Origin of the sequence: Flavobacterium sp. KACC 22763, assembly GCF_028736155.1 — a bacterium.
Classification (GTDB): Bacteria; Bacteroidota; Bacteroidia; order Flavobacteriales; family Flavobacteriaceae; genus Flavobacterium.
In genome coordinates this window covers 4729063-4786733 of the sequence record NZ_CP117879.1, presented here as the reverse complement: position 1 = coordinate 4786733, position 57671 = coordinate 4729063, and the positions used below count along the sequence as shown (strand labels likewise).

At 32.9% G+C, this 57671-nt stretch carries 46 protein-coding genes and 1 tRNA gene (2 of these 47 only partly in view); 24 read left to right on the top strand and 23 right to left on the bottom strand.

Annotated features, from left to right (window positions below; genetic code table 11):
- The 3 genes in view from PQ463_RS20165 to xrtF are tightly spaced (at most 46 nt apart) and all read right to left on the bottom strand, a layout consistent with a single transcriptional unit that may run on beyond the window.
- A protein-coding gene (locus PQ463_RS20165) for an HYC_CC_PP family protein (protein ID WP_274255214.1) crosses the window boundary here: on the bottom strand, positions 1-263 show its 5' portion. 136 nt of this gene lie to the left of the window's left edge; only the first 263 of its 399 coding nucleotides appear in the window; its start codon is at positions 261-263; its stop codon lies beyond the left edge, outside the window.
- Between the two features lie 46 nt (positions 264-309).
- The gene (locus PQ463_RS20160; RefSeq protein ID WP_274255213.1) at positions 310-756 is read right to left on the bottom strand and encodes an exosortase F system-associated membrane protein; all 447 of its coding nucleotides are present in this window, start codon (positions 754-756) and stop codon (positions 310-312) included.
- Positions 746-1282, bottom strand: a complete 537-nt coding sequence (gene xrtF / locus PQ463_RS20155) for an exosortase family protein XrtF (RefSeq protein ID WP_274255212.1) — start codon at positions 1280-1282, stop codon at positions 746-748. Before xrtF ends, PQ463_RS20160 begins: the two co-directional genes overlap by 11 nt.
- Positions 1283-1352: 70 nt before the next feature.
- Here xrtF and PQ463_RS20150 point away from each other — a divergent pair, with 70 nt between their 5' ends.
- From PQ463_RS20150 to rpe, 14 genes are all read left to right on the top strand, one after another.
- A complete protein-coding gene (locus PQ463_RS20150; protein WP_274255211.1) occupies positions 1353-1808 on the top strand; it encodes an XrtF-associated fRMsr-like GAF protein in 456 nt (151 codons plus the stop codon).
- Between the two features lie 33 nt (positions 1809-1841).
- Positions 1842-2537, top strand: a complete 696-nt coding sequence (locus PQ463_RS20145) for a toxin-antitoxin system YwqK family antitoxin (protein ID WP_274255210.1) — start codon at positions 1842-1844, stop codon at positions 2535-2537.
- 176 nt (positions 2538-2713) lie between these two features.
- Positions 2714-2980: a 30S ribosomal protein S15 gene (gene rpsO, locus PQ463_RS20140; protein ID WP_008466503.1), complete on the top strand. Its 267-nt coding sequence runs from the start codon at positions 2714-2716 to the stop codon at positions 2978-2980.
- 179 nt (positions 2981-3159) lie between these two features.
- Positions 3160-5304 (top strand): polyribonucleotide nucleotidyltransferase, encoded by a 2145-nt coding sequence (locus PQ463_RS20135; protein ID WP_111426066.1) that lies wholly within the window; start codon positions 3160-3162, stop codon positions 5302-5304.
- A gap of 261 nt (positions 5305-5565) precedes the next feature.
- Positions 5566-6366 (top strand): hypothetical protein, encoded by an 801-nt coding sequence (locus PQ463_RS20130; protein WP_274255209.1) that lies wholly within the window; start codon positions 5566-5568, stop codon positions 6364-6366.
- A gap of 19 nt (positions 6367-6385) precedes the next feature.
- Entirely contained in the window at positions 6386-9148 is a 2763-nt protein-coding gene (locus PQ463_RS20125) for a TonB-dependent receptor (RefSeq protein ID WP_274255208.1), read from the top strand.
- Between the two features lie 18 nt (positions 9149-9166).
- A complete protein-coding gene (locus PQ463_RS20120; protein ID WP_274255207.1) occupies positions 9167-10339 on the top strand; it encodes a DUF4249 domain-containing protein in 1173 nt (390 codons plus the stop codon).
- 71 nt (positions 10340-10410) lie between these two features.
- Positions 10411-12015, top strand: coding sequence for a hypothetical protein (locus tag PQ463_RS20115; RefSeq protein WP_274255206.1), 1605 nt, complete (start codon positions 10411-10413; stop codon positions 12013-12015).
- Between the two features lie 294 nt (positions 12016-12309).
- Positions 12310-13053 carry a hypothetical protein gene (locus tag PQ463_RS20110; RefSeq protein WP_274255205.1) on the top strand — a complete coding sequence of 248 codons (744 nt, stop codon included), beginning with the start codon at positions 12310-12312 and terminating at the stop codon, positions 13051-13053.
- Positions 13054-15840 carry a TonB-dependent receptor gene (locus tag PQ463_RS20105; RefSeq protein WP_274255204.1) on the top strand — a complete coding sequence of 929 codons (2787 nt, stop codon included), beginning with the start codon at positions 13054-13056 and terminating at the stop codon, positions 15838-15840.
- A gap of 4 nt (positions 15841-15844) precedes the next feature.
- Entirely contained in the window at positions 15845-17074 is a 1230-nt protein-coding gene (locus PQ463_RS20100; protein ID WP_274255203.1) for a DUF4249 domain-containing protein, read from the top strand.
- A 17-nt stretch (positions 17075-17091) separates the two neighbouring features.
- Complete coding sequence (locus tag PQ463_RS20095; protein WP_274255202.1) at positions 17092-18882, top strand: hypothetical protein; 1791 nt, start codon at positions 17092-17094, stop codon at positions 18880-18882.
- 173 nt (positions 18883-19055) lie between these two features.
- Positions 19056-19919 (top strand): sigma-70 family RNA polymerase sigma factor, encoded by an 864-nt coding sequence (locus PQ463_RS20090; protein WP_007804760.1) that lies wholly within the window; start codon positions 19056-19058, stop codon positions 19917-19919.
- Between the two features lie 513 nt (positions 19920-20432).
- On the top strand, positions 20433-21095 hold the full coding sequence (gene rpe / locus PQ463_RS20085; RefSeq protein ID WP_274255201.1) for a ribulose-phosphate 3-epimerase: 663 nt from the start codon (positions 20433-20435) through the stop codon (positions 21093-21095).
- A gap of 66 nt (positions 21096-21161) precedes the next feature.
- On the opposite strand, the gene glsA is transcribed toward rpe, so the two are convergent.
- The 3 genes from glsA to PQ463_RS20070 all read right to left on the bottom strand — a co-directional run bounded on the left by glsA (position 21162) and on the right by PQ463_RS20070 (position 25292).
- Complete coding sequence (gene glsA, locus PQ463_RS20080; protein WP_274255199.1) at positions 21162-22172, bottom strand: glutaminase A; 1011 nt, start codon at positions 22170-22172, stop codon at positions 21162-21164.
- 59 nt (positions 22173-22231) lie between these two features.
- The gene (locus PQ463_RS20075; RefSeq protein ID WP_274255198.1) at positions 22232-23017 is read right to left on the bottom strand and encodes a DNA/RNA non-specific endonuclease; all 786 of its coding nucleotides are present in this window, start codon (positions 23015-23017) and stop codon (positions 22232-22234) included.
- A 91-nt stretch (positions 23018-23108) separates the two neighbouring features.
- Positions 23109-25292, bottom strand: a complete 2184-nt coding sequence (locus tag PQ463_RS20070; RefSeq protein ID WP_274255197.1) for a carboxy terminal-processing peptidase — start codon at positions 25290-25292, stop codon at positions 23109-23111.
- A 212-nt stretch (positions 25293-25504) separates the two neighbouring features.
- Here PQ463_RS20070 and surE point away from each other — a divergent pair, with 212 nt between their 5' ends.
- From surE to PQ463_RS20045, 5 genes are all read left to right on the top strand, one after another.
- Positions 25505-26284 (top strand): 5'/3'-nucleotidase SurE, encoded by a 780-nt coding sequence (gene surE / locus PQ463_RS20065; RefSeq protein WP_008466485.1) that lies wholly within the window; start codon positions 25505-25507, stop codon positions 26282-26284.
- Positions 26277-26546, top strand: a complete 270-nt coding sequence (locus tag PQ463_RS20060; protein ID WP_274255196.1) for a hypothetical protein — start codon at positions 26277-26279, stop codon at positions 26544-26546. The genes surE and PQ463_RS20060 overlap by 8 nt, the downstream gene beginning before the upstream one ends.
- Positions 26547-26610: 64 nt before the next feature.
- Positions 26611-27732 carry a lipid-A-disaccharide synthase gene (gene lpxB, locus PQ463_RS20055; protein ID WP_274255195.1) on the top strand — a complete coding sequence of 374 codons (1122 nt, stop codon included), beginning with the start codon at positions 26611-26613 and terminating at the stop codon, positions 27730-27732.
- A 6-nt stretch (positions 27733-27738) separates the two neighbouring features.
- Positions 27739-28224, top strand: coding sequence for a C40 family peptidase (locus PQ463_RS20050; RefSeq protein ID WP_274255194.1), 486 nt, complete (start codon positions 27739-27741; stop codon positions 28222-28224).
- 50 nt (positions 28225-28274) lie between these two features.
- Positions 28275-30305 (top strand): ComEC/Rec2 family competence protein, encoded by a 2031-nt coding sequence (locus tag PQ463_RS20045; RefSeq protein ID WP_274255193.1) that lies wholly within the window; start codon positions 28275-28277, stop codon positions 30303-30305.
- A gap of 3 nt (positions 30306-30308) precedes the next feature.
- Here the strand turns inward: PQ463_RS20045 and PQ463_RS20040 are convergent, their stop codons facing one another.
- The 6 genes from PQ463_RS20040 to PQ463_RS20015 all read right to left on the bottom strand — a co-directional run bounded on the left by PQ463_RS20040 (position 30309) and on the right by PQ463_RS20015 (position 37578).
- Entirely contained in the window at positions 30309-30758 is a 450-nt protein-coding gene (locus tag PQ463_RS20040) for a thioredoxin domain-containing protein (protein ID WP_274255192.1), read from the bottom strand.
- A 263-nt stretch (positions 30759-31021) separates the two neighbouring features.
- Complete coding sequence (locus PQ463_RS20035; RefSeq protein ID WP_111426046.1) at positions 31022-31474, bottom strand: thioredoxin domain-containing protein; 453 nt, start codon at positions 31472-31474, stop codon at positions 31022-31024.
- Positions 31475-31689: 215 nt separating this feature from the next.
- Positions 31690-32157 (bottom strand): thioredoxin family protein, encoded by a 468-nt coding sequence (locus PQ463_RS20030; protein ID WP_111426045.1) that lies wholly within the window; start codon positions 32155-32157, stop codon positions 31690-31692.
- A gap of 47 nt (positions 32158-32204) precedes the next feature.
- Positions 32205-33689: a peptide MFS transporter gene (locus PQ463_RS20025; protein WP_111426044.1), complete on the bottom strand. Its 1485-nt coding sequence runs from the start codon at positions 33687-33689 to the stop codon at positions 32205-32207.
- A gap of 3 nt (positions 33690-33692) precedes the next feature.
- Positions 33693-35369, bottom strand: coding sequence for a peptide MFS transporter (locus PQ463_RS20020; protein WP_201998893.1), 1677 nt, complete (start codon positions 35367-35369; stop codon positions 33693-33695).
- Positions 35370-35406: 37 nt separating this feature from the next.
- Positions 35407-37578: a S9 family peptidase gene (locus tag PQ463_RS20015; protein WP_274255191.1), complete on the bottom strand. Its 2172-nt coding sequence runs from the start codon at positions 37576-37578 to the stop codon at positions 35407-35409.
- 180 nt (positions 37579-37758) lie between these two features.
- Here PQ463_RS20015 and PQ463_RS20010 point away from each other — a divergent pair, with 180 nt between their 5' ends.
- Both PQ463_RS20010 and PQ463_RS20005 read left to right on the top strand, forming a co-directional pair.
- Positions 37759-39072 carry a hydroxymethylglutaryl-CoA reductase, degradative gene (locus PQ463_RS20010; RefSeq protein WP_274255190.1) on the top strand — a complete coding sequence of 438 codons (1314 nt, stop codon included), beginning with the start codon at positions 37759-37761 and terminating at the stop codon, positions 39070-39072.
- Between the two features lie 99 nt (positions 39073-39171).
- Complete coding sequence (locus PQ463_RS20005; RefSeq protein ID WP_274255189.1) at positions 39172-40080, top strand: GYDIA family GHMP kinase; 909 nt, start codon at positions 39172-39174, stop codon at positions 40078-40080.
- Positions 40081-40098: 18 nt separating this feature from the next.
- Here PQ463_RS20005 and PQ463_RS20000 read toward each other — a convergent pair whose 3' ends face one another.
- From PQ463_RS20000 to PQ463_RS19970, 7 genes are all read right to left on the bottom strand, one after another.
- Positions 40099-40539, bottom strand: a complete 441-nt coding sequence (locus PQ463_RS20000) for a hypothetical protein (protein ID WP_111426243.1) — start codon at positions 40537-40539, stop codon at positions 40099-40101.
- A gap of 278 nt (positions 40540-40817) precedes the next feature.
- Complete coding sequence (locus PQ463_RS19995) at positions 40818-42917, bottom strand: peptidylprolyl isomerase (protein ID WP_111426039.1); 2100 nt, start codon at positions 42915-42917, stop codon at positions 40818-40820.
- 107 nt (positions 42918-43024) lie between these two features.
- Positions 43025-44281, bottom strand: coding sequence for a hemolysin family protein (locus PQ463_RS19990; RefSeq protein ID WP_274255188.1), 1257 nt, complete (start codon positions 44279-44281; stop codon positions 43025-43027).
- 2 nt (positions 44282-44283) lie between these two features.
- A complete protein-coding gene (locus tag PQ463_RS19985; RefSeq protein WP_274255187.1) occupies positions 44284-44478 on the bottom strand; it encodes a hypothetical protein in 195 nt (64 codons plus the stop codon).
- 4 nt (positions 44479-44482) lie between these two features.
- Positions 44483-45040: an LPS export ABC transporter periplasmic protein LptC gene (gene lptC / locus PQ463_RS19980; protein WP_274255186.1), complete on the bottom strand. Its 558-nt coding sequence runs from the start codon at positions 45038-45040 to the stop codon at positions 44483-44485.
- 51 nt (positions 45041-45091) lie between these two features.
- A complete protein-coding gene (bamG, locus tag PQ463_RS19975; protein ID WP_274255185.1) occupies positions 45092-46321 on the bottom strand; it encodes a BamG family beta-barrel-assembly machinery protein in 1230 nt (409 codons plus the stop codon).
- Positions 46314-47048, bottom strand: a complete 735-nt coding sequence (locus PQ463_RS19970; protein ID WP_274255184.1) for a type III pantothenate kinase — start codon at positions 47046-47048, stop codon at positions 46314-46316. Before PQ463_RS19970 ends, bamG begins: the two co-directional genes overlap by 8 nt.
- A gap of 99 nt (positions 47049-47147) precedes the next feature.
- Between PQ463_RS19970 and PQ463_RS19965 the strand changes: the two genes are divergently transcribed.
- The 3 genes from PQ463_RS19965 (at position 47148) to PQ463_RS19955 (ending at position 49359) form a co-directional block, all read left to right on the top strand.
- Positions 47148-47220, top strand: a tRNA-Phe gene (locus PQ463_RS19965).
- A 398-nt stretch (positions 47221-47618) separates the two neighbouring features.
- On the top strand, positions 47619-49112 hold the full coding sequence (locus PQ463_RS19960) for an MFS transporter (RefSeq protein ID WP_274255183.1): 1494 nt from the start codon (positions 47619-47621) through the stop codon (positions 49110-49112).
- 10 nt (positions 49113-49122) lie between these two features.
- Complete coding sequence (locus PQ463_RS19955) at positions 49123-49359, top strand: DUF6814 family protein (protein ID WP_177211167.1); 237 nt, start codon at positions 49123-49125, stop codon at positions 49357-49359.
- A gap of 105 nt (positions 49360-49464) precedes the next feature.
- Here PQ463_RS19955 and PQ463_RS19950 read toward each other — a convergent pair whose 3' ends face one another.
- The 4 genes from PQ463_RS19950 to PQ463_RS19935 all read right to left on the bottom strand — a co-directional run.
- A complete protein-coding gene (locus PQ463_RS19950) occupies positions 49465-52341 on the bottom strand; it encodes an alpha-amylase family glycosyl hydrolase (RefSeq protein WP_274255182.1) in 2877 nt (958 codons plus the stop codon).
- Between the two features lie 84 nt (positions 52342-52425).
- The gene (locus PQ463_RS19945; protein ID WP_274255181.1) at positions 52426-53241 is read right to left on the bottom strand and encodes a SusE domain-containing protein; all 816 of its coding nucleotides are present in this window, start codon (positions 53239-53241) and stop codon (positions 52426-52428) included.
- Positions 53242-53267: 26 nt separating this feature from the next.
- Positions 53268-54875 (bottom strand): RagB/SusD family nutrient uptake outer membrane protein, encoded by a 1608-nt coding sequence (locus PQ463_RS19940; protein WP_274255180.1) that lies wholly within the window; start codon positions 54873-54875, stop codon positions 53268-53270.
- A 37-nt stretch (positions 54876-54912) separates the two neighbouring features.
- Positions 54913-57671: the 3' portion of a SusC/RagA family TonB-linked outer membrane protein gene (locus PQ463_RS19935; protein ID WP_274255179.1), read on the bottom strand. 223 nt of this gene lie beyond the right edge of the window; 2759 of the gene's 2982 nt are visible here — the last part of the coding sequence; the start codon falls outside the window, past its right edge; its stop codon occupies positions 54913-54915.

The window sequence follows — 57671 nt, the reverse complement described above, 5'->3', positions numbered from 1 at the left end:
GCTGGGAAAGCAAATTGAAAAAAGAAGAATTTGATTGTTGCATTGTCTGATTTCTTTTCAAAATGAACAACTTTATCTTTACAGCAAGAGTTTTCTTTCTCTTTAGAGCCGCAACATTTCTTTTCAACAACAGGTTCTGCCGTAGTTTTTAAAGAAACCGAAGCAATTTCTCCGCCACAATAATGTACGTCAAAAGCAAACCCAATATTGGAGACCAATAAAAGGAACGCTAAAAATAGACCTGTACACTTTTTCAAATTCATACTGCAAAGCTATTTAAAAACCGCATAAAAAAAACCTAAACAAATGTTATTTTTTAGTTTTTTGAAGCTGATAGTAAAATCCAGGAATAAATAATAGCACTAAAATAGGCTGAATCAAAAATCGACGCACATAAAATAGAAGCCAGCTTCCGTCTGGAAAATATTCGAGAATAATATAAAATGCAATTAAAAACAAGGCCAAAAAAAAGCCGTATACAAATAGACTGAATTTAAAAATATCTCGATTTTGAAACAAAACGAAAATAAGCAAAAGTGATAACGCCGAATTTAAAAAATACCGAAAAAAAAGCCCTGCAAAAAGCTTAAATTTTTCAACTGGAGGATATGGTATCGAATGAAAATCAGCGCTGAAATATGACAGAAAAGGATCATAAAACATTTTACTTTCAAATGTCCTAATCAATGCAAAACCTAGTACAACAACAATTGCAACAAAGATTTTTAACTTATTCTCTTTTAATTTATTTAGCATATTTTGAAAATCTATTGATCCAGAAAATCCATAAAACAAAAACATATCCGTAAATCATCAGAGGAAAAAAAGTTCCATGCAGAAAACGGGTATATTGCGGAAAGTGATACACAAGCACAATCAGAAGCGAAATCCTAATGACATTTAGAATATAAATGGATATAAGTCCAAAGATTATAAATAATAGTGTCTTTTTCAAATTTCCAGAAAAAGCCGCTACAAACGATACAAAAAGTATCATTACACTTACTGCATTACAGCCTTCGGTTATGTGTGCTATAAATCTGCCATTTAAAATGATATCCTGCCACGGATTTTGTGAATTTTTCTGAATTATTACATCATAATCAAAAAGCTTCAGCAATTGTTCTGAATTTCTTCCAGAAATCACGGTTATAGCATCAAGATCTTCCGCCTGATAACTGTTTAAATAAAATTTATAAAGAATTGTAAAGACAATATATGTCAGAAAAAAAATGCTTATAAAAATCAGGAATGGCTTAAACTGGACTAAATATTTTTTCAAGAGATTTTTTTTTCAAATTTATATATTTTTTGAGTTCAGCTTTAAATACTTTTGTATAAAATTTAATATCATGACATTTCAAGAATTACAACCACAGATAACCAGCATTATTGCTGACATTCAAAAAAATAGAGACGAAAAATTATTTGCAGTTTGCAAGCTTTTAAACGAAAACGTAGAATATTATAACTGGGTTGGTTTTTATTTTGCAAATCACGACACTAAAACGCTACACTTAGGACCTTACGTTGGAGCAGAAACAGATCATACCGTTATCCCGTTCGGAAAAGGAATCTGCGGTCAGGTTGCCGAAAGCAATGCTAATTTTGTAGTACCTGACGTTAAAGCGCAAGACAATTATATTGCCTGCAGTTTAACAGTAAAATCTGAAATCGTAGTGCCTCTTTTTGTTAATGGAGTAAATATTGGCCAAATTGATATTGACAGCCACGTTATTGATCCGTTTACAGAAGCTGACGAAAGATTTTTAGAATTTGTAAATCAAGAAGTTGCTAAATTATTCTAGAAGAACTATTTTTAAGATAAAAAATAGAACTGAATGAAAAGAAACATCTTCATCTTATTGCTTCTGATAATTTCAGTTAATCTGTCTGCGCAAATTAGCATGATGTCTAAAAAAATCTTTTTAGATTCTTTAAATCGTGAATGCACACCAGAAAATTATGCTTACACAAGAGTAATTACCAATTATTCGCAGAAAAGTATCCGTTATGTTGTTACTGATTTCTACAAAAATGGAAGAAAAAAAATGACAGGATCAACCTTGGATAGAGATGTTTTAAAAAAAGACGGAGAGTTTATTTGCTATTATAAAAATGGTACAAAAGAATCTGTTATAAATTATTCTGAAGATCATAAAACGGGCAAAGAGATTAGCTGGTATGAAAATCAGGGTAAAAAATGTGAAAAACAAAATATTTGGGATCCAAAAACAAAAAAGCTCCAGACGCTGATCCTTAATTGCTGGGATGAAAATAAAAATCAAACCGTAACGGACGGAAATGGAGATTATGAAGAAAGAGATCAATTTGTTAACCAAAAAGGAGCAATTAAAGACGGATTGAAACAAGGCTATTGGGAAGGAAGTGACATTTTACGAAAGATTACGTTTGTTGACAATTACGACAGAGGCGTTTTAATTTCGGGAGTAAGCACAGATGCTAACAATGTCAAATTTTCTTATTCTTCTTTAAGTGAAAAACAATTAGGGAAAAAAGCTCAGAAAATAAAGTAAGGAACAACTGAAATCAGACAGAAAAAAGCGAATGTAAATTGTTAAAAATAACTTTCTTAGCCCTAATTTTTAGATTCTTTTATTTTTTTTTGATTTTTCTGTTTTTTTAATCTAATTTTGCACCCGTCTTACAAAAGTTGTATTGACATACATAAAAATCATTAAATAATATTGGAATGTATTTAACTAAAGAAAAGAAAGAAGAAATCTTCGCACAACACGGTGGTGCAACAAACACTGGAAGCGCAGAAGGTCAAATCGCGTTGTTCACTTACAGAATTTCTCACTTAACTGAACACTTGAAAAAAAATCGTCACGATTACAACACTGAGCGTTCTCTTGTCCTATTAGTAGGTAAAAGAAGAGCTTTGTTGGACTACTTGAAAAAGAAAGATATCAACAGATATCGTGAGATTATCAAAGTATTGAATATCAGAAAATAATCAATATAGAAAAGAGGTGCGAGAGTGCCTCTTTTTGTTTTTACATTACAGCTATTTATAATAAGCACGTTACAAGAAAAAAAGTTTGGTTTTTCATTGGGTTTTAGATAACAACAACTACACACAACAACAACTACAACACAACTAAAACCCATTGTATAATCAAAAAGGAAAAATTTATGATTCCACAAGTTTCACAAGAAATTATCGATTTAGGAGATGGAAGAAGCATCTCAATCGAGACTGGTAAATTAGCAAAACAAGCCGATGGTTCAGTTGTTGTACGTTTAGGAAACTGTATGCTTTTAGCAACGGCAGTTTCTGCAAGAACATCTAACCCAGGTGTTGACTTTTTACCATTAACGGTAGATTACCGCGAAAAATTTGCTGCTGCAGGACGTTTCCCAGGAGGATTTTTCAAAAGAGAAGCAAGACCAAGCGACAGTGAGGTATTAACAATGAGATTAGTTGACCGTGTTTTACGTCCTCTTTTCCCAGACGATTACCATGCTGAAACTCAGGTTATGATTCAATTAATGTCTCATGACGATAATGTTATGCCAGATGCATTAGCTGGTTTAGCAGCATCTGCAGCATTAGCTGTTTCTGACATTCCGTTTTACAACTTAATTTCTGAAGTACGTGTTGCTCGTATCGACGGAAAATTAGTAATCAACCCAAGCAGAGAAGAATTAGAAAAATCTGATATCGACATGATGATTGGAGCTTCTATGGATTCTGTTGCAATGGTTGAAGGTGAGATGAAAGAAATTTCAGAAGCTGAAATGGTTGAGGCAATTAAATTTGCACACGAAGCTATCAAAGTTCAAATTGTTGCTCAACAAAAATTAAGAGCAAAATTGAGCTCTCAAGAATACAGAACTTACGAAGGTGAAATTGAAGACGAAGCTGTTTACGCTAAAGTAAAAGCTGCTGCTTACGATAAATGCTATGCAATTGCACAAGAAGCTTCTGGAAAAGCAGAAAGAGGTGAAAAATTTGCAGCTGTAAAAGAAGAAGCAAAAGCTTTATTTACTGAAGAAGAATATGCTGAAAATGCAGATCTTGCAGGTTTAGTTGGAAAATACTTCTACAAAACAAACAAAGAAGCAGTTCGTAACGTAATTCTTGAAAAAGGAATTCGTCTAGATGGTAGAAAAACTACAGAGATCAGACCAATCTGGTGTGAGACTGATTATTTACCATCTGTACACGGATCTTCTTTATTTACACGTGGAGAAACTCAAGCTTTGGCAACAGTAACTTTAGGAACTTCTAAAGAAGCTAACCAAATTGATTCTCCATCTGAGCAAGGTGAAGAGAAATTCTACTTACACTATAACTTCCCTCCTTTCTCTACTGGTGAAGCAAAACCATTAAGAGGAACATCAAGAAGAGAAGTTGGTCACGGTAACTTAGCTCAAAGAGCTTTAAAAAATATGATCCCTGCAGATTGTCCTTATACAATTCGTGTTGTTTCTGAGGTTTTAGAATCTAACGGTTCTTCTTCTATGGCAACGGTTTGTGCTGGAACAATGGCCCTTATGGATGCTGGAGTTCAAATGACAAAACCAGTTTCTGGTATTGCTATGGGATTAATTACTGACGGTGAGAAATTTGCTGTATTGTCTGATATCTTAGGAGACGAAGATCACTTAGGAGATATGGACTTTAAAGTAACTGGAACTGCTGACGGTATTACGGCTTGCCAAATGGATATCAAAATCGAAGGATTACGTTATGACATTATGGAGCAAGCTTTGGCGCAAGCTCGTGATGGGCGTTTACACATTTTAGGTAAATTAACTGAAACTATTGCAACTCCAAGAGCAGAAGTTAAAGCTCATGCACCAAAAATCATTACTAGAACTATTCCTGGAAACTTTATTGGGGCATTAATCGGACCTGGAGGAAAAGTAATTCAAGAATTACAAAAAGCTACAGGAACTACAATTGTAATCAACGAAGTAGACGAACAAGGTGTAGTTGAAATTTTAGGAACTAATCCAGATGGTATCAAAGCAGTATTGGCTAAAATTGATGCCTTAACTTTCAAACCACAAGTTGGAGAAGCTTACGAAGTAAAAGTAATCAAGATGCTTGATTTTGGAGCTGTAGTAGAATATACTGCTGCACCAGGAAACGAAGTATTGCTTCACGTATCTGAGCTAGCTTGGGAACGTACAGAAAATGTTGCCGATGTTGTTAAAATGGGAGATGTTTTCCAAGTGAAATACTTAGGAGTTGACCCTAAAACTAAAAAAGAAAAAGTGTCTAAAAAAGCACTTGTTCCAAGACCTCCACGTGAGGAGAAAAAAGAGTAATCAGATCTTAGTTTACTAAAGGTTTATTCATAAAAAACCCCAATTCATTTATTTGAATTGGGGTTTTTAAGTTTTTACAACTACTTTTCAATCTAAAACCACATAGTTAAAACACTAAACTACAACGTTTTCAAGAAACACATTGTAGGATAAATAATGCTGTTGGTTTAAAAATCAATGTTGTTGGTTTAATTTATTTTTTAAAGGACTGTCATTAACATAGTTTTATATGGAAAATAGCTACACAAAAACAAATTATTGATGAGAAAGAGTATTGCAATGTCAAGAATAAAAACACTATTATTTATCATCTCTTTTAAATTCAAACTCTATTATAAAAGCCAACCATTGAAAATCACAAATTACTCAACAGTAATTTTCATCCTACTATTAATTTCAATCAACAGTTTTTCTCAAACTAATGAAAAAAAAGAAGTCTCCAATTATTTTGACAAAATAGTTGACGGAGAGATCTTAAACATTAACAACGGCAAAATTCATATTGATCCTTATAATTTAAAGAACAGCCACAACTATTATTCAAATAAAAACTTTGTCAAAGGATCTGTTTTTTATGACAATCAGTTATACGAAAACATCTTGATAAAGTATGACATATACAAAGACCAGCTTGTTAAGTCATTCGAAAACATGAGTACTTTCGGCATAACACTCATAAATGAAAAAACTGATTATTTTATAATTGGAGATAAGAGATTTATCAATATTGACAATAAGTACAAATATCCGAAGGCCATTACTGGCTTTTTTGAAGAAAAATATTTAGGTAAAAATATCTCCTTATACATTAAGCACACTAAAACAGCTAAGGAAACAATTAGCGAAACTGCTTTATATACAGAATTCAAAGAATACACTAATTACCAACTACTTTATAATTCAAAATTTGCATCTGTAAATACGCGAAAAGAAATCCTTGAAATATTTCCTCTATTAAAAAAAGAAATAAAAGATTTTTACAAAAAAAATAAAATTCTGGAAGAGACAAATCCATACCAATTCAAAGCAGATTTAATAAAATTTATTGACATCAATTTATAAGCTCTATTCTAAAATCTAAATGAAAAAACACTTCATCATCTATTTATTTTTTTTACTGCCAATTTTTCTCTTTTCGCAAGAAAAAAATATTTCTATCAAATATTCAAATGTAACACGAAAGAAAGCTATTGAGATAGTCGAAAAAAATACTTCTTTTCATTTCTATTTTGAGGATCAGTGGCTATCTAATGATGAACTGATTTCTGGCGAATTCAGCAATACATCTATTTCAGTAGTTTTAGATGCTATTTTGAACAACACAACTATAAATTACATTATCGACAACAACAATATTATTCTAAGTAATGGGCTTTTAATCTCAAACATTATAACTGAGAAATATTTTGAAAATACTGATGATAAAAATGCTAATAAGGCTGCCAATTTGCAAATTGTTCCAATTTATAATAAACAGTATCTGAATGATTCCAAGAAAGATTCAGACTCTATTATTTCTCTAGGAAAACAGTCTTTGATAAACACATCTCAAACCTATACCCTTTCTGGTTATGTAAAAGACAGAATTTCAGGAAAGCCAGAACACAACATCACCATTAAAGTAAAAGACAAAGACATAAGCACAACAAGTGACGCAAACGGTTATTACAGTTTTAGAGTTCCCGCCGGAATCAATATAATTGAAACACAATCATTAAATCATCAATCAAAAGCTAAAAAGATTGTGCTTTATAGCAACGGAAAAGTTGATTTTAATTTAGACGAAAATGTAAATGCACTCAAAGAAGTTGTCATCGAAAATAAAAGAACCAAAAACACAGCTTCGGCAGTTGCAGGTCTTACAAGTATTAATGTCGAAAACATCAAAAACGTACCTTTAATTCTGGGTGAAAGAGATATTTTTAAAGTCGCAACAACACTTCCGGGGATAAAAACGGCAGGTGAAGGTTCTGCAGGCTTTAATGTGCGTGGAGGAAAAGATGATCAAAACTTGTTTTTACTTGACAACGCTTCTCTCTACAACCCATCTCACTTTTTGGGTTTCTTTTCTTCTGTAAATCCATTTACAACCAAAACAGCCGATATCTACAAAGGAAGTATTCCTGCTGAGTTTGGAGGACGCCTTTCTTCTGTTTTTGATATTAAATCTAAAGACGGAAATACCGAAAAAGTTTCTGGCGAAGCTGGAATTGGCCCTGTAATGAGTAATGTTACGCTTGAAATCCCGATAGTAAAAGGAAAATCAAGTTTGGTATTTGGCGGTAGAGCAAGTTATTCTGATTGGATTCTAAAAACTATTAAAGAACCTGAATTAGACAATAGTCAAGCTTCTTTTTATGATTTGCTTTTAAAATACAATCATCAAATCTCAAAAAAAGATGATCTTGAAACTTCCGTGTATTATAGTCACGACAAATACAGCATTAACTCAGATTCTATCTACAAATACAGCAACTTGTTAGCAACAGTAAAATGGGATCACGATTTCAATACAAAAAATAAATCTTCGCTAATTGTTACCAATAGCCAATATAAATTTAACATCGATTACGATTCTCAACCTGAAAAATCATTTGATTACGGCTATAAAATCAATGAGACTCAGTTTGTTTTTAAAATGAAATATGCTCTTAATGAAAAGCATTTATTCAATTACGGCATTAGCAGTAAATTATACAATGTTGAACCTGGCTTCCTCAAACCAAAAGGCAGCAACTCTGTAATTAAAGATCTCACACTTGAAAAAGAAAAAGCTTTAGAATCGGCTTTATTTTTTACCGAAAATTATAAAGTCAACGATAAGTTTTTAATCAATGTAGGTTTGCGCTATTCTTTATATTCTGCGCTTGGGCCTTCTAGCCAAAACATTTACCAAGATGACCAGCCTAAATCTGATAGAACTGTTGTTGACACCAAAACTTACTCCAATAATGAGTCTATAAAAACTTATGGCGGTTTTGAACCTAGAATTTCAGCTCGCTATTTTATACTGCCAGATTTATCGGTAAAAGCAAGTTTTGACAGAACATATCAATATATGCATTTACTGTCTACAAACACCACTCAATCTCCAATGGATGTGTGGAAACTTTCAGATTTAAATACTGAGCCACAATCTTCTAATCAATTCTCATTAGGGCTTTTCAAAAATATAATTGAAAAATCGTTAGAACTAAGCGTCGAAGGTTACTATAAGCGTTCAAAAAACATTCTAGACTATAAGGTCGGTGCCGAATTGTTTTTGAATGAAAACATAGAAACTGAACTTCTTCAAGGAGAAGGAAAAGCTTACGGCGTTGAATTTTTGATCAAGAAAGAAAAAGGAAATTTTAACGGATGGCTAAGTTATACTTATTCTCGTGCATTAATAAAACTCGACAGCAGATTTGACGCTGAAAAAATAAATAACGGCCAATATTTTCCAACTAATTATGACAAACCTCACGATTTTAGCGCTATCCTAAATTATAAATTCACGAAAAGATATAGTTTGTCAACCAATTTTGTTTACCAAACCGGCAGACCTGTCACTTTTCCAATTGGATCATATGACTTAACAGGAGAGCAATTTACTTTGTATAGCAATCGCAACCAATATAGAATTCCAGATTATTATAGATTAGATATTGGTCTTAATTTTGAAGGAAATCACAAAATAAAAAAACTCGCTCATAGTTTTTGGAACCTTTCAGTTTATAATGTTTTGGGACGAAATAACCCTTATAATGTTTATTTTGTTACTGAAGATAAAAAAATCAAGGCTTATAAAACCTCTATTTTTTCTGTTCCAATTCCGACAATCACTTACAATATTAAGTTTTAATTCATTTATCTCATGCATATGAATTTATCAATAATCAAAAAAACATCGTTGGCCTTTTTGGGATTTGCCTTTTTATCAAGTTGTACGGAACAATATGTGTATCAAAATCAAGATTTTGAAGATGCAATGAGTGTCGAAGCTACATTAACGAACGAATTAAAATATCAGGAAATAAACATTTCGCGAACAAGACTGGTTAACGATACAATAAAAAAACCTGAATCTGGAGCTAATGTTACTGTTGTTGATAGCGATGGAAATGTATTTAATTTTGACGAAAAAGATGGAAAATATATTTCTACTAATGAATTTAAAGTAGAACCAAACAAAAACTATCAATTAAAAATTACAACAAAATCTGGCAAATCCTATACTTCTTCACAGCAAGTTTTAACTACACAAAACACTATTGATCTAGAGGCAAAAGTGGCTGAAAAAGATGGCACACAAGGTGTTCAGATTAATGTTAAAAGTTTTGATCCAGCAAATACCTCTAAATATTATCGCTATGAATACGAGGAGACTTATAAAATACAAACTGTTTACAATACAACAGAACGTGTAGAATTAGTACCTTATCAAGGTAGTTTTAAAATGATCATAGTACCGGCCGAACCAAATACCCATATTTGCTACAGCACAAAACATTCGACTGGCATTATACAAACAAATACAAAAGATTTAACTGAAGACCGTGTAAACTTCCCAGTTCGCTTCATTGACAAATCAAATTATATAATCGCTTATCGTTATAGCATTTTGGTTTCTCAATATACCCAAAGTCAATCTGCTTATGATTACTATTATACATCAAAAAAAATGGTTGATTCAGGAGAATTGTTATCTCCAAATCAGCCCGGATACATTATCGGAAATATCAAATCAACTTCAGATTCATCAGAAAAAGTGGTTGGTTTCTTTGAAGTTGCCTCGGTTGCAAAAAAAAGAATCTTTTTCAATTTTACCGACATTTTCCCTTCAGATGATCCAACGACATTCTTTAGAAAATGCGAGCCCGAAGAAATCCAGTTTAGCGATATACCCTTTGACAATTATAAAGTACTCAGCACACATGTATATATAGGAGGAGGTCCGGGAATGGCTCCAACATCATACTGGATGGTTGAAAAACCATGCGGCGATTGTACAACATTTTCTTCTAACGTAATACCTTCATTTTGGGAAAATTAAAAATCAAGTTAGCTTTTCTACTGTTATTAGTAAATTTCACTTATAAAAGTAATGCTCAAAACAATATTATTTTGGGTACAGAATCAATATTGGTCAAAACTAACACCTCGACAATTCTAACTGGCGAAACATTGTACTATAAATTATACTGCTTAAATAAAACAACTGTGTTTTCAGATATTAGCGAAGTTGCATATTTAGAAGTAATTAACGATCGTAAAGAAAGTGTGTTTAAAACTAAAATTAGTTTAAAAAACGGAATTGGATCTGGGGATTATTTTATTCCAACAACATTAACAACAGGAAACTATAAACTTATTGCTTATACAAGCTGGATGTTAAACAATAGCCAGAATAATTTTTTTGAAAAAGATTTTACTATTATAAATCCATTTCAAGAGCACATCAATATGATTGTTGACAGCACTTCTAGCAAAGTTGACGTTTCTAAAAATGAAACCAAAAACTCATCTGAAAATATCCTTTTGAGCCTTAACAAAGAAAAGTATTCTAAAAGAGAAAAAGCTTCTCTTCTAATACCGAAAACATTGGATCAAGGGAATTATTTTCTAAATATCAGAAAAATAGATCTTATGCCTACAAACACAAATAACGAAACTATTAAGACTGATATCAATTTAAACCAAGACATAAAGATACTTCCAGAAACAAGAGGCGAAATTATAACCGGGTATCTAACTGCAAAAGTTGCAAATTCTAATTTAGATTCTAAAGTAGTTACATTATCTGTTCCTGGAAAAAATTTCATTTTCAAAACAACTAAAACAGATCACGACGGAAAATTCATTTTTTTAATAGACAAACAAACCAATACATCAGATTGTTATGTGCAGTTATCAGAATCTGATAAAGAAAATTATGCGATTGTAATAAATAAAACACTAAGTCCAGATTTATCAAACTTAATTTTCTCCAATAAAACTTCTATTTCTAGCAAAAATTTGAAAGCAATTCAAGAACGTTCCTTGGCAAGTCAAGTAGAAAACGTCTATTTCTCGCAAAAGAAAGACAGCCTTATTGAAACTGCAAATACAGATTTCTTTTTTCAACCTACCGAAAAAAAATATATTCTTGATGATTTTGAACGATTTAGAACGTTTAAAGAAACAATAATAGAAATTGTTATCGAACTTAACTTTAAAGATTACAATCAGATTCCTTCACTATATTTAAGTGATTCCAGATACAATATCGTACAATCTCCCGAGCCATGTCTTGTTTTGGTTGATGGTCTACAAATTCAGAATATAAATGCACTATTAAATTACAACGCTTATCAAATTGAAAGTATTAGCGTTGTTGATAGCCCTTATTGCTATGGACCAAAAATATTTAATGGAATTGTGAGCATTATTACAAAAAATAAAGATTTTGCCACTATTTACACAGATAAAAATATTTTAAAAACGACGATTTTAAGACCCGAACCTGCAAAAGTATATTTTGAACCAAAATATGAAACATCAAATACCCTTAGCCGAATTCCTGACTATAGATATCAATTGCTTTGGAAACCCAATATTGTTTTTAAAAATAGCGATATAACAATCCCTTTTTACACATCTGATATTTGTGGTGATTATGAAATCATCTTAGAAGGAATTACCGAAAAAGGAAAGTATGTTCATTTTTATAAAACATTCAAAACTGAGTAATCAGTCACATCTAAGTCTACTAAAACTTTATTTATAGCCCCCCAAATTCTCAACTGAATTGGGGCTTTTCAATTTAAAGAAACATTATTTTTTCAGATTTATTGATTTAAAAATTAAAAATAATTACAAATGATATTTAAGCCGAGTTTTAAGCTAAAAAATATACTATGAATATAATTTAAAACCAATTCTATAGAATTTTTATTACATTTTAACACTATAGCGTGATTTTTATAACATTTTTTTAATACTTTTGGAACCATCAATCCAAAAACAAAAAAAATCACATTTCCTTTGAAAAATCACAAAAAAAAAGCGATTTACCTATCGTTATTTGCAAGCCTGTTAAACATATCGTATCTACATTCACAATCTGCTGAAAAATCCTCATTATACGATTACTTCGACCAAACAGTCGGAAAAGACAATTTAAATATTAACAACGGAATAGTTCATAGCGAACCTTTTCGACCAATTGCTGGTAAAAACAGATATTATACTGAAGAGTTTAATATTGGTGATATCAGTTTTGAGGGACAGATTTATTCTAGCGTTAATCTTAAATATGATATTCTTCTTGATCAAGTCATCTACAAACAGAATGGCTCTTCAGAAAATTTGCCAATCAACCTAATTACCGAAAAAGTTGATTATTTCTTTATCAAAAATAAAAAGTTTGTCAACCTTAAAGAAGAATCGGTAAAATTTCCTTCTATCATAAAAGGGTTCTATGAAGAAACATACATTGGAGACAATGTTTCTCTCTACACCAAACATACTAAAGAAAAAGTAAAATCTCTTCAAGCAGATTTAATCTACTATAATTTCATTTATAAAATAGGTTACGTTTTAAAATACAACAACTACTTCTATAAAGTTGAAACAGAAAAGGATTTTAAGAAAATTTTCCCTAATTATAAAAAGGAAATAAACAATATCTACAAAACCGACAAAAAATTAGAACATTCCAATAAAGCTCAATTCATGGAAAATCTAACGAAACAAATCAATGGTCTTTTAAAAAAAAGTTCTAATTAAATGAAAAAAATTACTCTTATTCTATTTTTATTCTCCTTTCAACAAATTATATACTCCCAAGTAATTAGTGACAAAATAACGGTTGAATTTAAAAATGCAAACATAAAAACTGCTATTCAAGATATTGAAAAAGTATCTTACTACAAATTCTATTTTGATGAAAAATGGTTTGAAAACGACAGTGTTTCTATAACCAAACAATATAAAGAAGTTAAAATTGGTGAAGTTCTTGAAGATGTTTTTCAGAACACAAGCTTTAACTTTTATATTTCTGAAAACAAAGTTATAGTAACCAATAACAGTATTATTTATAGCCAATTGCCTGATGATTATTTTGGAGTTCCTCTCGAAAGAGACGAAAACGGACAAATAACAACTCCTATATTCTATCAGCAATATGATTCGATAAAAAAGACAAACTCAAGAAATCCAAATAAAAATATTCGGGATCTTGTTCTTATTGGTAAAGAAGTTAAAAATCAAAAAAAGAAATCTACTTATACATTGTCTGGCTTCATACGAGGTGGAAAAAACAATTCAGCACTTGCCAATGTTGTCGTAAAAATACCAAATTCTGAATTCTCAGCTGTAACAGACAAAAAAGGATTTTACAGCCTGCAAGTTCCAGGAGGATTAAATGTTGTAGAAACCGAAAGTTTCTCTTATAACAAAGTCACCAAAAATATAATGGTTTATAATGATGGTTCATTAAACCTTTCATTAACAGACAATATAAACCAACTGGACGAAGTACTTATTAAAACCAATAAAAGCAAAAGTGCAAAATCTGCTATAACTGGAGTAACCACAATTGATTCTGAAGGAATTAAAAACGTTCCTTTGGTTCTTGGCGAGCGAGATATCCTTAAAGTTGCTTTAACCATGCCTGGAATAAAAACGGCTGGAGAAGGTTCTGCTGGATTTAATGTTAGAGGAGGTAAAGAAGATCAAAATTTATTTTTATTAGATCACGCTACATTATACAATCCATCACATTTCTTTGGATTTTTTACTGCTCTAAATCCTTATACAACCAAAAAAGTAGACATCTACAAAGGAAGTATTCCAGCTGAATTTGGAGGTAGGCTATCATCTGTTTTTGACATTTCATCAAAAAGCGGAAATGTAAACGAATTTCAAGGGGAAGGCGGTATTGGTCCTGTAACCAGTAATTTAATGGTTTCAACTCCTATTGTAAAAGGAAAATCTAGTTTAGTCGCAGGAGGAAGAGCAACTTATTCAGATTATATCTTAAAAACCTTAGATGATGAAAATTTAAAAAATAGCCAAGCTTCGTTTTACGATTTAATTTTAAAGTACAATCATAAAATAAATGCTAATAATGATATTGAATCTACCTTATACTACAGTCACGATAAATTTAGTGTCTCTTCAGATTCTTTATACAAATACAGCAACAGATTGGCAACTTTAAAATGGAATCACACTTTTAATGAAAAAAATAAAGGTTCTTTGATCGTTACCAATAGCGAATACAAATTCAACATTGATTACCAGTCTGAAGGAGTTAATAATTTTGATTTTGGCTATAAAATCAATGAGACTCAGGCGATGCTGAAAATGAATTATCTATATAGCGAAAAACACAAATTCAGCTATGGTCTTTCAACAAAATTATATTCTGTTGACCCAGGGTATTTGAATCCTACAAACCCTCAATCGACATTAGTTCCTATTGATGTTGAAACAGAAAAAGGATTAGAATCTGCAGCATATATTGGCGATAATTTTAAAATAAGCGATAAATTCTTACTTGACTTTGGCTTACGTTATTCAACTTTTGCTGCCTTAGGAAAATCCACTCAGCGAATTTATGAAGACAATGTTCCTATAAGCGATGCAACTGTAATTGACACAAAAACATACGGCAATAACGAAGTAATTAAAAGATACGGAGGCTTAGAGCCTAGAATTGCCGCTAGATATTTCCTTACAGACGATTTTTCTGTTCGTGCAAGTTATGACAAAACATATCAATACATTCATTTATTATCAAACAACACAACGCAGTCTCCGACTGACATTTGGAAACTTTCAGATTTGAATGTTAAACCAGAAAGCGCGCAGCAAGTTTCTTTAGGCTTCTACAAAAACCTAAAAGGTGGTGATATCGAGCTTAGTTTGGAAGGCTATTATAAAAGATCTAAAAATATTCTAGATTATAAAGTTGGAGCAGAATTATTGCTTAACGAAAATATTGAAACCGAACTTTTGCAAGGCGAAGGAAAAGCGTATGGTGTCGAAGTATTAGTTAAAAAACAGGTTGGAAAATTAAACGGATGGCTTGGCTACACTTATTCAAGATCATTGATAAAACTTGACAGTCAGTTTCAGCAGGAAAAAGTAAATGACGGAAAATATTTTGCTTCCAATTTTGACAAGCCGCATGACTTCAGTGCAGTTTTAAACTACAGAATTACTAAACGTTATAGTTTTTCTAGTAATTTTATTTATCAAACAGGAAGACCAATTACATATCCGATTGGAAGATACGATTACGGCAATGAGCAATATACTGTATATAGTGACCGTAACAAATTTAGAATTCCAGATTATTACAGACTTGATATTGGTTTGAACATCGAAGGAAATCATAAAATCAAAAAGTTAGCGCATAGTTTTTGGAATATTTCGGTTTATAATGTTTTAGGAAGAAACAATCCTTATTCTGTATTTTTTGTTACAGACAAAGGACAGATTAAAGCTTACAAAACATCTATTTTCTCTATTCCAATTCCAAGTATTACCTATAATTTCAAGTTTTAAAATCATGAAAAAATATCTATATAAAATATCACTATTATTACTTCTAACAGTTACTATTAGCAGCTGTACGGAGCAATATGTTTTTCAAAATACGGATTTTGAAAGCGCTCTCGTAGTTGAGGGAACTATAACAAACGAACTTAAAAATCAAACCATCAGACTTTCTCAAGTTTATCAGCTTGAAGAAAGCGGTCCAAGGCTTGAAAAAGGAGCAAATATTTTTATTACTGACGATAAAGGCAACGAATATCAATTTGAAGAAAAAGATACAATCTATTCTTCTATAACACCTTTCAGAGCTGAGCCAGGAAGAAAATACCAATTAAGAATTAAGACAAGAGAAGGCAAAAACTACACTTCTGACGAACAGGTTTTAACAACCGAAACCAAAATTGACAATATTACTGCAACGGCAGAAAATCTAAATGGGGAAAGAGGTGTGCAGATTAATGTAAACAGTTTTGAACCAACTAATACTTCAAAATATTATCGTTACGAATACACTGAAACTTACAAAATTGTTGCGCCAGTATGGAGCAGTCAGGAAACCGTGATCGTTAGTTTTCCTGCTATTCCAGCAAACCCAGACCAAGATTTTCCGGGCTCACCAGCAGGTGAAGATATTTTGGTAAGACTGAGAAACCGAGAAACTAGAACCTGTTTTTCTACTAAAAAATCAAATGATATTATTTTACATAACACTAACAGCCTTAGCGAAGATCGCGTGCATTTCCCTGTACGTTTTATTAGCAACCAAAACTATATAATTTCTCACCGTTATTCCATCTTCGTAAAGCAGTATGTTCAAAATCTAGCCGCATATACCTATTACAAAACTTTGAAAGATTTATCATCATCAGGTGGTGTCCTTTCTCCAAAACAGCCTGGTTTCTTTTATGGAAACATAAAATCTGTCGAAAATCCATCTGAAAAGGTTATTGGCTTCTTTGAGGTTTCCTCTGTTTCTTCAGAAAGAATTTTCTTCAATTATGCAGATTTATTTCCAAAAGAACCTTTGCCTCCATATTATGAAAGTGATTGCGTCGTAAAAGATTTTGCAGATTGCGAAGGCCTTCCTCCTTGCGCGAGAAATCAATTGCGCGGAGGAATTAAATCAAAAGAATTAGTATTTGTATCGACTGATTATAATGGTAATTACGGAATGGTAAAACCAGCTTGTGGAGACTGTACCTCATTTTCTTCTAATATCGTTCCTCCTTTTTGGGTAGATTAATCTTTTTTAAAAAATTCATGAAACACCTTTCTATATATAATCAGAATAATATTTCAATTAGAATCAAGCATTTGCTGTTTTTGATGCTTTTGTTTATTCAAATTGATTTTGCTTGCGCCCAAAGTTTGCAAAACAAGAATTCATTTCCTGACACTTCGGCTCAAGAAACCATTTTTATACATTCAAACACCACTACTTTTTTGACTGGTGAGACATTATATTTCAAATTATATTGTCTTAATCCATTAAACAACAAAGTTAGTGCAATTAGCAAAATTGCTTATGTTGAATTGATTGACAGTGAAAAAAAATCGCTTCAAAAAAACAAAATATTCCTTGACAAAGGAATTGGAACTGGAGACTATTTTATACCTACAACATTAAAAACAGGAAATTACAAAGTTGTAGCTTATACAAAATGGATGCTTAATAATGTGCATTCTCAGAAATATGAAATTGATATTTTCATCATTAATCCATTTCAGACTCAAGAACCGAATGACAATATCACATTTGACATTACCAATCCTGCAAAATCGAATACCGTAATTCAAACTACAAATTCTAGCGCTGCAAATGATAAAAGAATAGATTTTGTTTTTGATAAAGAAAGCTACTATACAAGAGAAAAAGTCAGCTTACAATTAAAGCATTTGACTGAAACTATTGAAAAAGGAAATTATTCTGTTTCAATACGAAAGACAGATCAAATTCCAACATTACAACAATTAACAGCTTCGGAGTTTGCAAAAAAAACTACTGAGAACTATGTTAATACTCCAAACAGTTTAAATTATATTCCAGAAATTAGATCTGAATTAATTACTGGAAACTTAACTTCAAAAAACAACCGAGATATTGCCAACAAATCAATTGCATTATCTCTGCCTGGAAAAGAATATGTTTTAAAAATTGTTAAAACAAATGCTCAGGGAAAATTTGCGTTTTTACTTGATCAATTTCCAAATTTTCCAAATGCCATTTTACAGGTAATTGATGAAAACCGAAATGATTATACAGTCAATCTTGATCCATTTCCAAAATTTGATGCTTCTTCATTACAATTCACTTCAAAACTGAATTTGTCACCAGAATTAAAAAAAGATATTGAAGAAAGATCTACAGCAAGCCAGATTCAAAATGCTTATTACCAAATTAAAAAAGACAGTTTGGTTACAGAGGCCGTTATGAATCCATTTTTTACTACAATTGAAAAATCTTATGTTTTAGACGATTATACTCGATTTCCAACTTTAAAAGAAAACATAGTCGAAGTTATTGTAGAACTTTATTATAGAAGAAATAACGGCAAATATCAGCTCCATATAAGAAATAATCAAAAAGATTTAGAAATGTATGGCCCTCCATTGGTACTTGTTGATGGACTTTTAATTCAAGATCCAAGTGATCTTTTTGACTATAACATGGCAAATGTCAGTAGGGTTAGTTTAATAACAGAGCCTTATGTATATGGACCAAATCTGTATGGCGGATTAGTTAGCTTTGAAACCAAAAACAATGAATTTTCAGAAAATTATATGAAGAAGTATCTGAAGACGACTGAAATCCAGCGCCCTAATCCAGAAAAAGTATATAATAATCCTGATTACGCGCCTGGAAATAAATTACAAAGAGTTCCTGATTACAGATACCAACTGTTATGGAAACCAGATATTAAACTAGACACAAAAGAAGAAACTTTATCATTTTACACTTCTGATATTAAAGGAAATTTTGAAGTTATTCTAGAAGGCTTTACCGAAAATGGACAGCCTATATACGTTTCAAAAAATATTACTGTAAAATAATTCACATAAAAGACAAAAAAACAAAGGCCTTGATTACATTGTAAATCAAGGCCTTTGCAATTTAACACAATTAAAATTTTCAATTTATAAAAATAAAACATTCTTTTTTGTAACTTTTTCGATACTCTATACGTATAACCATTTGTACACTTTAAAAATAGGGAGACAACAACATGAGACAACTTAAAATCACCAAGCAGGTAACTAATCGTGAAACTGCATCGTTAGATAAATATCTACAAGAAATTGGAAAAGTTGACCTAATTACCGCTGATGAAGAGGTAGAATTAGCACAAAGAATAAAGGCTGGTGATCAAAGAGCTTTAGAAAAACTAACAAAAGCCAACCTACGTTTCGTAGTATCTGTGGCTAAACAATATCAAAATCAAGGATTAACTCTTCCTGACTTAATTAATGAAGGAAACTTAGGTTTAATTAAAGCGGCTCAACGTTTTGATGAAACTCGTGGTTTTAAATTCATTTCTTACGCTGTATGGTGGATTCGTCAATCGATTCTTCAAGCTTTAGCTGAACAATCTCGTATTGTACGTTTACCATTAAATAAAATTGGTTCTATCAATAAAATCAACAAAATGTACGCTTTATTAGAGCAATCTAACGAGCGTCCGCCTTCTGCTGAGGAAATTGCAAAAGAACTTGACATGACTGTAAACGACGTAAAAGAGTCTATGAAAAACTCTGGACGTCACCTATCTATGGATGCACCTCTTGTTGAAGGTGAAGATTCTAACCTTTATGACGTATTACGTTCTGGCGAATCTCCAAATCCAGATAGAGAATTAATTCACGAATCTCTTCGTACTGAAATCGAACGTTCTTTAGAAACATTAACTCCAAGAGAGGCAGATGTTGTTCGTTTGTATTTTGGACTTGGTGACCAACACCCAATGACTCTTGAAGAAATTGGTGAGACTTTCGACCTAACTCGTGAGCGTGTTCGTCAGATTAAAGAAAAAGCAATCCGCAGATTGAAACACACTTCTAGAAGTAAAATCCTTAAAACTTATTTAGGATAAACAATATTAAATTTCAATATTTAAAACCCCAAATTCCAATCTAATTGGGATTTGGAATTTATAACTTGGAATTTTACCCCAAACAACAGTTTGATTGACTGTTCGTTTTTTGATTGATGATTGAAACTCCGGCTGATTACCGGAGTTTTTTATTTTTTAGTATTGAGCTGAAATGTTTGTAACGCAGAGTACACAAAGATTTTTCGCAAAGTCCGCTAAGTTTTCTAGGCTATATTTTAATAGAGTAAAGAGAACACAAAGCTTTGTGAACTTTGCCTTCTCAAATAATTTCAAACAGAAACTTTGTGAACTTTGCGAAAAAACTTTGCGCTCTTTGCGTTTAAATAACTAAGCACAGCATAAAAAAACTTAGCGGACTTTGCGAAAAATCTTTGCGCGCTTTGCGTTTAAATAACTAAGTACAGTAAAAAACCTCGCGAACTTTGTGTAATTCTTAGCGAACTTTGCGGTTAAACTTTATCTTTGCAATAAAAACAACACACAACAAACACAATGAAAAACACACTTATTGCTCCTTCAGTTCTTGCTGCCGATTTTGGTAATTTACAGCGCGATTCAGAAATGATTAACAATAGTCAGGCAGATTGGTTTCATATTGATATTATGGATGGCGTTTTTGTTCCAAATATCTCTTTCGGAATGCCAGTTTTAGAAGCAATTTCAAAACATGCCAAAAAATATATCGATGTACATTTAATGATTATCGATCCAGATCGTTACATTAAAACTTTTGCAGATTTAGGCGCAAATGGTTTAACCGTACATTACGAAGCTTGTACACATTTACACAGAACACTACAAGCAATTAAAGCAGAAGGAATGAAAGCTGGAGTTGCCATGAATCCTCATACCAATGTTGACTTATTAGAAGACGTTATTAATGACATCGACGTAGTTTGCATAATGAGCGTAAATCCAGGATTTGGCGGACAATCATTCATTGAAAATACTTACGACAAAGTAAAGAAACTAAAAGCACTGATAACACGCAAAAACGCTTCAACACTAATAGAGATTGATGGAGGTGTGACCAGCAAAAATGCTAAACAATTAGTAGAAGCTGGCGCAGATGTTTTAGTAGCCGGAAGCTTTGTTTTTAAAGCCGAAAACCCAACAGAAACCATAGCTGATTTAAAAAGTCTTACTGCTTTTTAAATTTTCAAAAACAAAAAAGAAAAGTCCAAAAAATAATTTTGGACTTTTCTTTTTCTTACTTAAAACCTATTTAGGTTCAATCCAATAAGGATTTGCTTTAAGTTTTTCTACAACATATTGGATCACTTTCTGCGCTTTCAAACTATTTCCAGATTCATCTAATGGTGGTGAAATAACAGCAATTCCAAATTTACCTGGACATACTGCCAATATTCCTCCTCCAACACCACTCTTTGCTGGAAGTCCCGAATTAAAAAGCCAAATTCCAGAATTATCATAGAGACCTGCAGTTGCCATTACAGGTAAAGTATACATTACAGTTGTCTGACTAACCACCTTATTCTTTGTAACAGGATTAACGCCTCCATTTGCCAATGTAGCCGCCATTGTAGCGAGATCCTTTACATTTACATTCAATGCGCACTGTTTCGTATAAAGATCTGTTGCTTGGGCTGGATCAAAATATATTCTGTTATAAGCCAATAACAAATGTGCAATAGCTTGATTTCTCAAATTATCACTAGCCTCACTTATATAAACAGGACCATTTATAGAAAGTTGTCTTCCTGCAAAATCACTCTGAATTTTCTGGATTTCTTTCCATTTTGCGACAGAATCATTACCTCGAATAAGACTCGTGGTTGCAATAGCTCCAGGATTTACAAGAGGATTAATTTTATCACCTTTATGCATTTCAACAGCAACAATAGAATTAAACGGCAATCCAGTTGCATTTACCCCTATTTTTTCTTGCAAAAATTGTGACCCTTCTTGTTCAATTACTTTTGCCAACGTAAATACTTTCGATATACTTTGAATGGAGACCATCGACGTTATATCGCCTTTTGTATATACGGCTCCATCTGCAGTAACAAGCGCAATACCAAAAATGTTTGGATCAACATTGGCTAGCTCTTTAATATAGTCGGCATTTTTACCTTCTTTTAAATCTTTAAACTTATCAAAGGCATCATTAAGCGTATTTTCTATATTCTTTTTATTCAGTATTGTTTGGCTATAGCCGTGGTTTATGATAAAAGAAATCATTAAACCAACAAAAATCATTTGTTGCTTCATTTTAAAAAAAGGCATTCTTATTTCTATTCTGGATTAATTTATGGGTAAACAGTATTTAATTAAAAATCCTTACTGTTTTTTAAGTTTTTAAGATTTGGGAAGAAATCAATTCCAGTCATTTTTTCTAAAGTTTCGATTGGAACAACAAAATCATAGATGGATTTATCACTTTTTTCGTTTGGAACCAAGAAAGCAATTGCTTTGTGTTCTTTGCCAGATTTAGCTAAAACAATTTTATAAAAATATTTAGGAACCGCAACTTTCTCTGTTCCAATTTTTTTATCAGAATCTTTCGCAATTCCTCCAGTTACTACGTAAATATCATTGTATTTTCCTGCCCAATAGCGCGTCTTCTGCTCTATTCTATTCCAAATTCCGGCATTAAATTCTTTTTTCTGGGGAGAAATATTCGACGTATAAAAAGTATCATTATATGCCTCTTTACTAAACTCCATATCTCCTGCAGGACAAAGATGGCCTTTATCGTAACCTGATTTTTTATAATTTCTCCAATCGGCTGAGCCTGTCGTTACTTTTGGATCTTCTATAAAGTAAGGTCTTTTGTAATCATTATTTTTTAAATATTCTTTTTTCAATTCGTAAGCCACCCATTCTGCCTGTTCAAACTTTTCATTATAAGAAAGTGTGTAATACTGGTGTTTTACAATTTGTTTAGTTGTTGAAGTTGGGAGATAAGCAACTGTGTATAAAGAATCTTTGTGAGTCGAATTTTCTTTAAAAGAAACCACTTCATTACTATTTACCTCTTCCTTAATTTCCGTATTTTCTTTTTTACACGACAGTAATACAAAACTCAGCAAAACCAAACCTAAACAACCTTTCATATTTCTATTTTTAAAAGCGAACTTACAAAAAAACGCTCCATAAATTCAAAATTTATAGAGCGTTTTTAAACAAATTAAATTCTTCTCGAACTTAAGACTTCACTAGTTTATCCTTTTTCATTTTAGGATTAACTGTATTTTTTACCAAACTTTTTGTTTGCAAATCATCCAATACATTTAAAGCCTCTTCTACATACACATCTTTAGATAATGCTTGGTGCCATGCATCTCTTTTCTCTTTTAAAGAAGCATCTGCTTTCATTTCTTCATCTTCATACGGAAGCGATTTAAAAATCAGATCGTTTTTGTAATCAGAAATTGGTTTATATTTTTTTCCTTCGTTTTCAACTTGTTCTTGAGTTTCTTTAAAACTCTTAATATTCAAGCTGTAAACATTTTCTTTGTTCTTAACATCAATCCATTTCGCATTATCATCAATTAATTTAAATTGAGGATTTTGAGCGATTCTGTTTTTACTATTCATGATTGCTTTATTGAAATTCTCAGTTGAATTCCAAGTGCTATAATCTGCTGGATCAATTTTATCCCACGGCATTGCATTATCAATATCTCTCTCACCCATTTTTAGGTAAGCATAACGATCTGGCATTACCACATCACTATGAACACCTTCTAGCTGAGTCGAACCACCGTTAATTCTATAGAATTTCTGTCCTGTAATTTTCAATGCTCCAAGATCTCCATAATTTGCATTACGAACAAACTGATTCAAATCTAATACATTCTGTACAGTACCTTTTCCGTAAGTTTGCTTACTTCCGATAATAATACCGCGTTTGTAATCCTGAATTGCAGCTGCCAAAATCTCAGAAGCCGAAGCGGAAAAACTGTTTACCATGATAACCAATGGACCATCCCATTCGATTTTTTTATCTTTATCATATAAAACTTCTTTCTTTTTACCTGCAGATTTTACCTGAACGATTGGTCCGTCTTCAATAAATAAACCAGCAATGTCAACTACTGTAGAAAGAGATCCTCCACCGTCATCACGAACGTCTAAAACAATACCATTAACGTTTGCTTGTTTCAATCTTTCTACCTCGCGTGCAATATCTTTTCCGGCATCACGACCGTCTTTATTTTCAAAGTCGATATAGAATTTCGGAAGATAAATTACTCCATATTTCAAACCGTTTTTCTCAACCACACTAGATTTAGCGTATGTTTCTTCAATTTCTACAACATCACGAATGATAGAAATTACTTTGATAGAACCATCTACTTTTTTAACCGTCAGTTTTACTTCAGTTCCTTTGTGTCCTTTAATTTTCTTCACAACATCATCCAAACGCATACCCACAACGTCAACTGGTTCCTCATTTCCTTGAGCAACTTTTAGGATTAAATCTCCTGCTTCTAGTTGTTTTCCTTTCCAAGCTGGACCTCCAGAAATTAATTCATCAATTTGAGTAAAGTCGTTTTTCTTAGTCAAACGAGCTCCAATACCTTCTAGTTTTCCACTGATATTTACATCAAAACGATCTTTTTCTTCTGGTGCAAAATAGCTTGTATGCGGATCAAAACGAGCCATAATAGAATTCAAATACACTGAAAACCAGTATTCTCTATTCAAATCTTTAATTACGCTAAAATTATCATCTAGAGATTTTAAAGAACTTTCGCGTGTTTCTTTTTCTAAAGTTTCAAAAGATTTTTCTTTGTAAGCCGGATCTTTTTTCTTCTTTTCTTCTTCAATTTTTTGTTTTGTAACTAAAGAAGAAAGAGTCGACAATTTGATTTGTTTTCTCCATCTTTCATTAATCTCATTTAAGTTTTTTGCGTACGGCATTTTCTCATAATCCGCATCAAAATTCTCATCTACATTGTAGTTAAATGGCTGAGCCAAAATCGTTTTGTAACGTTTTTTACTTTCTTCCATACGCTTCATCAACCTTGTATAAGTAAGGTTAAAGAAAGTAATATCTTTATTCAAAAACTGATCATCAAGCATTAATTCATACTGCTTAAATTCGTCAATATCTGATTGAAGGAAGAATCTTTTTGATGGGTCTAAAGCATCGATGTAATCCTTGAAAATACCTTTTGAAAACTCATCATTTATTTCCGCTGGACTATAATGCCCTTTTTCAATAACAAATGCTAGTAATTCTAAAAGTGTCTTATCTCTGTTCGGATCTGGGTCGATTGTCCTATCGGCATTCATCTTAAATGCAAATAATGTAAGCGATAAGCACAATACGGCTATGAGTATCTTATAATTTCTTTTCATAAACTTTATAATAGCATTCATCAATTTTTTTATCTAAGTTACGTTAAAAACTATGCCACGAGAGCTAACGCTTCGATAATTTTTTGTTAAAGATATAAAAATGTTTAATTCGTAAAAAAGTTCTTTACCTTAGTTGACAAATTTTACAGTATTTGTGACTTCTCGCAAATAATTGTGATTAATTTTGTTCTTAAAATCCTACAATTGTTAAAACTACACATAATATTTATTATATGAAAGCTGAGAAACCACTAATATTAGTAACAAACGATGATGGTATTTTGGCACCTGGAATTAGAGCCCTTATTAGCGTTATGGAAACCATAGGCGATGTCATTGTTGTTGCGCCAGACAAACCTCAAAGCGCAATGGGACACGCAATCACTGTCAACAATACTTTATTTATAGATAAAATTTCAAAAGATGATGACACAATTGCAGAGTACAGCTGTTCTGGAACTCCTGTTGATTGTGTAAAACTGGCAGTAAACGAAATCTTGAAACGTAAACCTGACTTATGCGTTTCGGGAATAAATCACGGATCAAACTCTTCTATCAACGTAATTTATTCAGGAACCATGAGCGCGGCTGTCGAAGCTGGTATAGAAGGCATTCAGGCAATCGGATTCTCTCTTTTGGATTTTGATTGGAATGCTGATTTTGAACCGATCAAGTCTTTCGTAAAAAAAATTGCTTTAGAAACTCTAGCCAACAAACTGCCTCCAGGAGTAGTTTTAAATGTCAACTTTCCAAAATTAAAGGAATCTGAAATTAAAGGAATTAAAGTTTGTCGTCAAGCGAAAGCGTATTATGCACAGAAATTTGACAAAAGACAAACTCCTTTCGGAAAAGATTATTACTGGCTCGCGGGTAAATTTGTAAACGAAGATAAAGGCGAAGATACCGACGAATGGGCTTTGGCAAACGGATACATTTCGGTAGTTCCTGTACAATTTGACCTGACTGCCCACCACTCTATTCAGCAACTTAATACTTGGAAATTAAATGACTAAAGAAATACTGATTGGTTTTATTATCGGAATTTTTACAGCTCTTTTAGGAAGCTATTTGTTTATCACTTTTTTTACCACATTTGAAATTTCGCAAGGATTTCAAATGATTCGAGAATACGGATATCTTGGAAAAATAATTACTATAGGAACACTTTTAGATCTTGCCGTATTTGCTATTCTTCTTAAAAGAGACAAAGAATATATGGCTCGAGGCGTAATTTTAGCCGTGATTGTATTGGCAATTTCGACATTAGTTATTTAAATCTTATCTTTGCTAAGTTCCCTTTTATGGGTTACAACTTTAGCACATTTACAAAAAAACCAACATGAAATATTACATAATTGCAGGAGAAGCCTCTGGAGATTTACATGGTTCAAACTTAATGAAGGCATTATATGTTGAAGATCCAGAAGCAGAAATTAGATTTTGGGGTGGAGACTTAATGCAGAAAGCAGGTGGAACTCTGGTAAAACATTATCGCGATCTAGCTTTTATGGGCTTTATTGAAGTGGTTTTCAATTTAAAAACCATTTTAAACAATATTAAAATCTGTAAAAAAGACATCACAGAATTTAAACCAGACGTGATTATTTTTATTGATTATCCGGGTTTTAATATGCGAATTGCAAAATGGGCTAAAGAATTGGGCTATAAAACACACTATTATATTTCTCCTCAAATTTGGGCTTGGAAAGAAAACAGAATTAAAGCTATCAAACAAGACGTTGATAAAATGTATGTGATTTTGCCTTTTGAGAAAAGTTTCTACGAAGACAAACATCATTTCCCTGTAGATTTTGTTGGACATCCGCTTATTGATGCGATTCAGAATCAGCCTGCTTTTGATGAAGCTTTGTTTAGAAAAGAAAATAATCTAGGAGAAAAACCAATCATTGCAGTTCTTCCTGGAAGCCGTAAACAGGAAATCACCAAAATGTTGAGCGTGATGCTGAGCGTTGTGGATGATTTTCAGGATTACGAATTTGTTATTGCTGGCGCTCCAAGTCAGGAATACGAATTTTATCAGCAATTTTTAAAAAACAAAAACATTGCATTTATTTCAAATAAAACGTACGATTTGCTTCGTTCTTCGACAGCTGCATTAGTAACTTCTGGAACTGCCACTCTTGAAACAGCGCTTTTTAAAGTACCTGAAGTGGTTTGCTATAAAGGAAGCGAAGTTTCATATCAAATTGCAAAAAGAATTATCACTTTAAAATATATTTCTCTTGTCAATTTGATTATGGATCAGGAAGTTGTGACTGAATTGATTCAAGGAGATTGCAACAAAAAACGAATCAAAGAAGAGCTTCAAAAATTATTAGAGCCTGGTCATCGCAATAAAGTGCTACAAAATTACGATATATTAGAACAAAAATTGGGCGGAGTTGGTGCAAGTAAGAACACTGCAAAACTCATTGTTGCCGATTTAAAACAAACTAATTAATCTATTTTGAAAAGAATACTCCTTTTTCTCCTTTTAGCAATTGCTTTTACTTCTTGTAAATCAACCTCTTCGGTCGTAACCAAAAATGAATCAAAAAAAGAAAACAAAGTTTTAGCAAATAATCTGGTAGAAAAAGCGACCGATAACATTGGCGTTCGTTACAAAGCTGGAGGAACTACAAAAAATGGATTTGATTGTTCTGGATTAGTCTATAGTACTTTTGAAAGCGAAAGTATCAATCTTCCTAGAAGTTCTTATGAGCAGGCAAAAATTGGCAAAGTAGTTCCGTTAAATGATGCCAAAAAAGGTGATTTAATTTTCTTTAAAACCAACAAAAGCCGACAGATTAATCATGTTGGATTAATTACAGAAGTCAATTCTGATGAAGTAAAATTTGTGCATTCCTCAACCTCAAAAGGAGTAATTATTTCTTCTACTAAAGAACCTTATTACAAAAACTCTTTTGAACAAGTAAACAGAGTCCTTCCGTAAAAGAATATTTTTTTATTATTTTTCTTACAAATATTTAATACTTTTATACCATGAAAGTATTAGATTTTCCGTTAGTAAAAATTACAGTTGCCTTTGTACTCGGCATAATTGCTTCTTATTATCTCCATTTTTCCATTTCTCTGATCACTTTATCAGTTTCAATTAGTTTTATAGGATTTTGCGGAGCTTTCTTTTGGAATTTAAAACCTAATAAAAAAACGATATTGCTCGGAAGCTTGAGTTACATTGTATCTTTCTGTATTGGCGCACTAACACTTCTATGCCATACCCAAAACCTTCAAAAAAGCAATTACGCACATTGCCAGACAGCTTTTAAAAACCCTCAAACCGTAACATTAATTTTAAGAGAAAAACTAAAAAGTAACGATTACAGTGATCGCTACATTGGTCTTGTAAAAACAATATCAGGAAAAGCCTATACTGGAAAAATAATTGTAAATATTCAGAAAGACAGCTCTCAAAATCGTTTAATAATAGGAAATAGTATTAAACTTGAAACTGTACTTCAGCAAAATAATCCCAGTAAAAATCCTAATCAATTTGATTACAGCAGGTATTTGGCCGACAAACAAATTTATGCACAGATCTATTGTCAGAAGAAAGATATTCTGGTTAGCAAAAATATTCAAAAAGACATTTGGTATTATTGCGCCAAACTGCATTCCAGAATAATTTCCAATCTCGAAAAATCAAAATTCAATAAAGCAGAAATGAATGTTGCTCTGGCTTTAATTTTAGGGCAGCAACAGGAGATTTCACAAGATATTATTCAGGATTATCAATATTCTGGCGCAACGCATATATTATCTGTTTCAGGGCTGCATGTGGGCTTTATAATGCTTTTCATCACTTTTATTCTCAAACCTATTCCAAACACAAAAAAGGGTTCCTTTTTTAAACTAACTTCAATTCTAATTTCTTTAGCTGGTTTTGCCGTAATTTCGGGCTTATCTCCTTCGGTTCTGAGATCTGTAGTGATGTTCTCATTTGTTGCAATTGGGAGTCATTTACGCCGAAACGGCAATATCTATCACACTTTATTAGTTTCTATTTTATTGATATTACTTTTTGAACCGTATTTTTTATTTGATGTTGGTTTTCAATTAAGTTATATCGCCTTATTCTTTATTCTTTGGTTACATCCTATTCTAAAAAACATTTATAAACCAAAGAATAAATTGACAGTTTATATCTGGGAAGCTCTCACAGTTTCTTTTGCAGCACAAATTGGCACTTTGCCTTTATGCCTTTATTATTTCCATCAATTTCCAGGCTTATTTTTTGTCACAAACATCATTATACTTCCTGTTTTATCTTTTATTATGATTGCAGGAATCGTCGTTATGATTATCGCCATTTTTACAAGTCCGCCATTATTCATTACAATGATTTTTGAAAAAAGCATTTATTTTCTAAATCTCATGATTCATATTGTAGCATCTGTCGATTCATTTGTCATTAGAGATATCAGCTTCAATTTTTATCATCTATGGGCATTCTCACTCTTTATAATTGGCACCATAATCTGGATTAAAAAACCAAGCTTTAACAAATTGACATTGATATTTACCTCAATTATTTTGATCCAAATTTCTTTTATTTTAACTAAAGTTGAAACCGAAAAAAAAGAAGAATTGATTGTTTACAATGAAAAAAGCAATACCCTTATTTCTGAACGTTCAGGAAGAAATATTACACTTTATACCCGAGATACAATTCAAAAGGACATCAATAAAAGAAATATAAATTCTTATCTCGTTGGAAACTCAATCAACTTGACTAAAATTCAAGAGATTAAAAATGTGCTTTACTTTAAAAACACTAAAATTCTAATAATTGACAGCACTAAAACTTTCTCAGAAAAAATTCAGCCAGATATTTTAATCCTTACTCAAACCTCAAAAATAAATCTGGATCGAGTGTTAGAGAATATTCATCCAAAAATTGTTATTGCAGATGGTTCTAACTCCAATTCAATTCAGAAATACTGGAAAAAAAGCTGTCTTAAAAAAAATATCCCTTTCCATTCGACAAAAGAAAAGGGATATTATCAATTTTAGTTTTTATTCTGGATTTATAATCGAATTAGATTCTGAAATCCAAGATTTAACACCAGAACCTGTATAGGCTATAAGTCCTAATTTATTAAAATTTGTTTTTCCCTTTCTGACCGTTACTTCGGAAAAACATACTTGAGGAATATCTTCGATACCAAAAGCGTTCTTCAACATTAGATTTTGTTCTTTAACAGCATCAGATGCAGAAGGATCAGAAAGATCAAGTTTTACCAGGATAACATTTTTGCGCGACCATTCTTCAAAATCTCGGGTGGCAAAAATTTCATTTTGCAGCTGAGGACTTACTCCTTGAGCAGTAAAGAAAATCAGTAATGGTATTCTTTTTTCTGCACTCACAGTTACAGCGTCATTGATGTCGGTTTTCCAGATTATATTTTGAGAATTCACACAAAATGGACTTAAAAATAATAGTAGGATAAGTAGTTTTTTGGGCATATAATTTTGGTTTTGGTTATGTTAATAAAACTAAAATAATACAAAAACAGAATTCAATAAAGATTTTAAGCCATTAAAAATCAACTTCTAAGAATTAAAATCAAATTGATAATTTATGAGTCTATTTTTAATAAATGTAAAAAAAACACTATTTAAAATAATCAAATTCGCGATTTGCTCTCTTAAGAGCAAAAAAAATCCCCTTCTGCAAAACAGAAAGGGGACTAAAAAAAATTAAAATAAAAGTCGAATGAAATCGTTTACTATTCTACTGGATGCAAAATTGCATTTGATTCTGCAATCCAAGCTTTTGCTCCTCCAGGTTTATAGGCTATTTTTCCTAAAGCACTAAATGTCGTTTTGTTTTTTCTTACTGATGCCATTGCGAAACATACTTCTGGAAGATCTTCAACTCCAAATGCATTTTTCAATTTTACATTTTGTTCGCGATCGCTATCTGATGCATTCATATCAGATAAATCCAACTTTACTAAGACCACGTTGTCTCGTGACCAAACAGCAAAATCGGGTGTTTTAAAGACTTCATTTTGAAGATTTTCTGGTACACCTGAGGCAGTGAATAAAATCAGCATTGGTTTTTTCTGGTCATTACTTATAGCAATAGCATCTGTCATGTTTGTTCTCCATGCTAAGTTTTGTGCTTGCATCATAAATGAACCTAAAAAAAACAGTAGGATAAGTAATTTTTTAGTCATATAAATTGGTTTTGGTTAGATTAGCAAGACGAAATTAACATTATATTTTAATTATCCAAATTATATTAATACAAAAAATACATTATGTGTTTTTTTACATATAATAAAATAAAAAATACTCAATTTAAAGGATTTTTTATAAAGAATTTTTCTTACTAAACAAAAAAGGTCCCTTACTCTGTAAGGGACCTTTTGATTTTTTATCAAATTAAAATTTACATTTTCTTTGGATGCACTATTCCTTCTGCAACAGTTAACCACGCTGATGGACCACCGGCAACATATCCTGTTTTACCAAGACCTTTAAAGTTAACCCTACCATCTTTCGTTTCTGCACTAGTAAAGAAAACTGTTGGAAAACCTTGAATTCCGAAAGCTTGCTGCAATTCGTTATTCTGGCTTTTAAGCTCTGGTGTTTGAGGAACAGATCTAGGATAATCTAACTCAACTAAAACCACATTATCTGTTGCCCATTTTTTAAACTCTGCAGTCTTTAAAACTTCATTTTGCAAACGAATACACCATCCACACCAATCACTACCTGTAAAAAACATCAGCATCGGCTTCTGTTCTTTATTACTTACAGTAATTGCTTCTCTAACATCTGTATACCATTTTAATTCTTGTGCCTGAAGATTTGCAGCACCGATTAAAAACAAAGCAATAAGTACTATTTTTTTCATAATGAGAAATTTTATACAAATTTATGCAAAAACTAAATACAATATAATTATTTAACTTCTTGCATTAATCTTCTAATTAGTGGAGTCAAAACAATTAATGCAATACCTGCAACTAACGAATACACTGCTAATTGATAGTATCCATCTGTATAAGCAATAAGTTTAGACATTAATGTAGTTCCTGTATTAGCATCAGATATTTCAGCTCCCAATTTTCCAGCGGCAAACTGACCAAATGCGCTTGACAAGAACCATAATCCCATCATCATTCCAAACAATCTCTTAGGCGATAATTTTGTAATTACTGACATTCCGATTGGACCGATACACAACTCTCCGAGCGTATACACAAGATATCCTAAAGCAAAAACATCAAGAGAACTTAATCCATCTTGGTTTACAAAAAATCTAGCTGTGTAAAAAATAAAGAATCCTGCGGCAAGCAAAACAAAAGACAAACCAAACTTAATAACAGTATTAGGTTCAATCTTTCGCTTGGCCATAAATATCCATAACAATCCTACCAATGGGCTAAAAATAACAACATACAATGAATTGATACTGTTATTTACCACGTTTGGATCAATGTGGAAAAACAATAGCTTGTTAGATAAATTATCTTTTGCAAACAAAGACAATGAACCTCCTGATTGCTCAGAAATTGCCATAAACATAAAATATCCAAAAATGAATACAAATGCAGCCAAAAGTTTTCGCTGCTGTTTTCCATCCTTCAACATGATCAGCTCATATGCAAAATACAGTAATGCTACTATTCCCATAGTATACATAAAGTACTCCGTAAAATCAGAATTGATAACCATTATGTAAACAAATGGTATTACAACAAAAGAACCTACATATACGGCGATTTCGTAAAGATTACGCTTTTTAGGCTCATGTTTTTCTAACGGAGAATTTCCAATTGGCGCTAAATGTTTTTTAGTCAAAAGAAAAGTTATAACTCCTATAATCATTACAATTGCAGCCGAAAGGAAACAAAGACTCCAAGAATAGTTCTTTCCTAAATAAATAGGAATCGCTCCTCCAAGCATCCCTCCTATATTAATTCCCGCGTAAAACAGTCCGTAACCAGCATCACGACGACCGTCGTTTTCATGATACAACTCTCCTACCATCGAAGAAACGTTTGGTTTAAAGAAACCTGTTCCAATAATAGAAAGTGTTATTCCGTAATAAAAGAAATCATGCGGAGAAGCTGCAATAAGCAAGTTTCCTAGAATCATGACAATTCCTCCAAAAAGAAGCGATTTCTTAAAACCTAGTATTTTATCAGCAAAAATTCCACCGATAAAAGTAAATGCATATACAAAAGCCTGAATTGCTCCATATTGCAAATTTGCCTTTCCTTCCACTAAACCTAATTGGTCTACCATAAAAAAAGCTAAAACCCCTCTCATTCCGTAGAAACAGAAACGCTCCCACATTTCAACCAAAAACAAGTACCACAATTGCTTTGGGTACTTGCCTTTAAAATTTTGAATTTCTTCTAAAGTAATATTGTTTTCCATTTTTTATCTAACACCGTGCATTAATTTTTTCAATAGTGGTGTTAAAGCAAATAATAAAATTGCAGCAATACCTGTAAGTACAACAAATACCATAAAGAATTCATATAAATTATGGATTTCGAATCCAGCAAAAATTGGATTTTGTGCACTAATCTGATGATGATCCAACAAAGCCAATTGATCTGCTGAAAGCGTTATTTTTTTATCTAAAACTGCCTGAAGATCGATTCCTAATTCTTTTGCTTTTGCAAATTTATCACCAGTTGCTGGCAAGATAGAACCTAAAGTCCCTCCTAATGCATATCCTGAAGCATTTGACAAAAAGAATACTCCGTATAATAATGACGCGAAACGTTTTGGAGATAATTTACCAACCAATGATAAACCAATTGGAGACAAACATAATTCTGCACATGTATTTAAGAAATATAATAAGATCAACCATTTAACTAATAAAAGCCCTGAAGTTCCGATATAAGAAACCTGAGTCGCAATCATAAAGAAACTCACAGAAATGATCACCAAACCAGCTGCTAATTTTACAGGAGAAATTGGTTCTTTTCCTTTAGCTCTTAAAGTATCCCAAAGAATACTGAAAGGAACTGCTAAAAGCACAACAAACATTCCGTTAAAAATTTGAACCATCGATGGTGGCATTGCCCAACCAAAGAAATGTCTGTCTGTTTGATTATCTGCAATAAAAGTTAAAGATGAACCAGCTTGTTCAAATGCTGCCCAAAAGAAAATAATAAAAAACGATACGATGTAGATTACATAAATTCTATCTCTTTCAACTTTAGTTAAAGACGTGTCTGAAATAATTAATCCTGCTAGCGCTAAACCACTTGAATAAATCAAAGTATAAATTAAGTTCTGACCTACCACATAATGAAAAAAGAATCCTAAAGCGACAAATGCAATTCCTGCACCGATAAGAGCTTTTGTAGAAAAGTTTGCTTGTTGTGCTTCTCCTTCTTCAAAATCTGAAGCATCATTTTTAGAAGGAAGCCCTCCTAATGGTTTTCCTTCTGGAGAAACCACATATTTATTTTTTAAGAAATAGAAAAGAACTGTTCCTAATAACATTGCAGTAGAAGCTGCCAAGAATCCCCATCTGAAAGCGTGAATATCTCTAATTCCACCTGCATCTTTAACATCTCCTAATAAAGGACAGATAGACTGACCTAAAAAAGCTCCGATGTTAATTCCCATATAGAAAATAGTAAAAGCACTATCTAATTTTGTTTTTTCTTGTTTTGGATACAAACTTCCAACCATACTAGAAATGTTTGGCTTGAAGAATCCGTTACCAAAAACAATTACTCCTAATGCAGAGTACATGATGATTTTTGCCAAACCTAAGTTAGATCCAAAAACACTTCCGCTCGTAAACAAAAGCAATTGCCCTATTGCCATTAACAATCCTCCTAATAGGATACAATTTCTATTTCCTAAATAACGGTCGGCAACAAAACCACCTAACATTGGTGTCAAATAACAAAGTCCAAGAAAACCTCCATAAATTAATGACGCTTCCTCTTCCTTCATCAATAATGAATTTACAAGAAATAAAGTCAATAAAGCTCGCATTCCATAAAAATTGAACCGCTCCCACATCTCCGTTCCAAACAATACCCAAAGTCCTTTTGGATGCGCAGTTTTTACTTGAGTTTCTCCCATACTATTTTATTTAATTAGGTTTAATTATATTTTTAGATTATAAATTTTCTTTGATAAAGTTTGTCATTTTGGTATAAAGCTGAACTCTCGTTTTTCCGCCATAAATACCATGATCTTTATCTGGATAAATTTGAGAATCAAATTGTTTATTTGCCTGAATTAAAGCTTCCATCATTTGCATTGTATTCTGAACATGAACATTGTCATCTGCAGAACCGTGAATCAACAAGAACTTTCCTTTCAATTTATCAACATGGTTTATAGGAGAGTTTTGATCATATCCGCTTGCATTTTCTTGTGGAGTCTGCATGTATCTTTCCGTGTAAACACTGTCATAAAATCTCCAGTTTGTAACTGGTGCAACAGCAATTGCCATTTTAAACACATCGTTTCCTTGAAAAATACAGTTAGATGCCATAAATCCACCATAGCTCCATCCGAAGATTCCAATTCTTGAAGCATCAACAAAAGGATAAGCACCAATTACTTTTGCAGCATCAATTTGGTCTTCTACTTCGTATTTACCTAATTCTTTTTGAGTTACTTTTTTAAAATCAGCTCCTTTGTAACCTGTTCCTCTTCCGTCAACACAAGCTACAATGTAACCTTGCTGCGTCAATGAAGCGAACCAGTAATCATTAGAATTATTCCACTGATTTGCCACCTGCTGAGATCCTGGACCTGAATATTGGAACATGAAAACAGGATATTTTTTTGAAGGATCAAAATCTTTTGGTTTTAAAATCCATGCATTTAGTTCATTTCCTTTAGCCGTTTTTAAAACAAAATATTCTTTTGATGGAAGGTCATAAGCTTTCAATCTATCAGCAAGAGCCTGATTGTTTTCGATAACCTGAATTTCTTTTCCTGTTTTAGCCTCATTCAAAGTATACGTTGTTGGCTGTGTATTACTTGAGAAAGTTGTAATAAAGTATTGGAAATTTGGACTGAAAGTCGCTGCACTTGTTCCTGTTTTTGAAGACAAACGCACTTTATTTTTTCCGTCTAAACCAATTCTGTAAAGATCTCTATTGATAGAACCATTTTCTGTAGATTGGTAGAAAATAGTTTTTGTTTTTTCGTCGAAACCGTAATATGAAACCACTTCCCAGTTTCCTTTTGTAACTTGATTTTTAAGCTTTCCGTTTTTATCATACACATAAATATGATTGAAACCGTCTTTTTCGCTAGTCCAGATAAAACTATTGTCTTTTAAGAAAGTCAAATTATCAGTAATATCTACATAAGCTTTATCTTTTTCATTTAAAACTACTTTTGAACTAGAAGTTGTACCATCAATGAACAGTATATCTAAATTATCTTGATGACGGTTTAAAACCTGCGCTGAAAGTACATTTGCATCATTTGTCCATTGCATTCTAGCAATGTAGAAATCATTATATTTTCCTAAATCTACTTTTTTAGTTGCTCCCGCAGCTACATCATAGATATGCAACGAAACTTCTGAGTTTTTTTCTCCTGCTTTAGGATACTTAAAAGTTTCAATTTTTGGATATAAATCTTTATGAAAGATTGACATTGAAAACTCAGGAACCTGGCTTTCGTCAAAACGAATATAAGCTACTTTTTTACTGTCTTTACTCCAATCAAAAGCACGAACAAATGCAAATTCCTCTTCGTAAACCCAGTCAGTAATACCGTTTATAACCGCATTCTTCTTTCCATCTGTTGTTATAGCCGTAGATTTTTTTGATGCTACGTCGTATACATATAAGTTGTTTTCTTTTGCGTAAGCGATTTTAGTTCCGTCAGGTGAAAATGTCGGTTCTTGAATCTGAAAATCAACAAGTTTAATTAGAGATTTTGCTGCGATATCATAAAGGAAATAATCAGCAGTAAATGAGTGACGGAATATTTTATTAGTATTACAAGCAATTAAGATCTTTTTTTCAGAAGCATCAAAGGTGTAGCTGTTAATTCCGCTTGAAAGTTCTTTGTAGTTTTTAGTATCGATAAGATTTGATACTTTTTTTAGTGTAGCAAAATCATATAAATCAATCTGCATACTTCTGCTCGCCTGGTCAACATTTAAAACAGTATATTGATTTGTATTTTTCAGCGATTGCAGTTCATCCATTCCTTTAGCCCGGAAAGTACCGCTAAAAACATTCTCGACAGTTATCTTCTGCTGTCCAAAAACAACTGCAGTTAAGAATAAAAGTACTGCAGTAAATTTGCTTGTATTCATTAGAATTATTTTAAATATAAAAAGAGCCCAATTTTAGTAAAAAAAATAAACATAATACACATTTTAAGTGTTAAATGTTAAAAAAAATAACGATTGCGTACTTTCATGTCTGAAATAGATTGCAATCAAAACTCTTAAAATAGTATCTTTGCCGCAACAATATTATTTAATACATTGAGAATGAACAACGCTGTTGCCGGATTTTCTAAATTATCCAAAAAAGAAAAAATAAACTGGATTGCAAATGAGTATTTTTCAAATCCCGAAGAGGCACAAAATATTATAAGAAATTACTGGAATTCAGACGAAAAGCTTCAGCAACTTCATGATGAATTTATAGAAAACACCATTACAAACCTTTATATTCCACTTGGTGTTGCGCCTAACTTTTTGATCAACGGAAAATACAAAACCATTCCGATGGCAATTGAAGAAAGTTCTGTGGTTGCAGCAGCTTCTAAAGCAGCAAAATATTGGTCAACAAGAGGCGGATTTAAAGCCACCATTATCGATACCGAAAAAATTGGCCAAGTTCATTTTACTTATAGTGGAGATGCAGAAAAATTAAGCCATTTCTTTGACGAGATTAAACCGAAATTCTTTTCAGAAACGCAAAGTATTACCAAAAACATGCAACAACGTGGCGGTGGTATTCTTGATATTAAATTAAAAGACAAAAGAAGTTTACTAGAAAATTACTATCAGCTTCATGCCACTTTTGAAACCAAAGATAGCATGGGAGCTAATTTCATCAATTCTTGTTTAGAGCAATTTGCTACTACCTTAAAAGAAGAAGCCCAAAATTCTGACTTATGTCAAAATGATGAAAAGTTGGAAGTCATTATGAGTATTCTATCTAACTATGTGCCGCATTGCCTTGTTAGAGCTGAAGTTTCTTGCCCTATTCAAGATCTAACAGAAAAACACATTACCAATCCTCAAGAGTTTGCAGAACGTTTTGTTCAAGCCGTACAAATTGCGGAAGTTGAGCCTTTCAGAGCGGTTACACATAACAAAGGCATCATGAATGGCGTAGATGCCGTGATTCTGGCAACAGGAAATGATTTTAGAGCTGTAGAAGCTGGCGTACATGCGTATGCCGCTAAAAACGGACAATATTCAAGTTTATCGCATGCTAAAATCGAAAACGGAATTTTCACTTTTTGGCTTGAAATTCCTCTCGCAGTCGGTACTGTTGGTGGTTTAACTTCTTTGCATCCTTTAGTAAAATTGTGCTTAGAAATTTTAGAAAAGCCTTCTGCTCCAGAGTTAATGGAAATTGTAGCGGTCGCAGGTTTAGCACAAAATTTTGCAGCATTGCGTTCCTTAACTACAACAGGAATCCAAGAAGGCCACATGAAAATGCACCTTAATAATATCATCAATCAATTTGAAGCTACTGATGAAGAGCGTCATTTAATAAAATCACACTTCAAAAAAACAGCCGTTTCTCACAGTGCTGTGGTAGAATTTATTGAAAGTTTAAGAAAATAACAAAATCTATAAATTTCAATATCCAAAATTCTAAATTCCAATGTTGGGGTTTGGAATTTGGAATTTAAAAATTTTTAGAATTTATATAATAAAACAAGTATGCCAACAACCTTTTATAGCAACGGAAAATTATTTATTGCTGGAGAATATCTAGTTTTGGATGGAGCAGATGCATTTGCGTTACCAACAAAATTTGGTCAGGATTTGGTCATTGAAGATTTAGATAACAAACAGATCGAATGGAAAAGTTATGATTACGACAAGCATTTATGGTTTGAAGAAACAATCTCATTTGATGAAGTTATAAAAGGCTCAGATTCGCAAATTGACACCGTAAAAACAACTTTAGTCAACATTCTGCATGAAGCTTATATTTTAAACCCAAAATTTATTGATAATGCTAACGGATATAAAGTCAGCACACATTTGAGTTTTCCAAGAAACTGGGGACTAGGAACTTCTTCTACTCTTATCAATAATATTGCGCAATGGGCTGAAATAAATGCTTTCACACTACTAAAAAATAGTTTCGGCGGAAGCGGTTATGATATTGCATGTGCGCAAAACAACACTCCTGTTTTATATCGCATAAAAGATAATTTTGTACAGCAAGTTGAATTTAACCCCGATTTTAAAGAACACCTTTATTTTGTTTATCTAAATAAAAAACAAAATAGCAAGTCTGCCATATACTCATACAACAATCATAAAAATAGTCATTTAGCCGCAAGCGTATCAGAAAACAATAAAATCACGAATGCTATTCTTCATGCCAAAACATTAAAAGAATTTGCTGCAGCAATTCAGAAACACGAAATTCATCTGAGTAAGGTTTTAGAAATGCAGACCATAAAAGAGGCAATTTTTCCTGATTTTAATGGTGTAATAAAAAGTTTGGGAGCTTGGGGAGGCGACTTTATTTTGGTGGCTTCTAAAGAAAATCCAAAAGAATATTTCTTTAATAAAGGATATGAGACTATTCTGACTTACGAAGAAATGATCTTATAAATCATTTCAAAAAAGCTATTAGTTTACTTTTTTACTGCTTTTAACTTCTTTTGTCTCCAAACGACGAACCGATTTGTCTTGTTCATTTGACTCTATAAGTCTATTGTGCAAACGTTCTGCCATCTTTTCGATGCTATTGGTAATTGAATCGTAAACCACTTCCATTCGACGGTGTTTCTCTTCTTTTACAGCCCTTAAAACATCTTCTACAAAGATTTTATCATATTTCTCAGCAACAGAATCATGCGTATTGGTTAATCTAATCACATTATCGTTACTCAAAATGGTAACTTTAAAATGTTGTTCTTCGTTACTCAAATAATACTTTCCACCCAATTCATCAACATTGATGTCGGTGCTACCTACTTTTAAAAGCTCGATAATAATACCATAAATATGACTTTCTATTTTGGTATATACCCTCTGCTTTCTTCTAAAAATTTTAAAAGTAAAAAACATTAAATGATTGGTTATTAAAGCTTTTGTTTTTTGGAAATTTATTCTTCTTTATTTTATTGTGTGGCAAAAGCCAAAAATATGTTAAAATTAAAAATCGAGCAAATTAACTGTAATATTTTGAAAATCACAAGTTTTTTAAATTAAATTTCGATAATCCCTATATACTTTTAGAAAATTAACAGTAAAAAAGCACAAACCAATTTCTAACTTCCCAAAAAAAAGAAAACCCGAAACACTTAGAGCGTTTCGGGTTTTATATGAGATGAGTTACTTTTTAATTAGTAATTAAATTGTAATCTGTTATCTTCAATTTTAGCATTGTTTTTCAACGCTGGTAATACTCTGTTTACATCAGATGCGCTTTGAGCTTTTACTTTCTCTACGTAAGCAGCGTGATTAGCAATTGCTGGAGCTTTTACAGTTTTGATGTTTTTTACAACATATACTCCAGTATTTCCTTCAATTGGAGCAGAGATTTTGTTTGCAGTTAAAGCGAATGCATTACCTACAACTCTTGGCTCTTGTCCAACTCCACCAGGTAAAACTGGATTATCTAGAGTTACATCAGCAGCTTGCTGAACAGCAACTCCTGCAGCTTTAGCAATAGCTTCAAGGCTTGAACCTTGCATTTTAGCTTTCAACAATTCTGCTTTTTTCTTGTTTTTCAAGATTGGCTCTACATAAGGTCTTGCCATATCAACAGAAACTAAACCAGATTTATTTTCTCCTTTGTATTGTGCAATAACGTGTCCGATGTTTGCAATTTCAAAACGTTTTACATCACCTTTGCTTGTTTCTTTATCAAAAGCCCATCTTACAATGTTACGTTGGTTTCCTAATGGTCCAAACGCTTCATCCATAGCTTTTGCATTAACTGGCTGAGCAACTTTTAAACCTAATTCTTTTGCTGCAGCATTGAAGTCTTTATCAGCAGCATCCATTTCAAATTTAGTTGCTAATGTAAATACTTTATCAGAAGTAGCTTCAGATGGCTCGATTTTTTGAGCAATTGTAGCTAAACGAATTCCGTCTTGTTTATCTGTAATTTTGATAATGTGAAATCCGAAAGGAGTTTCAACTAAACCAACTTTACCAATTCCGTTGCTGAATACAAAATCATTGAAAGGTTTTACCATTTGGTTAGGACCAAAATATCCTAAATCACCACCTTGCTGTGCAGATGAATCATCAGAACTTGTAAAAGCCAACATCATAAAACTATCTGGATTAGCTTGAACTTGTGCTAAAATTTCTTCAGCTTTAGCTTTAGCTTCTTCTTTAGTTCTTTTCTCTTTTGGATTTGGAGTTTGAGACCCTTCGTAACCAATTAAGATATGACTAGCTTTTGCATTAACACCAGCTTTAAATCCTTGAGATTTAGAAATTGCATAGTATCTTCCATAAACGTACGGTCCGTAGATTGCTCCAGCAGGTAAGCTGAATAATTTGTCAGCATCAACAGCTGGCAATGCATTTTTAGGAACATAAGTAGAATCGTAAGGAACATCAGAATTTGCGTTTACAAATTCAGCAATGTTTGTAGCGCTTCTGAATCCTGGCAATGAATCATTTTTACCCGTTTTTGCATTGTAAACAACACTTCCTGATAATAGCGCAGTTAATTTAGCTTTAATTTCAGCCTCATCTTCTTTAGACGCTTTATCTTCAACTAAAACGTATTGAATTTCGCGAGTTGCATCTGCTTTGAATTTCTTCTCGTTTTTCTTCATGTAAGCTACGATCTCATCATCAGAGATTTTTACTTCACTATCTTTAATAGAAGAATAAGGAGCTGCTGCAAAAGCAAAACTTACTTTATTAGTTTCCATTTCATACTTTAATTTTCCTTCACTAGCAGTTGTGTAAAGTCCTGATTTAATTAAAGTATTATAGATTTGAAATTTTGCATTCAATTCAGCATCTTTCTCTTTTTGAGAGATGTATTGTGCAGCTTCTGGATTTGATTTAAAATAATCTTTGAACTTAACAACATCAAACATTCCTGCTGCGTTTAAGAACATTGGGTTTTTACCAATATTTGGATCTGATTTTAAAACCTCTAAAATATGTTTTTCACCAACTCTCAATCCTAATTTGTCAAATTGTGATGACAATAAAGCGATTGAAACTTCTTGATCCCAAACTCTGTTTGCAGCTTCAGTGGAAGTTATCCCTTGCCCACTTTTTTCAACATTACTAACTTTAACTCTAAAGTCTTCAAATGAAATATCTTTTCCATCGATGCTTCCTACATCTTTTGAACTTTGACCAAATGTTCCTCTTGTGAATAGATCTTGTATTATAAATGCAAATAATGCAAGTGCAATAACTCCTATCAATAAAGCGGAACGCTGTCTAATTTTTGCTAAAACTGCCATTTTATTATCGTTAATTTTATATTCAGTTTGCGAAAATACAATTATCTAGTTAATAACAATACAACTAGCGTTTTATTTTCAACATTTTTTTTCATTAATTTAAAAAATCACTCTTTAATTGTCAATTTGACTAGTTCTATTTTCTTATTTGACGCCTCTTCAATAAAGAAATGAAACTTATCTATTACAATCTTATCTCCTTTTTGTGGGATTTCTTTTGTATGATTTACAATAAAACCACCTAATGTGCCATAAGAATCCTCTTCTGGAATCATTAATTTATAGGTTTCATTCAAATACTCTACATCCAATCTGGTAGAAAACAAATACTTCCCTTCTCCTATCTCCTCTTCGATTAATTCTTCATCCAAATCGTGTTCATCTTCAATTTCGCCAAAAAGCTCTTCTACAATATCTTCAATTGTAATGATTCCAGAAGTTCCTCCATATTCATCTAAAACAACTGCAACGTTTTTTCGTTTTTTGATTAATAAATTCAAAACGTCTTTAATTAAAATAGTTTCTGGAACAAACTCGACTGTCATCAAAACCGATTTTATAGTCGCTGGTTTTTTAAACAAATCGAATGAATGAACATAACCCAAGATATCATCTAATGAATTCTGACTTATGATAATCTTAGAATAACCCGTTTCTATAAATAAGGCCCTAAGATCATCAACAGTATCAAAAAGATCTATATCTACAATTTCTGTTCGAGGCGTCATAATATCACGCGCCTTTACATTTGAAAATTCTAAAGCATTCTGAAAAATCTGAATTTCCGAATCTACCTCTTCATCTTCCTCAACAGTACTCATTTGTTCCGTAATGTAATTTCCCAACTCGATACGGCTAAACAAATGAATTTGATTTCCTTCTGTTTTAAAAAATTTACTCAACACAAAATCTGCAATCCAAATAAAAAATGTAGAGATGTAATAAAATAATCGGTAGAATAAATAGGCCGGAAGCGCCAGAATTTTAATTAAAGAATTGGCATAAATCTGAAAAAAGACCTTCGGGAAAAATTCTGAAGTCAATAAAACTACAAATGTGGCAAGAAGTGTCTGAATGAGAATATTCCACCAATCAGAAAAAATCAATCCAAAATAAGCCATCCAACCTAAAATAAGATCGCCCATAAAAAAACCGTAAATCACCAAGGCCACATTGTTGCCAATAAGCATGGCCGCAATAAATTTTGATGGATTTTCGGTTAGTTTCGTTAAGATTCGAGACAGAAAATCGTCTTGTTTCTTTTCAATCTCGAGATAAATTTTGTTGGCGGATGTAAAAGCAATTTCCATCCCAGAAAAAAAGGCGGCTAGTATTAAACATATTATTATAATACTAATTTCCATTTTTATTGGTTTTTGTTTCGGTCGTTATGCTTATTAAGAAATCTTCTCCTAAAGAAAAACATAAAAATAGCCATTCCTGCAATTACAAAATAAAAAGGATAGCTCTCATCTCCCGCATTTAGTTTTACAATACCATCGTAAGTAAAGAAAACTGCAAAAAGGATGTAAACGTATTGTGTATATTTTAAATAACCCATAATATTATAATTCTTTGTCTGATTCAATTTCACCGCTTATTCGCTGCGAATTGATCACTTTAAAATCTTTGCTAAAATCTATCCCTTGACCATAGGAAACTCCTTTTATATCGGTCAATTTAAACTTTCTTTCTGTATAAAACCACTCATTCTTTTGGTCAAAATACAATTGTTCCGTTTCTAAAACCTGTCCCGCTTCTGAAGTGATTTTTACTTTTCCTATCAAATCAATGATTCCAGTATTTTTATACGAAACTGCATAATTACCTTTTATAAAGGTACGCTTTTGCTTTTTATCATATAAAGTAACATCAATTCCTTTTGGAAATTCTGTAAAAGGGAAATCAAGATTTGAATAATCCAGCATTTTTGGGCTTATCAAAACACCTGTAATGCGCCCAGAGTCTGTATATTTAACATTTACAGTGTCGGCATCGCTGGCAGGAACGAATTCTGAGAAGTTAATTTTCTGAACTTCTTTAAAATTACTTTCGCATCCAAAAAATAGTGTCACAGCAAAAACTGTGACAGCTATGAGACTATATCTTTTTGGTAAATTCATTTGCCAAATGTAGTAAATTGTAATGAGCTTCTAAAAGATAATATATTTTGATTATTGGTATTTGCTCTTCACAAACCATTTATCGTTGAAAGAGAAACTCACACTGAAATTAACATAATTCTCTTGCACTAAATCTGCAGCTGTTGTACCACGCTTACCAAATTCAATCCCAAAGTTTACATTTGAATAAGATCCAGGAATTGGAATTCCTGCTCCCAGTGACATTCCGATATCTTTAATTGATTCGTTGTTTACGATTAAACCAATTTTTTCGTATTTCAAACCAGCTCTATACGTAATTCTGCTCATGTAACTAGTAAAAGAATTATAATTTGGAAGGTAATATCCTCCAAGCGCATATTTAGAATAGCTTTCGTATCTTACGTTATTCGCTGCATTATAATAATTCTCTAACTGTCCGTCTCCTTGAAAAGTCATATTTGCTCCCACAAGCCATTTTCTAGCTTCACCAACACCTAAACCAATACTTAACTTATTTGGAAGTTTTAATTTTGTTGATTCTGTTGGAACTGCATAAGCTTCTGGATCTCCTTGAACTGAAATCACTCTCGTATTATCTGAGTTCAGATTACTCGCAAAAGAATAACTCAAACTAGAGAATATGCTCATCTTTTTATAGATTTTTTTCTGGTACATAGTCCCGAAACTGAATCCCATACCTGAAAGTTCAGAAGTATTAACTTCAGCTGTTCCATTTTGGACTCCAGTAATTGCTTCAACACTTGTTGTTGTAATTTTTCCAAAATTATACTGTGCGTCTACCCCGATATTCCAGTCTTTCATTATTTTGTATGATAAACCAAAATACACTTTATTTACACCACCTTTTCCATCAAGCTGCGAACTCGTTGCTCCTTCTGTTGCAGAATTGTCGTCACGTATTTTGTATCCTACTGAAGTTACAGGAATCAAACCGAATGAAGCACCAAATTTTCCCATTGGGATTCCTAACGCCAAATAATCAAAAGTAGAACGCTGTGCTTTTTCTGATGCAGAAGTTGTTTTTAAATTTGAAGTCGCAAATGTCCCTCCAACTGTAAAAGTTGTCTGAATTAAGCTGGCATAACTTGCCGGATTTTCTAAATTTAAGTGAATCGTATCTTGCTCTACTGCAACTCCTGCCATAGATCTGTTTTCAAGAGTTCCCTTGAATCTCACATCTCCTATTCCGAAAAAAGAATAAGGTGAAGCAGTACCTTGTTGAGCGAATGAAACGAACGATATAAGCAAACAAGCGCTTAGTATTACTTTTTTAATCATTGTCGATTTTATATTGATATGTTTGGCTCAAACTCTCCAGAAGGAAATTTGAATTGGCAAATATGGTATTTTTTAATCGTTTAGCCAAAAAATCTGCATCGCCTCCCGTTAAAATTATGATAAAATTTGAAAACTCTTTGCGATATTCATCGATAAAACCGTCAATCTCATAGACGAAACCATTGACAACACCAGAATGTATGGCTTGTGCCGTAGAGTTTCCTACATAAGAATCGGGTTCTTCTAAGGTTAGTAACGGCAGTCTGGCTGTAAAATTATGCAATGATTCATATCGTAAGCGAAGACCAGGAGAGATGGCTCCTCCTAAATAATTGTCATTTTCGTCGATAAAATCGTAGGTAATGCAAGTTCCTGCATCTATAACTAAACGGTTTTGTTTTGGAAATTGTAATGTGGCTCCTGCTGCCAAAATCATCCTGTCTATTCCCAAAGTTTTTGGGGTTGCATATTTATTATGGAAAGGAAAAACATCTTCGTGGGTAAAAAAATGAACTTTGAGTCTATTTTCAAAAGTTAAAAATGATTGTTTTTCGATATTTCCTACCGAAGCAACAACCAAATCCGAGCATTTTGGATATTTTTCTAAAATTTTTTCAATTTTTTTTTCGAGTTCGTTTTTCTCAAAAATAAAACTTTCTAGGGCAGTATTATCCTCAAAGACAGACGCTTTAATTCTGGTGTTTCCGACATCAACCGTTAAAATCATATTTCCTTTTTTGCTTTTGCGAAGATACGAATTGATTTTTTCTAAAAAATGTTTTGCACAAACCAAAAATGATTATATATTTGCACCCGCAACAAGCACGGTACCTTAGCTCAGATGGTAGAGCAATGGACTGAAAATCCATGTGTCCCTGGTTCGATCCCTGGAGGTACCACAAAACCCGAATAGAAATATTCGGGTTTTTTGTTTTTATACTTTTCTGTTTTTCAATCACAGTCCCTATAGTCATGGATGATGTCATTAAGTTAATTTTTTTGTATTAATTTTTTGAATAGCCTCCAGCTTCAGCTGGAGGTGTTTAACAAACCAACAATAAGGCTTTAGCCAAATCATGCATTTTTGGCTAAAGCCATTTCTATTGCTTTTTATGCAAACTCCAGCTAAAGCTGGAGCCAATTCAAAAAAACTTTGCGAGTCTTTGCGATTAAATTCAAAAGTCAACAAATAGACAGTTTTTGTTAAAAAAGTATTGACTGAATAAAAAAATATCTTCTATATTCGTAAAACTGTATTTTTACATTTCATTCATTAATAAGATCTCAAAGCAGTTTTATGAGCAAAACTTCTACTAAGGGCATTTGGAAAGTAATTTCGGCCTCTTCTATGGGCACCATGATTGAATGGTACGACTTTTACATTTTTGGCAGTTTAGCTGTCGTTATTTCGACAAAATTTTTCCCTAGTGACAATCCAACCGCAGCGTTTTTATCTACTTTAGCCACATTCGCCGCTGGATTTGTAGTCCGTCCATTTGGGGCCTTATTTTTTGGAAGACTTGGAGATATTATTGGCCGTAAATATACTTTTATGGCTACCTTATTATTAATGGGTGGCTCAACCTTTTTAATAGGTTGTATTCCGAGCTATGAAACTATTGGCTTTCTAGCTCCTTTATTAGTTCTGATTTTACGTTTACTGCAAGGTCTTGCTCTAGGAGGAGAATATGGCGGAGCCGCAACTTATGTAGCTGAACATGCTCCAGCTGGAGAAAAAGGATATTGGACTTCCTGGATTCAGACTACTGCCACAGTTGGTTTGTTTATTTCTCTAATGGTTATTCTAGCAACCAAAAGTGTACTTTCTGCCGAAGCTTTTGATTTATGGGGATGGCGTGTTCCTTTTTGGGTCTCTATTGCTATGGTTGGCGTTTCGTATCTGATTAGAAAAAATATGGATGAATCTCCTGTTTTCGCGAAAGCTAAAAAAGAGGGGACAACGAGTACAAATCCGTTAAAGGAAAGTTTTGGAAACCGATACAATTTAAAATTTGTTCTTTTAGCTTTATTTGGCGCTACTATGGGACAAGGCGTTGTCTGGTATACGGGACAATTCTATGCGATGAGTTTTATGAAAACCGTTATGAATATTGACTCTTCTCAAGTTGATGAATTATTAGGAATTGCGCTTTTAATTGGAACTCCATTTTTTATTGTTTTCGGATGGTTAAGCGATAAAGTTGGTCGCAAGTACATAATGATGTTCGGAATGTTGATTGCTATACTATCATACAGACCTATTTATAAAACGATGTACGACACAACTGATGTAAGCAAGAAAACAGAGATTCTTGAAACCCCAAGAGTTTCAACTGAAAGCAAAGCTGACGGAAGTTCAATCACAATTACAGAAAAAAAATATACAGACGGTACATCTGTGGTGGAGAAAAAAACGTATTTGAACAAAAAGGATGCTCAAATCAGCATTTCAACAACAATTAATTCAAGCGATAAATGGACATTGACCTTTTTAGTTTTTATTCAGGTACTATTTGTAACCATGGTTTATGGCCCTATTGCGGCATTTTTGGTAGAAATGTTTCCAACCAAAATTAGATATACTTCCATGTCTCTTCCTTATCATGTAGGAAATGGAATTTTTGGCGGATTGCTCCCTGCCATATCAACTTACTTTGTATCACATGCCAAAACAGCAGGCAAAACCGATTTTTATTTGGACGGATTATGGTATCCAATAATTATTGCAGGAATCTGCTTTGTAATTGGAATGATTTATATTGACAACAAAAACAAAACTACTCACCTTTAAAATTTAAAAAATGAATGCGATTAAACAAGTTTTAGGGGCTTTATGGATTGCTTTAGCGGCTGCAGCGGCTTATTTCTGTGTCTTTGAGTTTGGTTTACCTAAACTACTTTCGGACCAGCAGGATGATTTGGTATTTGGTGCCATTATTCTATTTATACTTACACCACTTATTGTTATGGGCTTAGGAACATTTGGATATTATTCTCTAATTGGAGAATACAACGATACGAAAAGAAAAAATAAATAGACCCTATCTTAAAAAATCAGAAAAGGACTGTCTGCAATACGCAGAACAGCCCTTTTCATTACTAACCTAACCAAATTTTTAATCTGTTAAGATCTATTTTTAAGTTTATCTTTTAATAAACTTCATCATCTGAGTTTTACCGTTTTCGTCAGAAGTTTTTACTATATACAATCCTGATTGCAATTCGCTTACGCCAAATTGAGAATCGGATGTACCATTTGAATTAAAGCTTTTCACCAGCTGACCTGAAACAGAATAAATTTGAACTTTTACAAAACCAGCATTTAGAGTAAAATAATCTGCCACTGGATTTGGATACAGATTAACAGCATTTCCTTTTTCAAAATCCTCTATTGCTAAATTTGCCACTTTGTTCCCGTAAATTCTATATTCTCCAGCCGGTAGATTTATAGGAGCATTTACATCTGTTACAGTAATAGTGGTATTATCCATTAAATTATACCAGATTCCTGCATACGGAAAACCAGTCGCAACGTTTTGAGCCGTAGTATCAAAATTTGCTAATATCAAAACATCTTTTAACTGTGCGGAAGTTAAGCTGCTGTTGGTAATTTTGATGTTTACTGCTAAAGTAGCCGCATTGTTCATTGTTGCTGTCCCTAAAAATACTGGCTCAGTTTTTTTAAGCGTAATCATTTTAGCCCAATCGTTATAAATTTTATTGCGATTAGAATTTCCTAACCAATTATTTACCCATTGAGGTTGTGGTTTAGTATCTAATTTACAATCCCCTCCTGTAGCATCTGAATCTGTATTTACGGAATTATCATTACAAGTAAAAATAGAGCTTTCCCAACCTAATTCTCCAAAATGCCAAATCATTTTTGGCCCTGGAATCAATAAAGAAACCGCACCAATGGCTGACATTCTAGACAAAGCCGTATTTAATGTTTTTACATTATATGCACCATTTACAGCTCCATACTGTACATTTTTATACATCAAGCGTTCTTCGTCATGGCTTTCTGCATAACCCATTAATCGATTGGCAGTAAAACCACGGTTTGCACTATTCATTCTAAAAATGTTGCTCTCAGAAGCATACCCCATCGACAACTGATTGTACTCTTTAGTCATTTTTCCCCACATCATTACACCTTTACTCGGTGTTTCTTCTACTCTATAATTTGCCCATTCTTTTTCTTCTGCATCAGTTCCTAAATGTTCAAAAATGGTATAATGTGTCGGATCTATTGCCCATGAAAAGTCAGCATATTTTTTCAGAATATCAACACGGTCTTGTTTGTATGAATCCGTACATGCATTATCGCCTGCTGTGCATAATTGAGTAAAACCTTTAGTTAAATCCCAACGGAAACCGTCAATTTTATATTCTTCAATCCACTGCTTAATTACTCGATTTACATAATATTGCGTTTTTAGAGATTGATGATTAAAATCTTCACCAACGCTATAACTATGTTTTGCTACAGTATTAAAATACGGATTTTCTGCAGTTGGCGAACCAAAACCATCTCCATCTGGATCATTCATCCACATTCTCACCATCGGATTTCTTCCGAAAGCGTGATTTAAAGCCACATCAAGAATTACAGCAATTCCGTTTTGATGGCATAAATCAATAAACTCTTTTAATTTATCTGAAGTTCCGTAAAACTTATCCAGAGCCATATGAAATGAAGTGTTATAACCCCAACTTTCATTGCCTTCAAATTCCATCACCGGCATTAATTCGATCGCATTGATTTTTAGATTCTTAAAGTAATCTATTTTATCAATTAAGCTTTGATAGCTTCTTGCCGCATCAAAATCACGAACTAAAACTTCATAAACAACTAACTTTTCTTTTTGAGGTTTTTCAAAATTAGCTACTTGCCAATTATACGGAGTCTGCCCTGTTTTTAAAACTGTAACCTCAAAATTTTGTCCCGTTGGATAAACTGGCATATTTGGATATTTAGCAGCCGGAATCGAAGGATCATCATAAGGAGATAACACCAAAGTAGAATAAGGATCTGCAGTTTTTACCATTGCTGGCGAATTGGCAAGTGGCGTTGCATCGACAACCCAATACTGATATGTATTATTTTCACCTGAAACCAAACCTGTTAGTTCTAGCCAAAATTTTCCTGAAGACGGATCTTTTTTCATGGCATAAGCCGATGTTGGCTGCCAATTATTAAAACTTCCCGCTACATATACAAAATCCTTTAAAGGCGCATCTAATACCAATGTTGCTTTTGTAAAATCGGTAGGATTATAATTAATTCCATCAACCAAACCTGCTGGCATAGCTTCAGAAACAGTATTTGGATTTATAACTACTGTAAATTTCTTTGAAACTACGGTTGCTCCTTGAGTGGCAACTAATTCATAATTTTGGTTTCCTACAATATTAGTATGTGTATAAGAATAACTTGAAGTACTGGTATTTGTATTGATTGTTGTTCCGTTAGCTTTTAATGTATAACTCCCCGCACCTCCAGTATTTGTTGCCGTAATATTAAAACTTGAACCAGAATTAATAATGGTTGTACTATTTTCGACTGGAGAAGTCAAAGTAACTTGAAAAGATCCTACATTAAGAAAAAAATCGGAACATGATGGCGCCAATTTCATCGTCTGACTTCCATTCGCGCTTCTAAATACAATTCCCATTTTGGTTGCTGCAATTTGCTGAGCCGATGTTAATCCGAAATAGATACTAGGAGTAATTGTAATGCTCCAAGTGCCATTCGCATTTTTAGTCATTAGACCAACACCATCATCTACACCCCAATTTCCTTTGGCGGTTTGCCAAGGACTTGCATCGGTACCAATTCCTGAATGCATATACACTTTTGTTGGATTGGTTCCCATTGTATTGCACGTGCTTGATGCAAATGAAGCCGTAATCGTAATAGGCTCATTTACCTGAAACACTGCTGGTGAAACTGATATTTGTTGAGCATGGATAGCAAGTGACAGTAAAAAGAAAATAAAAAGTATTATTTTTTTCATAATCTAGTGGTTTGTTTGGTTAGTTAGCTTGATTAAAAAAGGGCTATCTGGAGATAGCCCTTTTTTGTAGATTCCATTAAAAAACTAGTCTAATGTAATTTTTTTCGCACCATTGTCAATAGTTAAAACTCTTGGTCCCGTTGGTCCAGTATATTTAAAGTTACTATCACCATCACCAGCGTTTACTAATTCGTCATCGATAGTGTAACCCAATCCTGAATAATAAGTATAATTGTGACTTGCATCCCAGTTACCATTACTTGTAAAGTTATTTCCTAAGAATTCTCTAAATGCTTCTCCACTTTTAAGAACAACTTTTACTTGATAAACATCTGTTTTACCAACTACTAATGGGAATTCTGTTTCAGCATCACCATCCCAAGACCATCCTCCTGGAGTAGCAGCACCAACTAACCAGTGAGAAGTTGCTAATGGAGTGTGATAAGGAGTAGCTTTAAAAGTATAGAAGTTAGAATATTGCGCTTCAGCTCCGGTACCAACTGTAGCTTTGATACGAATATCAACATTGTTTTCTTCTTTCTCAATAAACCCTCCATTTACTAGAGCCGAGTTCAATTCCGCAACTGTTAAAGCTTTATAACGTGCTGTAGTTGTAGTAACAGTCACAGGCGTTGCAAATTTTGTTCCTGCTTTTGCGATTTCAATAGTATAATTAACAACAGTCGCTGTACCATCATACTTTGCATAATCCCAAATTACTGTTGTAGCAATCTCATTTTCATTTTCTTTTGTAAGAACAATGTTGAAATCATTTTGTGGGCTAAGCAAAACTGGTGCCGATGCTGGCGTAATTACTGGTCTGTCTTCTACATCATCTGCATTACATGACACCGCTAATACACCAATAAATGCGATTAAAATTTTATATATATTTTTCATTTTGTTTATTTTTTTATAAAGGTTAGTTAGTATCCTGGATTTTGTTTTAAAGTTGGGTTAGCTTGAATAGCTCGCGACGGAATAGGCATCAAATCTCTGAATAAGTCTGTACCACTACCATTTTTTACGCCACCTTTCCATTGCCAGATTTTAGATGATCCTGTGAATTTACCAAAACGGATCAAATCTGTTCTTCTATGACACTCCCAAAACAATTCGCGAGCTCTCTCATCTAAAAGAAAATCTAAAGTTAAATCTGTAGTTGTAATAATACCCGCACTAGCTCTCGCTCTAATTTTATTTACATATCCTAATGCTGTTGCAATATTACCTGTTGATGCTCCTCTAAGTGTTGCTTCAGCATACATTAAATACACATCTGACAATCTAAACATTGGGAAATCTGTATCAGGAACATCCTCTCTTTGAGCTGCTGTACCATCAGAATTAATATTGGTAAATTTTGTAACCGCGTAACCATTAGTAAAAACCCCAAAATCAGCAATATCTAAAGTTTGTCCATCAGTATAAAAAGTACCTCTGTGGTCAGAAGTTGCCGTTACGTCAGGAAATAATCGAACAAATTCTGGTCTTGCTCTTGTTCCTGACCAACCTCCATTCATTCCTAAACTAGCACCTGGCAAACTACCACCAATAGCTGCATGAATAATAAAACTCATACCTCCTCCTACTGCTCTAATAGCATTACCATCACTAACAACTGGAAATATAACTTCTTTTTGCGCTCCATTTCTGTCATTATTTGCAGAGAATAAATAACGATAAGGTACATCTGCAAAAGTATAAGCAGAACCTGTTATGATATCATTACAAACTGTAGCTGCTTCAGTATATCTTTCTGTTCCTGTATAAACTTTAGAATTTAAATAAATCTGTGCTAATAAAAATTTAGCTGCAGTTTTATCAACTCTTCCATATTCATTAGATCCAGAAGGAGCCAATGTTTTATCAATATCTTTTAACTCTGACTCTACATAAGCAAAAACTTCCGCTCTAGTTTTTTGTTCTGGATAAAAGAAACCAACAGGGTCTTTTTCAGTAGTGATTGGCACATTTCCGAACAAATCCATTAAATTATAATATGAAAATGCTCTTAAGAAACGAACTTCTGCTCTAAATCTCTCAACTTCTGCTTTCTTTGCCGCATCAACACCACGCTCCGTTAGTTTTTCGTCTGTTGTTTGTCTCAGAAACTCGTTAGCAACACTAATTTCATAAAATGCTCTTGAGAAAACTCCATATAAAAACTGGTTGCTTGGACTCCATTTTTGTCCATTTATTGCTGGTAAACCGTCATCAGACCAAGCAATAATAGCTTCATCAGTAGGGAATTCTTGAGTAACAAAAAGCAAACGTAAATAACTACTAAAATCACCTCCAAGACCTGAAATATCAGCTTGTCCATCACCATCATTTCCTCCTACATATAGACCAGCATATAATTTTGCCAATACTTGTTTGTAAGATGTCGGATCTTTAAAAAAGTCATCAGAAAGAAACTCATCATCATCTGTTGGCTTCACATCCAAATCGTTCGTACACGAAGTAAGTGTCATATTTAATCCTAAAATTAATAGGAGAAAATAAGATATATATTTAAATGATATTTTCATTTTATTGATTTTTAAAATTTTATTTTTCAATGTACTATTAGAAATTTGCATTAACTCCAAACAAGAATGTTCTTGCTCTAGGGTAAACGTTATTGTCTATTCCGTTGAATTTTTCAGGATCCAAACCATTGTATTTTGTAAGAACAAAAACATTTTGAACTCCCGCTGTAAATCTTAGTGATGCTGCTTTTAATAACGTTTTATTAAAAGTGTATCCTAATACAATGTTATCCAACTTAATGAAAGAAGCGTCTTTTACGAAGTAATTAGAATAATTACGCTGTGTTCCATTAGAGTTACTTTCAGTAGTAAAACCAGTATTAAAATAATCTGTAGTTATATTAGCTAAATCAGTTTGTCTTCTTAATCCTGCTTCTAAATATCCTTTATCTGAACTCACGTTATCGAAAATATAATTTCCTAAACTAGCTCTCCAGTTCATTGAAAAATCGAAATTTTTGTAATTTAAAGTGGAGTACAATCCAAAAGTGTAATCTGCTGTTGGCTTATGGAATTTATAACGGTCAGCATCTGTAATAACCCCATCGCCATTTCTATCTGCATAAGCACCTTGAATTGGTCTTTTGTTTGCATCATATAATTGTTCGAATACAAAGAATGAATTTGGCGCAAATCCTTCTGAATGAATTAAAACTTGGTTTCCAGTTCCTCCAGCAATGTTATCTCCTGTCAAATATCCTTGGAATCCAGGAATTGTATTTCCTAAATCAGAAATTTTCTGATCAATGTAAGTTGCATTAACAGCAACATTCCATGTTAATTTATCATTTTTAATAATGTCAGACTGAAGGCTGAACTCAACCCCTTTTGTTCTAACGCTACCAATATTACTATAACCCTGGTTTCTAATATTTGCACCATCTGGCACAGGAATATTTGCTAATAAATCGCTTGATTTTTTGTCAAAATAGTTAACAGAACCTGTCAATCTTTCGTTAAAAAATCCAAAATCAACCCCTAGGTTCATCTCTGCAAGATCTTCCCATTTTATATCTTCATTATATCCTTCAGGTCTTGCAGCTCTGTAAATAACTCCGTTAAAAACATATTGCGTATTAAGTGTTCCTAAAGTCACACGACGTAAGTAATCGTATGCAGGCGGAATATCTTGTTGTCCTGTAGTACCGTAACCTACTCTTAATTTCAAACTAGACAAAGTCTCATTATCTTTTAAGAAAGCTTCTTCTGCCATATTCCATGCAAAAGCTCCTCCCGCAAAATTACCCCATCTGTTTTCTTTAGAGAAACGAGAAGTTCCGTCTCTTCTATAGTTTACAGTTAATAAATACCTACTGTCGTATCCTAAATTCAAACGTCCAAAATACGATTGCAAGTTAACGTCTGGATCTGTAGTAACATCCGCAGGTGGATTCGGCTGCTTAATGTCTCCTGAATTATATCCCTCACGCTGGAACAACTGATAGTTGTATCCTGCAGTAGCATCAATCTTAAACTTTCCTAAATCTTTAGTATAATTAAAGTAAGTATTTAAGTTTTTATTCTGACGGTGATCTGTATAATGCGTGTATCCTCCTAGATTAGTCCAGTTGCCTTTATCAAATGTAGTAGGCTGATATCCTAAAATACTCTCAGTACTGATTGCATTGTAACCATCACTATCAAATGCATCGATACCTGCTTCTGCAACGATTCTTAAGTCTTCGAAGAAATGGAATTTATAATCTAATCTAATATTACCCCATTTTCTTGTAGAAGTTGCTCTTCTATCTTCTTGATTTAATCTTGCCACAGGGTTTCTTGCTGGCAATAATGGTACATTTCCGTTTGGTTCCAACCATTCGAAGTATCCTCCATAACGAGAACCTGCTTCGTAAACTGGCTGAGTTGGATCAAATATAATAGCACTACTAATTACTGCTCCTTCATTTTGGAATTGATTTTTTCCAAAAGCTAAATTTCCAGTAATGTCAATTTTTAAGTGATTGTCAAAAAGAACTGGATTCAACGATAACGATGTCGTAGTTCTTTCAAAAGAAGTGTTTCTTAAAATTCCAGGATTATCAACATTTCCAACAGATAAACGTGCTGGTAATTTGTTGAATAAAGAGCCGCTTACAGAAATATTATTGTTTGTTGTTAAAGCAGTATGGAAAATTTCATCCTGCCAATCAGTATTTGCTGTACCTAACAAAGCTTTTTGAGCTGCAGTACCTTTTTCATTTACCAAAGCACGATATTGATCTGCACTTAAAACGTCAACAGTATTAGCAACAGTATTGATACCAACTTGAGAGCTAAAGTTGACTTTTACACCACTTTTTGTACCTTTTTTAGTTGTAATAACAATTACACCATTTGCTGCACGAGAACCATAAATTGCCGCTGCAGACGCATCTTTAAGAACAGTGAAAGATTCAATATCATTAGGATCAATTGTAGACAAAACACTTGTTGCTCCATCAGGAACTGAATTACTCATTGGAAGTCCGTCAATAACAATTAATGGCTCATTAGAAGCACTTAATGAAGATCCTCCACGAATTCTAATATCTGCTTTTGCTCCTGGAGCTCCACCTCCAACTACATTTACACCAGCAATACGTCCGCTGATTAATGTCTCAGGAGTTACGTTAATTCCTTTATTAAAGTCTTTTGCAGCAATTTGAGAAACAGATCCTGTTGCGTCTTTTTTCTTCACAGTCCCGTAACCAACTTGCACCACAACTTCTTTAAGCTGATTGGTGTCTTCTTCTAAAGTAACGTTAAGTGTTTTTTGACCTGTGTACTCAATTGTTTCTGTTTTGTAACCAATAA

What these genes read in the sequence shown, in the direction of transcription:
- PQ463_RS20030 (WP_111426045.1), bottom strand. Translation starts at nt 32,157, where the DNA reads ATGAAAAAAATAGTACTTATTGCTTTGTTTTTAATCGGTGCTGCAAAT.
- PQ463_RS20075 (WP_274255198.1), bottom strand. Translation starts at nt 23,017, where the DNA reads ATGAAAGGTTGTTTAGGTTTGGTTTTGCTGAGTTTTGTATTACTGTCG.
- PQ463_RS20090 (WP_007804760.1), top strand. Translation starts at nt 19,056, where the DNA reads ATGAGACAACTTAAAATCACCAAGCAGGTAACTAATCGTGAAACTGCA.
- PQ463_RS19945 (WP_274255181.1), bottom strand. Translation starts at nt 53,241, where the DNA reads ATGAAAAATATATATAAAATTTTAATCGCATTTATTGGTGTATTAGCG.
- PQ463_RS19990 (WP_274255188.1), bottom strand. Translation starts at nt 44,281, where the DNA reads ATGGAAATTAGTATTATAATAATATGTTTAATACTAGCCGCCTTTTTT.
- PQ463_RS20130 (WP_274255209.1), top strand. Translation starts at nt 5,566, where the DNA reads ATGAGAAAGAGTATTGCAATGTCAAGAATAAAAACACTATTATTTATC.
- PQ463_RS20020 (WP_201998893.1), bottom strand. Translation starts at nt 35,369, where the DNA reads ATGGGAGAAACTCAAGTAAAAACTGCGCATCCAAAAGGACTTTGGGTA.
- lpxB (WP_274255195.1), top strand. Translation starts at nt 26,611, where the DNA reads ATGAAATATTACATAATTGCAGGAGAAGCCTCTGGAGATTTACATGGT.
- PQ463_RS20125 (WP_274255208.1), top strand. Translation starts at nt 6,386, where the DNA reads ATGAAAAAACACTTCATCATCTATTTATTTTTTTTACTGCCAATTTTT.
- PQ463_RS20135 (WP_111426066.1), top strand. Translation starts at nt 3,160, where the DNA reads ATGATTCCACAAGTTTCACAAGAAATTATCGATTTAGGAGATGGAAGA.
- PQ463_RS20040 (WP_274255192.1), bottom strand. Translation starts at nt 30,758, where the DNA reads ATGCCCAAAAAACTACTTATCCTACTATTATTTTTAAGTCCATTTTGT.
- rpe (WP_274255201.1), top strand. Translation starts at nt 20,433, where the DNA reads ATGAAAAACACACTTATTGCTCCTTCAGTTCTTGCTGCCGATTTTGGT.
- PQ463_RS20000 (WP_111426243.1), bottom strand. Translation starts at nt 40,539, where the DNA reads ATGTTTTTTACTTTTAAAATTTTTAGAAGAAAGCAGAGGGTATATACC.
- PQ463_RS20100 (WP_274255203.1), top strand. Translation starts at nt 15,845, where the DNA reads ATGAAAAAATATCTATATAAAATATCACTATTATTACTTCTAACAGTT.
- PQ463_RS20070 (WP_274255197.1), bottom strand. Translation starts at nt 25,292, where the DNA reads ATGAATGCTATTATAAAGTTTATGAAAAGAAATTATAAGATACTCATA.
- PQ463_RS19970 (WP_274255184.1), bottom strand. Translation starts at nt 47,048, where the DNA reads ATGATTTTAACGGTTGATGTCGGAAACACCAGAATTAAAGCGTCTGTC.
- PQ463_RS19955 (WP_177211167.1), top strand. Translation starts at nt 49,123, where the DNA reads ATGAATGCGATTAAACAAGTTTTAGGGGCTTTATGGATTGCTTTAGCG.
- PQ463_RS20160 (WP_274255213.1), bottom strand. Translation starts at nt 756, where the DNA reads ATGCTAAATAAATTAAAAGAGAATAAGTTAAAAATCTTTGTTGCAATT.
- PQ463_RS20060 (WP_274255196.1), top strand. Translation starts at nt 26,277, where the DNA reads ATGACTAAAGAAATACTGATTGGTTTTATTATCGGAATTTTTACAGCT.
- PQ463_RS20010 (WP_274255190.1), top strand. Translation starts at nt 37,759, where the DNA reads ATGAACAACGCTGTTGCCGGATTTTCTAAATTATCCAAAAAAGAAAAA.
- glsA (WP_274255199.1), bottom strand. Translation starts at nt 22,172, where the DNA reads ATGAAGCAACAAATGATTTTTGTTGGTTTAATGATTTCTTTTATCATA.
- PQ463_RS20105 (WP_274255204.1), top strand. Translation starts at nt 13,054, where the DNA reads ATGAAAAAAATTACTCTTATTCTATTTTTATTCTCCTTTCAACAAATT.
- PQ463_RS20150 (WP_274255211.1), top strand. Translation starts at nt 1,353, where the DNA reads ATGACATTTCAAGAATTACAACCACAGATAACCAGCATTATTGCTGAC.
- surE (WP_008466485.1), top strand. Translation starts at nt 25,505, where the DNA reads ATGAAAGCTGAGAAACCACTAATATTAGTAACAAACGATGATGGTATT.
- PQ463_RS20145 (WP_274255210.1), top strand. Translation starts at nt 1,842, where the DNA reads ATGAAAAGAAACATCTTCATCTTATTGCTTCTGATAATTTCAGTTAAT.
- bamG (WP_274255185.1), bottom strand. Translation starts at nt 46,321, where the DNA reads ATGATTAAAAAAGTAATACTAAGCGCTTGTTTGCTTATATCGTTCGTT.
- PQ463_RS20005 (WP_274255189.1), top strand. Translation starts at nt 39,172, where the DNA reads ATGCCAACAACCTTTTATAGCAACGGAAAATTATTTATTGCTGGAGAA.
- PQ463_RS20120 (WP_274255207.1), top strand. Translation starts at nt 9,167, where the DNA reads ATGAATTTATCAATAATCAAAAAAACATCGTTGGCCTTTTTGGGATTT.
- lptC (WP_274255186.1), bottom strand. Translation starts at nt 45,040, where the DNA reads ATGAATTTACCAAAAAGATATAGTCTCATAGCTGTCACAGTTTTTGCT.
- PQ463_RS20035 (WP_111426046.1), bottom strand. Translation starts at nt 31,474, where the DNA reads ATGACTAAAAAATTACTTATCCTACTGTTTTTTTTAGGTTCATTTATG.
- PQ463_RS20045 (WP_274255193.1), top strand. Translation starts at nt 28,275, where the DNA reads ATGAAAGTATTAGATTTTCCGTTAGTAAAAATTACAGTTGCCTTTGTA.
- PQ463_RS20025 (WP_111426044.1), bottom strand. Translation starts at nt 33,689, where the DNA reads ATGGAAAACAATATTACTTTAGAAGAAATTCAAAATTTTAAAGGCAAG.
- PQ463_RS19985 (WP_274255187.1), bottom strand. Translation starts at nt 44,478, where the DNA reads ATGGGTTATTTAAAATATACACAATACGTTTACATCCTTTTTGCAGTT.
- PQ463_RS19940 (WP_274255180.1), bottom strand. Translation starts at nt 54,875, where the DNA reads ATGAAAATATCATTTAAATATATATCTTATTTTCTCCTATTAATTTTA.
- PQ463_RS20015 (WP_274255191.1), bottom strand. Translation starts at nt 37,578, where the DNA reads ATGAATACAAGCAAATTTACTGCAGTACTTTTATTCTTAACTGCAGTT.
- PQ463_RS19950 (WP_274255182.1), bottom strand. Translation starts at nt 52,341, where the DNA reads ATGAAAAAAATAATACTTTTTATTTTCTTTTTACTGTCACTTGCTATC.
- PQ463_RS19960 (WP_274255183.1), top strand. Translation starts at nt 47,619, where the DNA reads ATGAGCAAAACTTCTACTAAGGGCATTTGGAAAGTAATTTCGGCCTCT.
- rpsO (WP_008466503.1), top strand. Translation starts at nt 2,714, where the DNA reads ATGTATTTAACTAAAGAAAAGAAAGAAGAAATCTTCGCACAACACGGT.
- PQ463_RS20095 (WP_274255202.1), top strand. Translation starts at nt 17,092, where the DNA reads ATGAAACACCTTTCTATATATAATCAGAATAATATTTCAATTAGAATC.
- PQ463_RS19995 (WP_111426039.1), bottom strand. Translation starts at nt 42,917, where the DNA reads ATGGCAGTTTTAGCAAAAATTAGACAGCGTTCCGCTTTATTGATAGGA.